Origin of the sequence: Chitinophaga sp. RAB17, from assembly GCF_052114225.1 — a bacterium.
Taxonomy (GTDB): domain Bacteria; phylum Bacteroidota; class Bacteroidia; order Chitinophagales; family Chitinophagaceae; genus Chitinophaga.
In genome coordinates, this window is sequence record NZ_JBFREI010000002.1 from 403,701 (window position 1) to 461,371 (window position 57,671).

At 43.5% G+C, this 57,671-nt stretch carries 46 protein-coding genes (1 of these 46 only partly in view); 15 read left to right on the forward strand and 31 right to left on the reverse strand.

The window, feature by feature from the left end; translation table 11 throughout:
- Both AB4Z08_RS07650 and AB4Z08_RS07655 read left to right on the forward strand, forming a co-directional pair.
- Positions 1-193, forward strand: the final stretch of a protein-coding gene (locus tag AB4Z08_RS07650) for a sensor histidine kinase (RefSeq protein ID WP_441573140.1). 605 nt of this gene lie to the left of the window's left edge; 193 of the gene's 798 nt are visible here — the last part of the coding sequence; the start codon falls outside the window, past its left edge; the stop codon is at positions 191-193.
- A 91-nt stretch (positions 194-284) separates the two neighbouring features.
- The gene (locus tag AB4Z08_RS07655; protein ID WP_079469799.1) at positions 285-1,013 is read left to right on the forward strand and encodes a LytR/AlgR family response regulator transcription factor; all 729 of its coding nucleotides are present in this window, start codon (positions 285-287) and stop codon (positions 1,011-1,013) included.
- Positions 1,014-1,112: 99 nt separating this feature from the next.
- Here AB4Z08_RS07655 and AB4Z08_RS07660 read toward each other — a convergent pair whose 3' ends face one another.
- On the reverse strand, positions 1,113-1,868 hold the full coding sequence (locus tag AB4Z08_RS07660) for a geranylgeranylglyceryl/heptaprenylglyceryl phosphate synthase (protein ID WP_133806845.1): 756 nt from the start codon (positions 1,866-1,868) through the stop codon (positions 1,113-1,115).
- 326 nt (positions 1,869-2,194) lie between these two features.
- On the opposite strand from AB4Z08_RS07660, the gene AB4Z08_RS07665 reads away from it, so the two are divergent.
- The 3 genes from AB4Z08_RS07665 (at position 2,195) to AB4Z08_RS07675 (ending at position 7,047) form a co-directional block, all read left to right on the forward strand.
- A complete protein-coding gene (locus tag AB4Z08_RS07665) occupies positions 2,195-5,488 on the forward strand; it encodes a vitamin B12-dependent ribonucleotide reductase (RefSeq protein ID WP_441573141.1) in 3,294 nt (1,097 codons plus the stop codon).
- A gap of 549 nt (positions 5,489-6,037) precedes the next feature.
- Positions 6,038-6,538: a hypothetical protein gene (locus tag AB4Z08_RS07670; RefSeq protein WP_441573142.1), complete on the forward strand. Its 501-nt coding sequence runs from the start codon at positions 6,038-6,040 to the stop codon at positions 6,536-6,538.
- Between the two features lie 20 nt (positions 6,539-6,558).
- Positions 6,559-7,047 (forward strand): YcxB family protein, encoded by a 489-nt coding sequence (locus tag AB4Z08_RS07675; protein ID WP_441573143.1) that lies wholly within the window; start codon positions 6,559-6,561, stop codon positions 7,045-7,047.
- 10 nt (positions 7,048-7,057) lie between these two features.
- Here the strand turns inward: AB4Z08_RS07675 and AB4Z08_RS07680 are convergent, their stop codons facing one another.
- The 5 genes from AB4Z08_RS07680 to prs form a co-directional block, all read right to left on the reverse strand.
- Complete coding sequence (locus tag AB4Z08_RS07680) at positions 7,058-7,774, reverse strand: DUF2490 domain-containing protein (RefSeq protein ID WP_441573144.1); 717 nt, start codon at positions 7,772-7,774, stop codon at positions 7,058-7,060.
- A 113-nt stretch (positions 7,775-7,887) separates the two neighbouring features.
- Positions 7,888-9,375, reverse strand: a complete 1,488-nt coding sequence (locus AB4Z08_RS07685; protein WP_441573145.1) for a SusD/RagB family nutrient-binding outer membrane lipoprotein — start codon at positions 9,373-9,375, stop codon at positions 7,888-7,890.
- Positions 9,376-9,386: 11 nt separating this feature from the next.
- The gene (locus AB4Z08_RS07690; RefSeq protein ID WP_441573146.1) at positions 9,387-12,920 is read right to left on the reverse strand and encodes a SusC/RagA family TonB-linked outer membrane protein; all 3,534 of its coding nucleotides are present in this window, start codon (positions 12,918-12,920) and stop codon (positions 9,387-9,389) included.
- A gap of 133 nt (positions 12,921-13,053) precedes the next feature.
- On the reverse strand, positions 13,054-13,500 hold the full coding sequence (locus AB4Z08_RS07695; RefSeq protein WP_441573147.1) for a GNAT family N-acetyltransferase: 447 nt from the start codon (positions 13,498-13,500) through the stop codon (positions 13,054-13,056).
- Between the two features lie 109 nt (positions 13,501-13,609).
- Positions 13,610-14,542 carry a ribose-phosphate diphosphokinase gene (prs, locus tag AB4Z08_RS07700; protein ID WP_441573148.1) on the reverse strand — a complete coding sequence of 311 codons (933 nt, stop codon included), beginning with the start codon at positions 14,540-14,542 and terminating at the stop codon, positions 13,610-13,612.
- Positions 14,543-14,794: 252 nt separating this feature from the next.
- Between prs and AB4Z08_RS07705 the strand changes: the two genes are divergently transcribed.
- From AB4Z08_RS07705 to AB4Z08_RS07715, 3 genes are all read left to right on the forward strand, one after another.
- Positions 14,795-15,436 (forward strand): carboxypeptidase-like regulatory domain-containing protein, encoded by a 642-nt coding sequence (locus AB4Z08_RS07705; protein ID WP_441573952.1) that lies wholly within the window; start codon positions 14,795-14,797, stop codon positions 15,434-15,436.
- A gap of 169 nt (positions 15,437-15,605) precedes the next feature.
- Entirely contained in the window at positions 15,606-17,678 is a 2,073-nt protein-coding gene (locus tag AB4Z08_RS07710) for a tail fiber domain-containing protein (protein ID WP_441573149.1), read from the forward strand.
- A gap of 22 nt (positions 17,679-17,700) precedes the next feature.
- On the forward strand, positions 17,701-20,601 hold the full coding sequence (locus tag AB4Z08_RS07715; protein WP_441573150.1) for a hypothetical protein: 2,901 nt from the start codon (positions 17,701-17,703) through the stop codon (positions 20,599-20,601).
- A gap of 2 nt (positions 20,602-20,603) precedes the next feature.
- Here the strand turns inward: AB4Z08_RS07715 and AB4Z08_RS07720 are convergent, their stop codons facing one another.
- The 9 genes from AB4Z08_RS07720 to AB4Z08_RS07760 form a co-directional block, all read right to left on the reverse strand.
- Positions 20,604-21,731, reverse strand: coding sequence for a hypothetical protein (locus AB4Z08_RS07720; protein WP_441573151.1), 1,128 nt, complete (start codon positions 21,729-21,731; stop codon positions 20,604-20,606).
- Between the two features lie 7 nt (positions 21,732-21,738).
- Positions 21,739-25,641, reverse strand: coding sequence for a PAAR-like protein (locus tag AB4Z08_RS07725; RefSeq protein WP_441573152.1), 3,903 nt, complete (start codon positions 25,639-25,641; stop codon positions 21,739-21,741).
- A gap of 26 nt (positions 25,642-25,667) precedes the next feature.
- Positions 25,668-25,856 carry a hypothetical protein gene (locus AB4Z08_RS07730; protein WP_441573153.1) on the reverse strand — a complete coding sequence of 63 codons (189 nt, stop codon included), beginning with the start codon at positions 25,854-25,856 and terminating at the stop codon, positions 25,668-25,670.
- 11 nt (positions 25,857-25,867) lie between these two features.
- Positions 25,868-27,688 (reverse strand): type VI secretion system Vgr family protein, encoded by a 1,821-nt coding sequence (locus AB4Z08_RS07735; RefSeq protein WP_441573154.1) that lies wholly within the window; start codon positions 27,686-27,688, stop codon positions 25,868-25,870.
- 310 nt (positions 27,689-27,998) lie between these two features.
- Positions 27,999-28,592 (reverse strand): family 16 glycoside hydrolase, encoded by a 594-nt coding sequence (locus AB4Z08_RS07740; protein WP_441573155.1) that lies wholly within the window; start codon positions 28,590-28,592, stop codon positions 27,999-28,001.
- A 506-nt stretch (positions 28,593-29,098) separates the two neighbouring features.
- Positions 29,099-29,842 carry a hypothetical protein gene (locus tag AB4Z08_RS07745; protein ID WP_441573156.1) on the reverse strand — a complete coding sequence of 248 codons (744 nt, stop codon included), beginning with the start codon at positions 29,840-29,842 and terminating at the stop codon, positions 29,099-29,101.
- A 290-nt stretch (positions 29,843-30,132) separates the two neighbouring features.
- Positions 30,133-31,467, reverse strand: a complete 1,335-nt coding sequence (locus AB4Z08_RS07750; protein WP_441573157.1) for a TolC family protein — start codon at positions 31,465-31,467, stop codon at positions 30,133-30,135.
- 35 nt (positions 31,468-31,502) lie between these two features.
- Positions 31,503-34,631 carry an efflux RND transporter permease subunit gene (locus tag AB4Z08_RS07755; RefSeq protein ID WP_441573158.1) on the reverse strand — a complete coding sequence of 1,043 codons (3,129 nt, stop codon included), beginning with the start codon at positions 34,629-34,631 and terminating at the stop codon, positions 31,503-31,505.
- Positions 34,632-34,763: 132 nt separating this feature from the next.
- Positions 34,764-35,849: an efflux RND transporter periplasmic adaptor subunit gene (locus tag AB4Z08_RS07760; protein ID WP_441573159.1), complete on the reverse strand. Its 1,086-nt coding sequence runs from the start codon at positions 35,847-35,849 to the stop codon at positions 34,764-34,766.
- Between the two features lie 492 nt (positions 35,850-36,341).
- On the opposite strand from AB4Z08_RS07760, the gene AB4Z08_RS07765 reads away from it, so the two are divergent.
- The 3 genes from AB4Z08_RS07765 to rnc are packed head-to-tail and all read left to right on the forward strand — an operon-like array spanning position 36,342 to position 38,585.
- Positions 36,342-36,578: an acyl carrier protein gene (locus tag AB4Z08_RS07765; RefSeq protein WP_012788038.1), complete on the forward strand. Its 237-nt coding sequence runs from the start codon at positions 36,342-36,344 to the stop codon at positions 36,576-36,578.
- Positions 36,579-36,601: 23 nt separating this feature from the next.
- Complete coding sequence (gene fabF / locus AB4Z08_RS07770; RefSeq protein ID WP_441573160.1) at positions 36,602-37,855, forward strand: beta-ketoacyl-ACP synthase II; 1,254 nt, start codon at positions 36,602-36,604, stop codon at positions 37,853-37,855.
- 10 nt (positions 37,856-37,865) lie between these two features.
- Positions 37,866-38,585 (forward strand): ribonuclease III, encoded by a 720-nt coding sequence (gene rnc / locus AB4Z08_RS07775; protein WP_331964734.1) that lies wholly within the window; start codon positions 37,866-37,868, stop codon positions 38,583-38,585.
- Between the two features lie 101 nt (positions 38,586-38,686).
- Here the strand turns inward: rnc and AB4Z08_RS07780 are convergent, their stop codons facing one another.
- The 6 genes from AB4Z08_RS07780 to AB4Z08_RS07805 form a co-directional block, all read right to left on the reverse strand.
- Positions 38,687-39,367 carry a GyrI-like domain-containing protein gene (locus AB4Z08_RS07780; protein ID WP_441573161.1) on the reverse strand — a complete coding sequence of 227 codons (681 nt, stop codon included), beginning with the start codon at positions 39,365-39,367 and terminating at the stop codon, positions 38,687-38,689.
- Between the two features lie 74 nt (positions 39,368-39,441).
- Positions 39,442-40,473 carry a DJ-1/PfpI family protein gene (locus tag AB4Z08_RS07785; RefSeq protein WP_441573162.1) on the reverse strand — a complete coding sequence of 344 codons (1,032 nt, stop codon included), beginning with the start codon at positions 40,471-40,473 and terminating at the stop codon, positions 39,442-39,444.
- Positions 40,474-40,548: 75 nt separating this feature from the next.
- On the reverse strand, positions 40,549-41,511 hold the full coding sequence (locus AB4Z08_RS07790) for a helix-turn-helix transcriptional regulator (protein ID WP_441573163.1): 963 nt from the start codon (positions 41,509-41,511) through the stop codon (positions 40,549-40,551).
- Positions 41,512-42,024: 513 nt separating this feature from the next.
- A complete protein-coding gene (gene cydB, locus AB4Z08_RS07795) occupies positions 42,025-43,059 on the reverse strand; it encodes a cytochrome d ubiquinol oxidase subunit II (protein ID WP_441573164.1) in 1,035 nt (344 codons plus the stop codon).
- 4 nt (positions 43,060-43,063) lie between these two features.
- Positions 43,064-44,452: a cytochrome ubiquinol oxidase subunit I gene (locus AB4Z08_RS07800; protein WP_441573165.1), complete on the reverse strand. Its 1,389-nt coding sequence runs from the start codon at positions 44,450-44,452 to the stop codon at positions 43,064-43,066.
- Positions 44,453-44,666: 214 nt separating this feature from the next.
- Positions 44,667-45,677 (reverse strand): zinc-dependent alcohol dehydrogenase family protein, encoded by a 1,011-nt coding sequence (locus AB4Z08_RS07805; RefSeq protein ID WP_441573166.1) that lies wholly within the window; start codon positions 45,675-45,677, stop codon positions 44,667-44,669.
- A 115-nt stretch (positions 45,678-45,792) separates the two neighbouring features.
- Here AB4Z08_RS07805 and AB4Z08_RS07810 point away from each other — a divergent pair, with 115 nt between their 5' ends.
- Positions 45,793-46,167: a winged helix-turn-helix transcriptional regulator gene (locus AB4Z08_RS07810; RefSeq protein ID WP_441573167.1), complete on the forward strand. Its 375-nt coding sequence runs from the start codon at positions 45,793-45,795 to the stop codon at positions 46,165-46,167.
- Positions 46,168-46,351: 184 nt separating this feature from the next.
- Entirely contained in the window at positions 46,352-46,687 is a 336-nt protein-coding gene (locus AB4Z08_RS07815) for a hypothetical protein (RefSeq protein ID WP_441573168.1), read from the forward strand.
- A gap of 75 nt (positions 46,688-46,762) precedes the next feature.
- Here AB4Z08_RS07815 and AB4Z08_RS07820 read toward each other — a convergent pair whose 3' ends face one another.
- The 4 genes from AB4Z08_RS07820 to AB4Z08_RS07835 all read right to left on the reverse strand — a co-directional run bounded on the left by AB4Z08_RS07820 (position 46,763) and on the right by AB4Z08_RS07835 (position 53,267).
- Positions 46,763-50,152 carry an ATP-binding protein gene (locus AB4Z08_RS07820; protein WP_441573169.1) on the reverse strand — a complete coding sequence of 1,130 codons (3,390 nt, stop codon included), beginning with the start codon at positions 50,150-50,152 and terminating at the stop codon, positions 46,763-46,765.
- A complete protein-coding gene (locus AB4Z08_RS07825; protein WP_441573170.1) occupies positions 50,133-50,723 on the reverse strand; it encodes a DUF4194 domain-containing protein in 591 nt (196 codons plus the stop codon). Before AB4Z08_RS07825 ends, AB4Z08_RS07820 begins: the two co-directional genes overlap by 20 nt.
- A 4-nt stretch (positions 50,724-50,727) precedes the next feature.
- The gene (locus AB4Z08_RS07830; RefSeq protein ID WP_441573171.1) at positions 50,728-52,191 is read right to left on the reverse strand and encodes a DUF3375 domain-containing protein; all 1,464 of its coding nucleotides are present in this window, start codon (positions 52,189-52,191) and stop codon (positions 50,728-50,730) included.
- Positions 52,192-52,358: 167 nt separating this feature from the next.
- The gene (locus AB4Z08_RS07835; RefSeq protein WP_441573172.1) at positions 52,359-53,267 is read right to left on the reverse strand and encodes a bestrophin family protein; all 909 of its coding nucleotides are present in this window, start codon (positions 53,265-53,267) and stop codon (positions 52,359-52,361) included.
- A 228-nt stretch (positions 53,268-53,495) separates the two neighbouring features.
- Between AB4Z08_RS07835 and AB4Z08_RS07840 the strand changes: the two genes are divergently transcribed.
- Entirely contained in the window at positions 53,496-54,122 is a 627-nt protein-coding gene (locus AB4Z08_RS07840) for a redoxin domain-containing protein (RefSeq protein ID WP_441573173.1), read from the forward strand.
- 3 nt (positions 54,123-54,125) lie between these two features.
- On the opposite strand, the gene AB4Z08_RS07845 is transcribed toward AB4Z08_RS07840, so the two are convergent.
- The 5 genes from AB4Z08_RS07845 to AB4Z08_RS07865 form a co-directional block, all read right to left on the reverse strand.
- Positions 54,126-54,365: a hypothetical protein gene (locus AB4Z08_RS07845; protein WP_441573174.1), complete on the reverse strand. Its 240-nt coding sequence runs from the start codon at positions 54,363-54,365 to the stop codon at positions 54,126-54,128.
- A 26-nt stretch (positions 54,366-54,391) separates the two neighbouring features.
- The gene (locus tag AB4Z08_RS07850) at positions 54,392-54,991 is read right to left on the reverse strand and encodes a methyltransferase domain-containing protein (RefSeq protein WP_331956954.1); all 600 of its coding nucleotides are present in this window, start codon (positions 54,989-54,991) and stop codon (positions 54,392-54,394) included.
- Positions 54,992-55,069: 78 nt separating this feature from the next.
- Positions 55,070-55,273 (reverse strand): helix-turn-helix transcriptional regulator, encoded by a 204-nt coding sequence (locus AB4Z08_RS07855; protein ID WP_441573175.1) that lies wholly within the window; start codon positions 55,271-55,273, stop codon positions 55,070-55,072.
- Positions 55,270-55,695: a hypothetical protein gene (locus tag AB4Z08_RS07860; RefSeq protein WP_441573176.1), complete on the reverse strand. Its 426-nt coding sequence runs from the start codon at positions 55,693-55,695 to the stop codon at positions 55,270-55,272. The genes AB4Z08_RS07855 and AB4Z08_RS07860 overlap by 4 nt, the downstream gene beginning before the upstream one ends.
- A gap of 96 nt (positions 55,696-55,791) precedes the next feature.
- Positions 55,792-56,676 carry a helix-turn-helix domain-containing protein gene (locus AB4Z08_RS07865; RefSeq protein WP_441573177.1) on the reverse strand — a complete coding sequence of 295 codons (885 nt, stop codon included), beginning with the start codon at positions 56,674-56,676 and terminating at the stop codon, positions 55,792-55,794.
- A 326-nt stretch (positions 56,677-57,002) separates the two neighbouring features.
- Here AB4Z08_RS07865 and AB4Z08_RS07870 point away from each other — a divergent pair, with 326 nt between their 5' ends.
- Positions 57,003-57,188 carry a hypothetical protein gene (locus AB4Z08_RS07870; protein WP_441573178.1) on the forward strand — a complete coding sequence of 62 codons (186 nt, stop codon included), beginning with the start codon at positions 57,003-57,005 and terminating at the stop codon, positions 57,186-57,188.
- 41 nt (positions 57,189-57,229) lie between these two features.
- On the opposite strand, the gene AB4Z08_RS07875 is transcribed toward AB4Z08_RS07870, so the two are convergent.
- Positions 57,230-57,655, reverse strand: a complete 426-nt coding sequence (locus AB4Z08_RS07875) for an ester cyclase (protein WP_441573179.1) — start codon at positions 57,653-57,655, stop codon at positions 57,230-57,232.
- Positions 57,656-57,671 lie beyond the last annotated feature (16 nt).

Sequence of the window (57,671 nt, forward strand, 5' to 3'; positions counted from 1 at the left end):
GAAGGGTATGCAGCATGTAATTACCATTGAGAATACCGGACAAATAGTAGAAAACAGTATAAATGGCCATGGCTTTGGTTTACAAAGCACCAGGCAAAGGTTAAGTCTTTTGTTTGGCAGCAGGGCTTCTTTTGAAATCAGGAATAAAGACGAGCAAACGGTAGAAGCTACTGTAGTAATGCCCTTGCTCTAATCACTTGTTATAAACTGCTGTAGCCGCTGAATAGTGGGTATGGCTATTATTATTTAATTAATTAAATCATCAACCAAACTTCATATTGCCAATGAAAAAAGCATTGATAATAGATGATGAACGCCTGGCCAGGAGTGAACTGAAAAAATTGCTGGCAGATCACCCGGAGATAGTGGTGGTGGGAGAAGCTGTGAACGCGAAGGATGGTATAGAAAAGATAGAAACACTGCATCCTGATTTACTGTTTCTGGATATCCAGATGCCCGACAAGACGGGGTTTGACTTGTTGGCAGAGCTGGAAAAAACACCCCAGGTGATTTTCACAACTGCATACGACGAGTATGCATTGAAAGCATTTGAGTATAATGCACTGGATTACCTGTTAAAGCCAGTAGAGCCTAAGCGTTTGGCGGATGCGATTCATAAATTGCATCAGCAGGATGAGAAGGATCGTTTGGCTGCATCAGGTGGTATCCGCAACTTATTGTCTGAGAATGACCAGGTTTTTGTGAAAGACGGGGATCGTTGCTGGTTTGTGAAATTGCAGGAAATACGTCTGTTTGAAAGCGTAGGTAACTATGCGAGGGTGTATTTTGAAACGAACAAACCTTTGATTCTTAAATCATTGAATGCGCTGGAAGAAAGGCTTGACGAGCGTACTTTTTTCCGTGCCAACCGTAAACATATTGTAAATCTGCGGATGATTGAAAAAATTGATACTTACTTCAATGGCGGTCTGTTGCTGGAAATGCGCGGCGGCGAAAAAATTGAAGTGAGCCGCAGGCAGGCAGTGAAGTTTAAGGAAATGATGAGTCTGTAAAAAAGCTTTTAGCCGTTAGCTATTAGCAGTTAGCCGAATGCAGCGGAGTAATATACTTGCTGTATTCGGCTAACTGCTAATAGCTAATGTCTAAAAGCTTTATGCTTTTACTGGTACAGAATGCACGGCATCTGCCAGTTCTTTAATCAGCGAAAGGTCTTTTTCGATGGCGTTGCCTACTACAAGGATATCAGCGCCGGCTTTGCAGTTCAGGTAAGCCTTTTCAGCGTCCCTGATACCTCCACCTACAATAATGGGGGCCTGTACCTGGCTCGCAACACGACTAATCATACTTTCCGTGATAGGTACACGGGCGCCGCTACCGGCATCCATATAAATCACTTTCATGCCCAGCATTTCACCAGCCATAGCGGTACACATGGCAATATCTGCCTTGTCTGCCGGGATAGGTGTGGTATTGCTGATATAGGATACAGTAGTGGGAGCTCCACCATCAATCACCATGTAACCGGTAGAAATCACTTCCAATCCACTTTTTTTGACAGCAGCAGCGGATACCACATGCTGGCCAATCAGTAGTTCAGGATTTCTGCCAGAGATGACAGACAGGTAAAGTAAGGCATCTGCATATTTAGATACCTGTGAAGGGCTTCCGGGAAATAATACAACGGGTATATCACAGCTGGCTTTCAGCTGCTGTACGCATTCATCAAGATGATCAGAAATCACCAGGCTGCCTCCAAGGAAGATATAGTCAACTTTGGCAGCAGTGCATTTGGCTGCAATTTCTATGATATCGGCAGGTGTTACCTTATCCGGATCAATTAAAACCGCGAATGCCTTTTCCTTTTTAGCCTTTCTTTCGATGAACGAAGTGTATATGTTATTGTACATCAATAGCGCATTGTTCCGGTTGTCGCAAATGTATAATATTTTTATTAATAACACACAGTGCTATATAAATATGCATTCAATTCATTTTCTATTCATGAACTTCATGATACCTACTTCATTATATGTTATACAACTGCAAATTTCTTGTTAACGACAAATTTTAAGCCGGATTTCTTTAGGGGTTATAACAAATGTGTTGGCAAACTGTTTGAGCAATTATCCACAATCTGTGCAAAATAAAAGGATCAGTCCCCGTATTTAAAAATTAATTTTAGAGTACTCCGCATTACTAACTCATTTGTATCACCTAAGAAAAAGTTATGGGCATGAAAAATCCAGTCAATAGTACGAGTGGTCTCGCGTTCTCCCGTCATTTTACTAAAGAAGGTGTGAGTCCTTACGATCAATTTACGTATGAGCTGCGTTCTTCCGTTATACGCAATCCCGGTGGGGATATTGTTTTCGAAATGAATAACGTGGAAGTACCAGCAGGATGGTCGCAGATCGCCACGGATATACTGGCACAGAAATATTTTCGAAAGGCGGGTGTGCCGCAACCGGATGGTACATCGGGGCGGGAAACTTCCATAAAGGAGGTAGTACATCGTATGGCTAATTGCTGGCGCGCCTGGGGGGAGAAATACGGTTATTTTGCGTCTGAACAGGATGCCAGGATATTTTATGAAGAGCTGAGTTACGTGATGCTTAATCAATCTTGTGTGCCTAATTCTCCACAATGGTTCAATACGGGGCTATTTGAGAGTTATGGTATCAAGGGAAAGCCTCAGGGGCACTATTATGTGGAGCAACATACCGGGCAACTGGAAAAATCGACTTCTGCCTATGAGCGTCCTCAGCCGCATGCGTGTTTCATTTTGAGTGTGAGTGATGACCTGGTGAATGAAGGCGGCATTATGGATTTGTGGATGCGGGAAGCGCGCATTTTTAAATATGGTTCCGGTGTAGGCACCAATTTTTCTCATATCCGGGGAGATGGAGAGAAATTGAGTGGAGGCGGGACTTCCAGTGGATTAATGAGTTTTTTGAAGATTGGAGACCGGGCAGCGGGTGCGATTAAATCAGGTGGTACCACCCGGCGGGCAGCAAAAATGGTGTGTCTGGATCTGGATCATCCGGAGATCATGGATTTTGTTAATTGGAAAGTGGAAGAAGAAAAGAAAGTGGCCGCGCTCATTGCTGCAGGCTATTCTTCTGATTATGAAGGGGATGCATATAAAACTGTTTCAGGTCAGAATTCAAATAATTCCGTTCGTGTTCCTAATACTTTCTTTCGTGCCCTGGAAGCGGACGGTGACTGGGAATTAAAAGGCCGTAATGGTGGTAAAACCCTGAAAACGGTGAAGGCAAAGGACTTGTGGGATCAGATTACCTACGCCGCCTGGCGTTGTGCTGACCCCGGTACTCAGTATGATACCACCATTAATGAATGGCATACCTGTCCACAGGGTGGGCGTATCAATGCGTCCAATCCATGTTCAGAGTATATGTTCCTGGATAATACCGCCTGTAACCTGGCATCGGTGAATCTGCGGCGGTTTTTTGATGATGAAAAGAATCTCTTTGATGTAAAGGGTTTTGAATACACTGTGCGGTTATGGACCGTGGTGCTGGAGATTTCTGTGCTGATGGCGCAATTTCCATCTAAAGAAGTGGCTCAGCTCAGTTATGAATATCGTACGCTGGGTTTGGGGTATGCCAACCTTGGGTCTATGCTGATGGTGAGTGGAATTGCTTATGACAGTGAAGAGGCTCGTGGTATTGCGGGAGCTCTTTCCGCTATTATGACGGGAGTTGCTTATAAAACATCAGCAGAGATGGCTGCTCATCTGGGCGCTTTTCCACGATATGGGGAAAACCGGGAAGATATGCTCCGGGTAATGCGTAATCACCGGGCAGCGGCCTATGATGCGGTAGATGCCTATGATGGCCTCGAAATAAAACCCAAGGGCATTGATGCACGGTACTGTGCAGATTACCTGCTGAAAGCTGCTACTAAAGCCTGGGATGAGGCGGTAAAGCTGGGAGAGCAATACGGTTACCGTAATGCGCAGGCGACTGTTATTGCGCCAACGGGTACTATTGGTTTAGTGATGGATTGTGATACCACCGGAGTAGAACCGGATTTTGCGCTGGTGAAATTTAAGAAGCTCTCAGGCGGTGGCTATTTCAAGATTATTAACCAGTCGATTCCCACAGCGTTACAAAACCTGGGCTACTCCCCTCACGAAATCAAGGCTATTGTGGATTATGCCAAAGGAACTGGCAGTTTTGCGGGAGCGCCTTATATTAACCATCCCTCCCTGAGTGAAAAGGGATTTATGGGAGAAGAATTGAAGAAGCTGGATACGGCTGTGGCGTCTTCCTTCGACATTTCCTTTGTTTTTAATGTGTATACTTTGGGAGAGGAATGTTTGCAGCGGTTGGGATTCAAGGCAGAAGAATATTATAACCTCGAGTTTAGTTTACTGCATGCGCTTGGGTTTACAGATGATCAGATAGATGCCGCCAACGATTTTGTATGTGGCACTATGACGGTAGAAGGAGCTCCTTACCTGAAAGATGCGCATTTGTCTGTTTTTGATTGTGCAAATAAGTGTGGCAAGCATGGTGAGCGCTATATTCATCCCCATGGTCATATCAGGATGATGGCGGCTGTGCAGCCATTTATTTCAGGGGCTATTTCAAAAACCATCAATTTACCTAATGAGGCAGTAGTAGAAGAAATTGCGGATGCCTATAAGATGAGTTGGCAATTGGGGCTGAAAGCCTGTGCTTTATACCGCGATGGCAGCAAATTAAGTCAGCCATTGAGCAATAAAAGCGATAAAAAGAAGAAAACGGAGGCTGGTACAACACCAGCAGTGGTGCAGGATTTGAACCAGTTGACCATAGATGAGTTACTGGAAGAAGTAAATAAACGGATGTTGGCCAGCAGGGACACTACGTTGAAGCGGCAGTTGTCGAGGATTGTGGAGCGGCAGGCTTTACCATCCAAGCGTGGTGGGTTTACACAGAAGGCGAATGTAGGTGGGCAGGTTATTTTTGTGCGTACCGGGGAATACATTGATGGTACGTTAGGTGAAATATTTATCGATCTGGCAAAGGAAGGCTCCACATTGCGCAGTTTGATGAACTGCTTTGCAATAGCGGTTTCTGTAGGATTGCAGTATGGGGTACCGCTGGAGGAGTTTGTTGATAAGTTTGTATTTACGCGGTTTGAACCGGCTGGTATGGTGGATCATCCCAATATTAAGTCTGCTACATCATTGATTGACTACATTTTCCGTGTGCTTGGATATGAATATCTGGGGCGAACAGACCTCGTGCATGTGTTAGATGCGCCAGGTAATACAGGAGAAGATGAGGAAGAAGACGAAGCGACCCGTTCGCAGGTGCCGGTAAATAATGGAGGAAAGGCAGCGCCGCGTACTCCCAAAACGCAGACTGTTGGCGTATTTCAACAGGAAAGTACCACACAGGATTATTTGAAGAGCATGCAAAGTGATGCGCCAGCGTGTAATACCTGCGGGCATATCACTGTGCGATCCGGAACCTGTTACAAATGTTTGAATTGCGGCAGCAGTATGGGTTGTAGCTGATTTGATGTTGCAACTTCTTGTTAATGATATGTTATTGTGCCTCTAAAATTTCAAAGAAAAATAACATGCCCTTACCTTTGTATTCAAATAGGGTTTTCATAGGATAGTAACAAATTGAGGGCGCTTTTCTAGGCGCCCTTACTTTTTTTAAGAAATACCTGATTTTACCTTTCTCTTTTGGGGTTAAGACTTCTCTCTTATTTTTTACCGCCCAATTTTCCATTTGATTTTTTTCTATTTAAATCGATTTTGTTGCATCTTTTAAAATTATGCCTTGAAATATTTGAATATTTCTAATATTTGTACTTTTGTCTGAGTCACGGTATAATTTTATTATATTTGTTATTGTATTAATTTTTATTATGGTTACTGTCCTATGAAAAACCAAATATTCCTACACCGCATGACTCATCATGCACTGTAAATGACTCTCGAAAGCAATGGTTCGTCCATTGCTTTTGTTTTTTCAGGGGTTTCTACGCATATTTTTTAATCTATTAGAAATCTCAAAATATAATTGTATTTTTAGACTCGAAAATTTGACACCTTATGAAAAAGCTGTTGTTAATGCTGTTGGTAGTTTTGGCCGCAGCCGCTTCAGCAAATGCCAACACTGGTTTCAAGAATGGAGATAACAACGGAGAGAAAAACGGTGATAACAACGATAACCGTAATAACTCTAAAAACGCAAATAATACCAAACCTGTACGGGTAGAAGAGTTTGTGTTAATGTTTCCACGAGTTGAAACAGCTGAGAAAGTTGATGAAGGCGAGTTGGAAAAAGCTATTGTGGATTTATACAAGTGGTATTTACAAAACGAGACCAAATTAAATACAAACGACTTCCTCAAGGGAAGTGGTAAGGAGTTGGCTTTCCCTTTTAAAGTGGATCCCAAAACCTTGCAGCAATATTTCCTGTTCATCAAGAAAAACTTCCCTGGTTTCGGCGAAGACGATCTGTCTAATGTAAAACGCGGCCGGAAGAAAGAAGCACCTGTTACAGTGCGTGATGAAATGGATAATCCTATGTCGATTTCAGTTAACAGATAAAATCGTTTTGCCAGGCGATAATGCATTTAGAGTTCAATTACAATAAGGGGGATGTGTTGCATGCATTGCGCTATCATTTTATGCAGAGGGGAGAGATAAAAGTCTTCCGCAATACCCTTATTATCCTACTATTAGCTACACTAACAGGTTATTTTTTCAGCGTGGTAACCTCGGCCGCACTTACTGGTATTGTTCTCATGATATTGGTGCTTGGCTGGGTATTCTGGTATCTCCTGCCTGTTTCTATCTACAACAAAGCAGCTACCTTCAAAGACAGTATACATCTTAAATACTCCGAAGATGGTTTATTAATTTCTACACGCGCGAGCGACCGGCAGCGGGCTATCAGCTGGAGTAACTTTTCTCAGGTAGTGGAAACAAAGAAATTCTTCTTCCTATACAGGGACAAAAAAACCTTCTTTCTTATTCCCATCAGTGCATTCGAAACTGAGGAGTCATACCGGAACTTCAGTAGTATGTTAAAGGCTAAGTTCAGCAATTACAAATAATACCATGGATTTATAAATCCATGGTATGAAATACGCTGAAATGCAGGATATGATTCATTGTTTTGGCACCAGACGTTACCTGTATCAATTGATTCATATACCCGATATCTGCTTTCAGTTTAGTATTGAACTGGTAGCCAAATGCTGCCAGGAAGCGATTCTGATCAAATAGCAGGTTGCTGATATCATTTCCCCACAGATTAAGAAAAATTTCATCTTGCAAGGCTACGTAAAAAGGGGTTGTTTCTTTTTTATGTTTAATGGCCAGTTGTGTGCGGTTGAAGTAGCGTGCCCGGTTGCCGTATTTCCAATCGCCGATGGCATGTGCGTTACCTGGTTTTGAGGGTTGCGCCACCCAACGTTGTTCCAGTCGTACCCGATGCGTCATATCAATTTTCTTCGCCTTATGAATATACTGTTCGAAGATGCGTTGTTCCGGTAACCAGGTATTGCTGATGCCATTATAGGTAGGCACGTACGCATAGCCCAGTAAAATATGGTCCTGTTTGGTCAGCGAATATTGTAGTCCGCCGCGCATCAGTAATTGTCCTTTATTGCTGATGCCATCTCTGATACGTAGTTGAACATCAAATGGAACTGCCCATTTGTTATTGAGTTTCATGGTACCAAAATAGGTATACCAATTTTGGTAGGCTTGCGTCATATCCTGTGCTGATACAAAACGGACAATGGCCAGCAGGGCCATTGTGAGCAGTACTTTCCTCATAATTGCTGAATATAGGTTCGGCTTAAAGATAATTAAACCGGTGCTAAAAAAAGAAAAGCGCCTGCAGATGCAGGCGCCGTCACATTGTTGTTTAGCTATAGTTGATTGTTGTATCAAAACTTGTTATACCACAGTTTGGTGCCTTTGAAGTCGCCGCCAACAGCTGTTGCGGCCGCGTCATAATTGGCTTTATTCTGTGTTTGTTCCGGTATTGGATAAGTTAAACGATAAGGCACTCCTTCTGTAACACTTGCGTCCAGTACCCCGGATTTAGGCGCCATAAACAGCGGTTGTCCACCTGGTTTTTTAAATTTCAGCCTGGTTCTTTCAAACCATGCCTGGAAACCTTGTGGGTACAGTGCCAGCCATTTCTGGGTGCCGATTACATTTCTCCAGTCTGCCGCTGTATAAGGCACTTTGGCGATATAAGCATCGATGGTGGTATCTGCGATGGCTGTTTTAGTCAGATCGCGCCAGTAATGCATAGATGCTTTGATACCGTTGGTATAATGTGTAGCCGCATCACCTACGTTCATGCCGCGTGCGGCTGCTTCTGCCAGGATGAATTCTACTTCTGAATAACTCATCAGGATGCCTGGCATAGTAGTGCTATATATTTGTGTGCCGGGAGTAGCGTAGAAAACATCTGATTTGTGCTGCGGATCCGAGGTAGTCCAGCCATAAGGTAATCCTCTGAACACCGTATCGGCTTTGGAGGGCCGTGCGTATATTGGCAGGCGTGGATCATTCAGACTATTCATGTAATCCAGCAGTGTAGTGCTTATGGAGAAGTCGATGATAGCCCGATCCTTATCATTTTGCGGATATCTGTTGGGGACCGCATCTACATACTGGAATTGTGCTCCCTGTAGATTGTTACTAATGGCTTGTTGATAATTGGCTTCAATGATCTGTTTTGCTTTTTCCGGATTGGCGTCTACCATACGGATGGCCATGCGCAGGAGGAGTGAATGTGCCAGTCTTCTCCAGCTTTCGACATCCCCTTTGTAAATAATATCTCCTGTACTAAAACTGGTCTGCGAAGCGTCCAGTATCGTTATTTGCGCCTGCAAGGTATCTATCAGCGAATTATAAATTGCTTTCGGATCATCATATTTAGGCGCAATGTTGGTCGTATTCTGGAACGCCTGTGAATAAGGTATATTACCGTAGGTGTCTGCCAGTACCTGGAACAGCCAGGCGCGCATGATCTGGGCAATAGCGTTTTGATTGGCTACACCTGGCTGACCAGCTTTGGCTTTATTCATCGTAATGAGGGCGTCCAGGTTATGCAGCGAATAAGTGTACAGTGTATTCCAAAAGGCGGTGTTATTACCTTCATCGAGTTGATACTGGCTATCTGCTACTCTTGCATTACCTGACCAGAATTGTGCATAATGCATGGCGATAAAGCCATTCTGTAAACCGCTGTAGAGTATGTCCATTGCCGATTTCTGGGCTCCGGTGAGCAGATATTGTGGTTCTGTGGTGGTGGGTCTGGTTGGATCCTTGTTCATATCATCCAATTTTGTACAACCGATGATAGCCAGGGAAGCAATAAAAAGTAATGCACCACTATATTTCAAAATCGTCTTTGTCATCTTCATAAAATTTAGAATGATACATTCAGGTTAATACCATAAGAGCGGAGGGAAGGCAATGCTCCACCTTCAATTCCCTGGATATTAGAGGCGGAATTGAGGATGTTGGACGGGTCCACGTTAGGGGCATTGGACTTGATCAGCCAAAGGTTACGACCATAGAGGGATACGCGGACATTTTGCGCACCAATCTTTTTATACCATGATTCCGGCAGGTTGTAGCCAAGTTTGGCTTCTCTCAGGTAAATGTAACTGGCATCGTACAGGTTGGCTGTACTGATAGCGTTACCACCGTTATACTTGAAGTGGTCTTGTGCTGAGATGTTAACCGTATTGGGTTTTCCGTCAGCTGTAACGCCAGGAGCAACCACGCCGGTTTCACGTATTCCATTAGTTACAGTGCTTTCCAGCAAACCAGATTTTTCTCCATAAAGATTGGTGTAAGAGAAGAAGCTACCGCCGTGCTGGAAGTCGACCAGTGCGGAGAGGTAAAAACCTTTATAAGAGAAGGTGTTAGTAATACCACCTACATAATCCGGGTAAGCATTACCAATGTTTTTGATCGCACTGGGCACATATCGTCCTAAAGAGTCGACTAATTTTTGTCCGTTTACATAAGTATAATCGGTACCGCGAAGTGTTCCGAGGGCCTCTCCTACTTCAGCCACCACAGATACCTTCTGTGTACGGCGGTCGGTGCCGATAGTTAAGATAGGCAATGAGGTGTTGTATTGAGGGATATCAAGATTCTGCAGTTTATTGCGGTTGAATGAAATATTGGCATTGATATCCCAACGGAAGCCACCTTTCAGGCGAATCGGGTTGAGGTTTAAGCCTATTTCCACCCCTTTGTTTTCCACGCTACCGCCATTTAGATAGGCGCTATAATAGCCGCTTGGCGTTGAAGTTGGGAGGGCGATGATTTGATTTTTTGTAACACGTTTGTAATATGTCAGATCGAGACCGATACGGTTATCCAGGAATTTCATTTCCACTCCTGTTTCTATTTCCGTGGTACGTTCCGGCTTCAAATCGGCGCTATTAAAGGTGCCATTGAATTGACCGATGGCATTACCATCAAATGGCGGCACATAATTGAACATATTAGTTGTGCGGTAAGGGTCTGCGTCATTACCCACGGCGGCCACACTACCTCTCAGTTTACCGAATGACAGCCATTTCCAATTTTTCAGCAAATCAGAGAATACAAAGGAAACAGAAGCAGAAGGATAGAAGTATTGGTTATTGCCTTTAGACAATGTAGAGGTCCAGTCGCTACGGCCGGTCAGGTCGAGGAACAGGAGGTTTTTATAACCCAGATTGGCAGTAGCAAATGCTGAATTGATCTGCTTTTCGAAGTATTCATCTATGGGGGTTGCTGTTTGCAGTGAGTTATTGAGGTTGTAGATATCCTTGATAATAAACCCACCATTGGTGTAACCGCCGGTAGTTGTCCATAACCGATGCATGATATTACCACCAACTGTCGCATTCAACTGAAAGTCTTCTCCGAAATTCTTTTTTATATCGGCTGTTACCTGATAGTTCATTTCACGGGACGTACGGAGTCGTTTGGTGTAAGTACCCGGGATATAATCCTGCGCGGTTCGTTCCTGTTCCAGTGTATTATAATCATCCATGAATACACGGCCAGTGAAAGACAGCCATTTGGTAGCATCGATATCTACGCCTGCATATCCATACAACCTGTTGCGGCTATCTGTTTCATAATCCATGTAGCGATTCCAGTATGGGCCATTGCTGGAGGAAATACTGGGGTCATTCCATGCTCTGCGGTTCCAGGTGATCTGGGAACCATCATCGTATTTATATCTTTTTTCTTTTTCTATATCCAGCTGACGTTGTCCGTACATGGTGAACTGTAAGGTCGGGTTAGGTCCGGTGAATCCGGTACCGGGGCGGCCTTTTACTCTCAGTGAAGTATAGTTGATGGAAGCCACCGCTCTTACTCCCTTTGTAATTTCGTAGTTACCATTTACAGAAAGGTTATTTCTTTTATTGGTAGCATTGGGCAGCACAAAGCTTTGATCCATATTGCCATAGGACAAGCGGAAGGAGCCTTTGTCGTTGCTGCCGGCCATGGATATATTGTTGGTGAGGGTGAATCCCGTTTTGTAAAAGTCTTTTACATTGTTTGGATGAGCAGACCAGGTGTCTGTTTGTCCGAAGTAAGGATTGTTTTTATTTTTATCCCATGACCAGTAAGGGCGGATTTTGCGGCCGTCCAGTTTGGGTCCCCATGATTCGTCTACTGCATATTTAGGCAGGAGGTCGTATCTGCCTTTCCCGTTATTGTCATCGTAGGTGGCGCTTTGCTGATTGAGGAATCCTTCCGGGTTCTTATTGTAATAGAGTGTATCGAAGCTGCCGGCAGTACCGCCGCCGTATTCGTTCTGGTATTTTGGGAGTACTGCTACCTGATCAACCTGTGCATTGAGGCTATAAGTGACGCCAATGCCTTTTTCAGCGTCCGGGCGTTTTTTGGTGGTAATAAGCATTACACCATTTGCGCCGCGGCTGCCATACAATGCGGTGGCGGCAGCGCCTTTCAGTACTGATATATTTTCGATGTCTTCCGGATTGATATCTTGCAGGGGGCTACCATAATCGTATCCACCGCCGCCGTTTTGCTGGCCTGCTGCGTTGGTGATGCTATTCATCATAGGGACACCATCGAGTACAAAGAAGGCATTGTTGTCGCCCAGAATTGATTTGACGCCGCGGATGGTAATTTTGCTGGAACCACCCATGGATCCGGTGTTGGTACTTACCTGTACACCGGCAACTTTACCAGTGAGTGCGTTTACAAAGTTCACTTCTTTGGCTTCCTGTACCGCGCCACCGCTTACTTCCTGCAGGGCATAGCCAACTGAGCGGGGATTCTTTTTAATACCGAGGGCGGTTACTACCACTTCTCCCAACACTTTTTTAGTAGCATTGGAGGGCACCATGGTAATATTCAGTTCGCCTCTTTTTTCGATGGGAATGGTTTGTTCACCGAAAGTAGTTGCTGTTACCAGTATGGTATCCCTGATGCCTGCCTTGATGGTATAATTTCCGGTAGGATCTGTCTGGGCATTTAATTTAGTGGTTTTATTACGGATGATAGCGCCGGGGATCGGAGTTCCTTTATCATCTTTCACTGTACCTGTGAGTGAGAATTTCCCGACTTCACTTTTTGCGGTAGCCGGATCCGGAGGGAGGATGAGTGCGGTATCTTCCTTAGGAGCGGCAGTAGTGGTTTTAGTGGAATCAGGAACTGATTTGGCGGTAGTATCTTGCTTAGGTCTGGTAGTATCCTGAGCAGGCTGCGCTTTTTGTGCGGTATCCTGTTTCGGCTTCGTGGTATCTTGTTTTTGTTTGATACTTGAATCAGCTGCAGCGGGTTTAATCACTACCGGAACGGTGGTATCAGCTTGCAGTTTTGCTGTGAGATACCCTTCGGGTTTTGCGTATGCGCTGCTGGAGGTATAGCAGAAAAAGGCATAGCACAGCCCCGACCAGGCTAGTACATGGCTTCTCATTGTATAATTAAAGATTTGATTACAAAATTTTTTGCCAGAAATCTTTTGTTGTCTATTGTTGTATTGATTGTCCATCAATATAACAATACAATCAAAAGTGCTTCTACAATGGGTTGCAGAAGCAAAAAAATTATTATTTAAGTTTTTTCCTCATTTCGTAGTGCGGAATGCCCACTTCTGTAAACTCTTCTCCACAAGATTCATAGCCTAGTTTCTGATAGAATCCCACGGCTTCTTTTCTAGCATGCATGGTTAATTCATCGAAGCCATTGTTACGTACATATTCTTCTGCAAATACAATAATTTCTCTGCCTGCACCTTTTCCCTGTAAAGCGGGTGATACTGCCATTTGCCTTAGCTGCACCGTGTTTTCATTGATGGGCGTAAGCACACAACAACCGACCATAGTTTCTTTAGTGTTTATTTCAGTGAATCCGGCAATAAAAATGTCATTTATTTCCTGTTGCAGCTGGGCCGCTGAAAAGCTTATTCCAAGTGGTTTTCGTAGCACTTCATTACGAAGGTCTACCATGGTGTGATAGTCACAACTACCGTATTCGAGTATACGAAAATCAAGCATGTTTGTTTCTTAGGTTTACGTGCCGCATTTAAGCAATTGGCTGGTGGGCTGTTTATCTGCTACAGTAGCCCACAAGTGTTTGAAAGACAAATAGCTTGCCAACAGGGGCTTAGGGATGTTGCGAATTAAAATAATTGACGATAAGTTGATCAACGGATTTCACCTGCAACATGTCGTCATTTATGGTGAGCGCGTTAGGGTGTGTATCTGTGCAAATTACTTTTTTAATCAGGCCACTTTGTTTGATTTTTTCGAAGCCATTGCCTGCGAAGATGCCATGGGTGGTTATTACACAGATCTCTGCGGCGCCGGCATCATGATAAGATGCTGCCGCGTGGATGAGTGAGCCTCCTGTACGGATCATATCATCGTAAATGATAACAGTTTTATCTTTTACATCGGCGCTGATAGCGGTAATGGCTGTTTCATCGCCAGAGATCCGGCGTTTAAATACGAAGGCAGCGGGTACATGCAGGTCATTGGCCAGGGATTCCACCCATTTAGCTCTGCCGGCATCGGTGCTGGCGAGCACAAAAGGCTTTCCGGCAGCGAGTTCCATAGCAGCATCCTTTACAAAGTCTTTTGCATATAAATGAACCGGGCGCACATCGTTTTCGAAATACCAGGTGATGCCATCCACATGCAGGTCGATCATCACAATCCTGTTGCCACGTGAGGTATTAGGGAGAGAAGAAAATAGTACTGCGCGTGTTTTGGCTTTCACAATTTCTCCATATTTCACTGCGCGTTCCATGGTGGAATATCCGAAAAAAGGAATGATGATAGTGAGAGAATAAGCCCCCAGCTGTATACAACCGCTGGCAAGATCATATAATTCGAGTGTTGCTTTATCGTCTATAGTCCCTCCTATCAGGATCACTTCTTTGTTGCTTACATTGCTCAATATGCGATGATAATGTTCCCCATCTGGAAAATCGCGTATCTCTAATTCCCCATTTTCCCAGGTAGTACCTGTGATTGACAGTATCTTATTTTTTAAATACTGGTAATGCTGTGTAGCAAAAATGATCTTCTGTGGCATGACTTTTACAGGATATATCTGAGATAATCGTAAAAATAAGTGATTAGGGGGATATTTATAATGTTGATAATTAATATTTTTGCGCACGAGCACTGTCATTTCCCCTGTTTTTTAACTTTTCATTTGCGGGTGGAACATTAAATTTGAAGGATTACTATATTCATGATTCGTTTTACAGCATATATCGGAGCACTGTTTTTTTTCTTTTTCATTAGCCTGCAGGTTACAGTCGCACAGGTGCGGTTGTCTGGAATGGTAGCGGATCAGGAGACCAAAACGGGATTGCCTTTTGTTTCAATTGTCAACAAGAGGACTATGACGGGAACACTCAGTAATGAAAGTGGCCGTTTTTATATTGAGGCTATTCCCGGGGATACGCTTGAATTTTCCATGTTGAGCTATGCGCCAAAGCTGGTCATCGCTCCCATGTTATCTTCTTCACAAGAAGTATATCTGCAGAAACGGATGTTTGAATTGCAGGGGGTAAACATACATGGAAAGAATTATCGTAATGACTCGATGGCCTTACGTGATGAATACGGACGGTATTTTAATTATCATAAGCCTGGGGCAATGGATGTGCTGAAAACCTTGCCAGCTAACCCTATCACGGCATTAACTTATCTTGTTCCGAGTAAAGTACGCAAGCGGAAAGAGCAGTTTCACGAGCAATTGCTTTATTGGGAGAAAGAGAAATTTATTGACTACCGGTATTCTCCGGAGCTGGTAGGAAAAATGACCAAGCTGCAAAGTCCCGAGTTGGATTCTTTTATGTATAAATACCGACCGGGGTATCAGTTTTTAAATAGTGCATCGGAATATGACCTGATGTTATATATCAAGCAATCATTTGAAACTTACCAGAAACAGAAGCTAGAAAAGAAAGAACCATAAAAATAGATACGCCAGGTGACAATCACCTGGCGTACTTGTTTATCAGCGGTATATATCGCCAATCAACATGTAATTATTTATATATTTGCCTCGCATTACTCTTGCTGAGCAGTTGACCCAACATAGTAAGCATCATTAAAAGATCCTATACCAACAAGCTGTTTATTCTATGAAATTTTTATTCCGCCTGGTGCTGCTTTGTTTATTAAGCAGCGTTTCCTATGCCCAGACCGTATACCAGATCCGCGCAGATAGTGTTCGTATTTACAGCGCGTGCGATACCGCAGAACTGATTATTGAAAATCATACACAGGATACTACCGGTTTTTTATTTAACAAGGGTAAAGGCAGAACGGAGTTCCGGAAGTTGCGGCTGAAGATGCTGGCGGATAACTCGCTGGCGATTGTGGGGCAAGATACGGTTGCACTGGGGACTGGGTTTGTAAGACTTCAAACAGCAATAAACCAGCCGGGAGGATTTTCTGTATCGGGAAGTGGATTCAGTACTGCACAATTTCAGGTAAAGAGAGATGGCAGTGATGCCGTTTCGGGTGGCCTGGCGTTGTTTAATGCCATTCAAACGAGGGGAGCTATTTTCCAATTAAATGGTGATGTAAATCCGGGGGTATCTACCTGGATACACAGTGGATCTACCTGGGTGAAAAGAATGGAAATAAATTCAGGGAGTGGCGTTGTTGATATGCCATATGGGTTTATTGGAGGTAATACTTCGAAGATAAGGGGAATCGATACGCTTGATTTTACACAGTCGTATCTGCAGTTCATGCGGAGTGATGGAGCTACGAGAATGGGATTGGTAGGCATGGCGAGTAAATCAAATAAAGATGTTTACCTGATAAGTGACCAGGGGAAAGTAAATATCTATCCCAACAATAATTCCCTGACAGGTTATTTGAGTGTAGAGCCAAACAATTTGTTATATAGTGGAGGCACTGTTACACTTGCAAATGCAACGTCCAACATGTTATCTTTTGTAGGCGGTGGTACAGGTGTTCCATCTTTTCTTCCCAGAAGTGTGGGAACAAAATTAGTATTGGGTAATACTGTTGGTAGTGCATCAGTAGATCACGCAATGGGAGTAGAATCATCCAACACCTGGTTTTCAGTGCCTCAACAAAATAGCACCTTTGGCATCAAATTCTATGGAGGGGCTACAGAGATTGGAAGGATAAGTGGAGTTGGATTATCTGAATGGGCTGGTCAGGGTAGATTTAAAGGCTGGGCAGACACCACTGTAAGGGGAGTAGCGGCAGAAGTTGGGATGATATACGGTGCAGCAACATTTATAGGTGCTGACAGAACTGTTTCTCCGGCCAAATATCTGCCTGTGGTGATAAGAGGAGGTTCTTCTGCTACTAATTCAAAAGGATTTGGAATTGATAGTATAGGTTATCGGTTTATTGAGTTTCGCAATGTGGGTGTTTTAGGAACTGATGCAAATGGATATTTAGTAAGTAAAATGCCTTTGTTATCGGATATTCTGGGTGCTGGTAATCAAACGGGTAATAATTTAATCACTTTTAACAGACCGTTATCAACACAGAATCAGTTGATGGATTGGCAGCAGGGATATGGTTTGTATAGTGATAATGTTACAGCTGTTGATGGGGTGAAGGGATATCGGTTATGGTTTGATGCTCCTGATAGTGGAGATATTGTACTTGGTCCACGTACAGGAATTAATTATGTTGGTGTATTGAGGATAAAGGCAAGAAATATTAAGTTGGAAGCAGGGACTTCGAAGTTCTTTAACCTGAGTGCAATAGGAACAGATGCCGCCGGTTACCTGGTTGATGGCTCTGCCAATTTTATCAAAAACAATACTTCTACTCAAACTGCAAATTTTAATATATCCGGCACAGGTGCATTGGGCGGAAATCTTACCGTAGGAGGAAATGAAATAGTAACCGGAAGTGTAACTTCTACCGGCTTCTATCAGTCTTCTTTACGGGCATTGAAAATGAATATAAAAACCTGTGAATTAAATGCCTCCCGCATAATAGACAGCTTGAAAATCCGTGAGTTCGAGTACAAAAAAGACCCAGGGAAAAAAGTAGTAGGTATCATTGCAGATGATGAACCATCCATCGTTTCGGGTGAGAAACATGATCATCTGGATATGATGAATGCAGTGGGGCTATTGTTGAAAAGTGTACAGGAGCTGAATGCCCGAGTAGAAAAACTGGAACAACAAATTAATAAAGAACACACATCCAAATAAATAATTGAATATCATATATCCTATGAAATTTTTATTCCGTACGCTCCTGCTTTGCTTGCTAAGCAGCGTTTCCTATGCCCAGACTGTATACCAGATCCGCGCAGACAGTGTCCGTATTTACAGTGCCTGTGATACCGCAGAGTTGATTATTGAGAATCATACGCAGGATACGCTAGGTGTTCTTTTTAATAAAGGAAAAGGACGAACAGAATTTAGAAAAATGAGGATGAAATTGCTGGGGAATTCACTGGCGATTGTAGGGCAGGATACAATCCAGTTGGGAACACTGGTGAAAACAGCAGTGGATACCTTATACAGATCAAATGATTCTTTGTATTACCGGAAGATGGATGGGACAACATTAGCTGTGAAACTGGACTTAAGCAGTTGGGGGGATAGCCGGTATGATTTAAGTAGTACCAATTTCAGGACGATAGCTTATGATGACAGTGTGCTGTATAATAATTGGACGGCTGGAAAAATCATCGGATATGACGCTTACAGAGGAGCCGATATGCCGGCGTTATCTGATCAGGCCTTTCAGGGAAAGGGGAATAAAATCTATTATAATGGATTTGCTTTACGAAGTGCTATCAGACCTACGGGCTTCGATTTTGCTATAAACTGGGATGGTGAATTACTCGGTCCGAATGGTGCTTTTATCCGAACTAAAGATGATACCAGGCAAGAGTGGAGCGCCTGGAGAGAGTTGTTATTTAAAGATTATGGAGATAAAGCCTATATCCGGAATCAGAATGCCATTGCACAATCCGCTGGTAGTTGGGTAACAGGTGTGATGAGAACAGAAGGCCGTTTTTCGTTACTTAAGCCTGGGTCAGATGGTTTAGCGGCTAGTATAGTTTTGGAAGATCCCGCAGGGAGTAAGGCTGCTAACATTCAATTAACAGCCAATAATGCTGATGGATACCCGGGATTGGCATTTTGGGGGTATGATGCTATTGGATGGAAAGAAACTATGCGAATTACACCGGGGGGCCTTGTTGGGTTAGGTGTTACTAATCCAAGGAGTAAAATGGACATTACGGGTGGTGGAATCAGAACCTCAGAATACATACATCTACCCTTTGCGAATTCTTCAAACGGAGGGGTTAATCAATTATGGAATTCTTTTGAAGGGAGGCAATTATTCGCCGATCCTGAATTCCGGACAGGGCTGAATTCTACCTCAGTCTATAACAATTTGGGAGGAAACGCGGTTACCATGACCAGAACGAACACTGTTTTATCTAATGCAGTGCCCAATTCTTCGGGCTATTATCTTAAGATAGATTATAAGACGGGTTTGCCATCATCACCAGGACTTGGTGGGTTTGTGGCAGGGATTAATACTACTGCAAATAAAACGCATATTACCAGGATCCGTGCATTAATACCTGTTGGGTACTCCATACAACAAGCGTCTAATGCTCATGGATCTTCATGGATAGACCGGTGGCTAAGTAAAACTGAAGGAACTGGAAAATGGGAAGACTATATTTTCAGATGGGGATCGGGAGATGGAGGAACCTTTTCTTCTGTGAATTATTTTTGGTTGACAGGCCCCACTGATACCGATATCACCTGGTATGTGGCGTATTTTGATTCCAAAGATGTAACCTCTTCTTCCTGGGTGGATAATGTTACTACAAATGCCGCGACAGCCAGGCCATTGAAACTGTCATTCAATACCGATTCTACTGAGTTAAGTCAGGGCACACAGAATACCTTACGAATCAAATTGCCCAATGGGTATACTGAAATAGGTGCGTTGAATACCGACTATAGCTATTTTCAAACTGACAGAGCTAAATTTTATTTTTCAAAGCCGGTGTTGAGCTTGAATGGTTCTGGTATTGTAGGATCGGATAAAGGAAAAGCTAACATGGCTGTATTATCATTTTACGAAAATGATGCGAAAACGAGAGTTGGATATATAGGGAAAAGCGCTTCAGGTAATACTGATATGTATCTAACAAGTGATAGTGGCAATATTACTTTGGTACCAAATACAGTAGCCAATTTCACCAATTTCCTGACCGTAAAACCGGCGGAATTTTTTTATAATGGGGGACTGGTTAATTTAAGCAACACTACTTCCAATAACATATTGTTTGGTAACGGTTTAAATGCTCCTACTTTTAATACCCGCAGTGTTGGTACGAAAATAACGCTAAATCCGGTGATGAGTGGTAGCCAGGGGGATTATAGTCTGGGTGTTGAATCATCTAACATGTGGCTGGCAGTACCTCAGAACAATGCGACGAATGGCTTCAAATTCTACGGTGGCATAACAGAAGTAGGCCGGATAGATGGTGCGGGCAATTCCTTCTGGTCTGGAAGAGGTACTTTTAACAACCTGGTGACTACCACCATCAGCTCCAATAATTCCATTAGTGATGTGAGTATTTTTGGCGGAGCAGATGGTACCATATCTTCCAGAGGAGCAGAAATTAAATTAAGGGGCGGTACCAATGCGATTAGTCCGGGAGAAATGACTTTTCACACTGGTATAGCACAAGGTGGAACTACCCAGCCGGAAAGGCTCCGTATCACAGCAACCGGTAATGTAGGAATAGCTACAAATGCTCCGACCTCCACTTTACAGGTGAATGGATCGGTAGCAAAAACTATAAAAATTATCACCAGTAACACCACTTTAACAGACGCTGATTATACCGTATTAGCAGATGCTTCTTCCAGTACAAATATTTCCGTTACACTTCCTGATGCGACTACCTGTGTCGGACGTATTTATAATATCAAACTTTTAGGAACCGGCACATCTGGTGGTATGACCATAAAACCTGCAACCGGGCAGAAACTGGATAATGCGACCACCTTTGTATCCAATGTCGCCTATCTGGGAGTTACTATTCAGGCAGCTGGTGGAAACTGGTATATCATTTCCAAAAGTCAGCCGTAAAATTATTCGAAAGATGCCATTGCCTGCTGTAGCGCTGGCAATGAGAAATAATGTTGTTGTTTAAGGTAGTCTGCCAGTCCTTGATCGGTTACGAGTAAACCCTCCAGAACAGCTTCTGCTGGCCAAATGCGAGGGTTCTTTGGTGCTAGTTTGTAGTAGAGCGGATCATAAGTATTGGCGATATAAGCCGCAATTTTTCTTTTTTCGTTAAGAGAGAAGCACTGGAATGGATTATTGCTGAAGATGCTATTATCACTGTTGTCATATAATGCAGTAGCGTACCAGTCCAGTGCTTTCAACATTCTATTATCGTTTACCAGTGTATGGTCTGAAATCCATTTAAGGAGTTCTTCTTTTATTTCCAAATTGCCCTTGACGTTTTTTACGAAGATTATTTCTCCTACGGTGGCAATGTGGTTATCATCTAAGTCCAGGTAATCATTCATAGCAAGATCATTTATTTTAGGTTCTTTGGTATAGCCAAAGGATTTGACAAGTGTTTTGAGGAAAAGCGTGTCTTCATGAAGGAGGTAGGCGAGATCGGGTTGGCTGTTGTTGAAGAGGTATTTATTACGTGCGATGAGTGGTGGATTGATTTCTATTGTATAATGATCGCTATCCGTGAAATTGACGAAGTCCCCAAGGAGTGGTACATACGTAATGAATTTATATTCTTTTGAAATGAAGATATTATCAATGGTATAGTCAAATTCATCTTCTTTTTTATTTGTGGGATCAATAAGTACAGTATTGAATTTATTGCGAAGCTTTACATTACTATTTTCTTCATTAAATATATCGCCAAAAATCATCTTTATTTTTTCATTAAAATCTGTTGAGTCCAGTGTTACAAAGTTCTTTTCTTTTAATCCCTGAGCTATGATAGGTAGTGAAATTTCCACATCACTTGTCGTATAGTTGTAAATCTCGTAGATAGTATCCTCAGACGCTTCCATACGTTCTTGTAATGCTAAATGCTTTTTAATTTCTACGATATTCATATTGTAAACTTTTTTAGCGGGTTCATTACTCTCTGGACTAGTAGGTGATTGAATTTGCTTATTCTGCATTTGGCAGGCTGTAACTATAATCATAGTGCTACTTACAAGTGATAGATATATCTTTTTCATTGAATGGTTATTGGTTTCTAAGGCCTATGTGAAAATGATTTTTATGTATAGTTGTTGCAGTGCCCGTAGTATTTTTAATGCCTGTTTTATATCCATAATTTTTTCTAAACCCCCATCTGCCGGCTATTTTTAAAATATTTTCCAACACTGTCGTAAACTCCCTCTCTGACCCATACGCATTTTTCGCTTCACTCCATAGTACCGCCTGCTTCCTGTTTGTACTGCCAGGATACCTGATGTCAATATCGTTACCATTAATATGTCCTTTATGTCCCAGATCTCTTTTGTTGCTGGCCGAGATGTCATTGAAGTATAGTTTCTCTTTATATCCATTTTTAGGTAATGAATAGAAAAACCCCAATAGCGGAGCTGCTATGCCTGGCGCGATATAGTTATCATCTCCCCCATCTCTGTCGCCATATCGTCCCCAATTGGGCCCGGTTTCCGGAAATGGAACAAGGCCGTGGTCATTTTTCTCCAGTATAAATGATTTTGTTGGCGTGCCGGAAACATACAAATCGTATTGATATTTATTGCTTGCAGGATTGCTTTGAACAAATTTATAATCAAACGTATCTACATTGATGGAGTACCTGTTTATACTTCCTTCAGGGGCTATCCCATATTGACAGGATCCGACCTTGAATATGATCGCAGTATTGTTTTCGAAAAGATGTTTCTTTTCTATGTAATTGCTTTTTCCTCCGGAAATAACTTCTTTACCAACAGCCTTGCTGATTTTTGCTGTGATTCCCCTGTTATTGGCAATGTATTGTAAGCCTTTCCATTTCCAGAATGCCATAGCTGATAGGGTTGCTATCTTCATATCGTTGGCAACAAGATCGGGGTGGCTGATAATATCTGCATTTTCCCTGATGGCATAGCTGTTTGCGTAGGCATATGCATCCCTTCCGGTAATCTGTATGAGCCCTCTTCCCCTGAATTTCCAGCCATCTCCTTTTGATATATTGCCAAGGGTTTTACCTTTAGTTGTGTCGGGGCCATACACATAGTTGGCAATGTTTTGCTGATTTTCATCGCTAACACCGGGATTAGCAGGAACTCTTACACTCCTGCCCCATTCCCGGGCCTTCTTTTTGCCATCGGGGGTTTTGAATGGAGAGAAATGTTTACCTAAATCCTCCCAGTACCAATTGAAGCTTTCGCCATGTTTTATATGAAGACGCATGCCGCTTTCTATTCCTACCTGTGCAAAGAAGTGCGCTTTATTCCAACAGGTATTCATACCTGTTGATTTCATATAGCGGTTGTAAGTATCAGCTACAGATTGCAGATCTGCCTTATTGGCCTTGGGGAATATTTTTATCAGTTGAGATGTGGTAATGTTTTCAGCGCATCTGGGACAACCTTTAGTAAAAATATCTTCCCCTAAGGTTTCTCCAAGTACTACGGGTGCATTTGTTTTGCTAAGTTTATTAATTAGTTTATCCAGTTTGTCCGAGAGTTTAATATGCTGATAGAAGCTGATGCTATTGGGATTAAAGGTATTTTGGTCTGCTATTTCAGCAGGATAAAGATATTTGTGAGACGCGGATTTTATGACTACATAGAAGCAGCGAAAGAAGCTGTCTTCCAGTATGTTTCCGGTTTTCAACGAGTGTGTATCTATTATCATATGGCATATTTCACTATCCTCTACCTTTATACTGCTGCTGAGGAGGCATTTGTCTTCGTCTTTGAATTTATTTTCCCAAACCTGTATCAGTAGTTTTTCGCCAGCAAGGTTACTTGTTTGGATATGTACTTTTATTTTCTCTCCATATTTATAAACTTTATAGGCTGGTTGATGATGGTTATCATAAAAATGTACGGATACAATTTCCTTTCTTGCCCTGATCCGAAGGTATCTGCCTGTTTCTGCTGTTCGTCTGTTGCTTTGCTGTTGAGGGAACCAGTATTTTTTGCCATTGCATGTAATTGTTTTCATATCGGAGAACTGGATACTGTTTGCTATTTGCGCAATAGCAAACAGTATATTGAAAGTGTCCCATTCAAAACTCAACATTGTTAGGAATGGTTTCAGGCTGTAGGTACTGATATCCAGTTTCAATTCTCCAGTTCCATCAAAGCTCACTATTCCCAGGTCTTTGATATGATAAATTCTGTTGGCGGGGTTGCTTTGCAGCAGATGAAGATTTACTTTTTCATTTGCTGCGGCAGGGCAGTTAATAATGATCCTGATATTTTCTTTCCATCCAGCGGTGGGCTTATAAATGTTTTGTTGATCAGCAAAACACCAACGGGTAACGGTGGCGTATCCGGCATTAATTTCCAATGTTTTTTGTGATTTGCCTAATCTGGCAACTATGGTAAATTGCCCATTATGTCCGGCAGATGCGTTCCCCAATGTATTGCTACCAGCTCCGAATGGGGTCCATATAATTGGTCCATCCAGTGCTTCATCATAGGGCATTAGTGTTTGCGCTGATAGCGTATAATGTTTGCCTACTATCCAGTTGGTGATACCATTTACTACTTTGATTTGCAGTAGTTCATTGTTTTTGACTTCCAGTTCCCATTGGCCATGCTCTGTAACTGCTTTTTGTGCGCTATTACTGGTTAGCAGGTAACTTAGACGGGCTTCAATAAGGTATTTCCCGGGGATGGTAAAATGGGTATCGCCATCGAGTTTAATGAATGGACCGATACCCACCTCTTTACCATTCAGTAGCCACGTTGTGGTAGCCGCATTAGCTGAAATTGGAATGCTGTCAGTTATAATGGCTGATGCATGCAAATTCAGTGACGTGCGGGGTCTGATCAGATGGTTGGTTATTGATATTACTGCTTTGTTTGCTGATAGGAGTGCATGTGTAATTACCTGTGGATAATTGTTATTACACATGGTGGCACTAACAAAATAGGTTGCTGCAGCATTGGGCGGAGTAAAGCTGATGCTATCTGTGTTTGCTATCGCAATAATATTATTGCAATGATCTGTAATCTGCATGGACACATTTTGTTGTTCGAATGTAGTGGCAGGTGTTATTTCATATACTGCCGCTATGGTAACCGGTTCTCCCTTTTGAAGCCGGTACTCCCCGACAGAAGTATTGGTTATTTTCCCGGTACTATCTATCACATTGAATTTATCTTTAAGTGAGTTGTTTCCGGCTGTTATATCGAGGTAGGTTGTCATGTTTATCTGTTCATCGCCATAAGCCATCACACGATACTTTCCAGCTCTATCAAGATTGATACACAGATAAGGCCCGTTTTTCTCAAATGAAAGCAGCGTGGTGTTATTACTATGGTTATCGAATACTTTCCAGTTTACCTTTGATTCATCTGCTTTGTCAGGGTTCTCATACTTTTCTATGTAGAAAAATAATGGTTCGTTTATTCTGACAGTGATATCCGGGATGGTATTGTCTTTTATTCTAGTACTGCTGAAAGTTGCCGCAGGGGAGCGATGTTCCAGTTTGAGGCCGATCTGCTCTATACGCGGCACTTCCCGGGGATTGGTTTGCGGGAAGGATAGTGGGTTGGGTGCCTGCGCACCTGCTGTTGCCGTTTCCCCGCCCGGAGGAGGCGTAATACCGGTAGTTTGGCCGTGATCGCTGACGCTGATACAGGGGCTTCCCGATACGGCGCAAATAGCGGTACTATCTTCTGTTAATACTTTTCCACCATTGGAGAGGGTGATGTTGGATGAGAATCCCAGCCATTGTGTAATGGCCGGTGTGCAGGCATTGTGCGAAAATGTGCATCCCCCGAATGTTCCAGGTGTAAAGGGATTTCCTGTTTCCATGTTGCTGGCTACCGCTTTGGAGCTGCCACTATGGTCATTGATATATTCATTGGTAGCGGATACCTTTAGTTTACTGGTGGTATTACCGAAACTACATTGACACACCGCTCCCTGTACGACAAAATGTTTATCAGCCATCTTACCATTGTATTTACTTGTGTGTATTATTCTGTTTCCGTAGCGGAAACAGAGATGTTTCGCCGGAATTTTAGTCCATGTTGTTTGCCATTAATGATAATGGATTTGCCGGAATGGATGGCAATATCGCCGGAGCTATTCCATTGAATATTCTTGCCATTTTCTGTGTATTTTTTGCAGATGATAAGCAGATTTCCTGCGTGGTTGTTACGCATGGTGACAGGGTTTAGAATATTTTTGATTTCTCTCCGCTTTTAATATGCACCGTTTTTTCCGCACTTATCTGCATATTTTCTTTTGAGCTCTCAATATTTATTTCCTCGGCATTTTTCTCAATCTCTTTTGCCTGGAGATGTATGTTTTCCATGGCTGTTTTGGTGATGTTGGTAGCGGTTAGCTGGTAATCATTCACCGTGTATTGACTTAAGCAATCCCCTGCGCTATGGATAATGTTCATGCCAGCGGTGTGGTTCATGTGAAGTCCTGCGTGCATATCAATATTTTCGGTAGTATGTATGCTGATATTTTTTGCTGTTATTTTAATGCTTTCCGGAGCAGAGAGCGAAATATTCTGACCATGAGTATCCATGATAATGGTATTTCCTCCTTTGTCAGAAATGATGATGTTTTCCTGTTCGTGGGTGTCATCCATGCGGATGGTATGGCCGCTACGTGTTTTAATTACTTTTATATTATTCATTTCGTCTCCGTAGTTTGTTCTGGCGTTGCCATTACTGGCGCAGCCGGTGGCAAATGGAGCTTCGGGATTACCTCCTTCAAAATCTACCCATACTTCTTCATTGATTTCTGGAATAAAGTAAAATCCTTTATTGGCGCCACCATGTGGTTGATGTAGCCTGATCCAGGGAGTAGCGCCGTTTTGCCAGTTGAATTTTACCCGGATTCGTCCCAGCCCTTTCGGATCGTGGTTATCTGTTACCACTGCACTTTGCGCTTCACATTGTGGGGCATTGGTTAAATGCATCTGAGGAGTTGCCACATCTGAAGGGATACCTTCGAACGTATTATAATAGTCGCCATTCCCATCGCAATGATGTTCCAGTTTTGTCAGTATAAATTCGCCATGATCTTCCCTGGAATGCCATCTTTCCTGTATACTGATGATATTGCCCGGCCGCAGCCCCGTGTTTCTACTGGATCCTCTTATGAATACCATCTGGGAGATGCGTGCCTTTTGGTATTGCTGTGCCAGGGTGGATAATTCTGCCCTCGCATTACTGCTGAATGCATAAGGGATTTTGTAACTGGCGGCGTGATGGTAACATTTATTACTTAACGAATGTACCTGTTGAGAATAATTATTGAGAGTGGAGAAAACATGGCTGCCGGTCTCCTCTTCAATGACCTGTTGAAGCCTGTATTCATAGGCATGCAGTAATTGATTACCTGGTAAGATTTTGCATTCCAGTTGGAAATCAATAAGGTCAGCCTGGTGTGTAAGACTGGTTTTCTGTGGTATATATTGTCCGAATATAATTTGCTGCCCATTATAGAAAAAGTGTTCTCCATATCGTTGCGAGAGCCGCTGCAGGAATTCAAATCCTGTTTCTTTATACTGTACAATATATTTCAGCGGATAGGTAAGAGCAGGATTTACCTGCAGGTTAACAGTGAGTGGGTAACAATTCTTAAAAACGGTATTAACAATGGATGATAAGGCCAGCTGCTCGTATGACTGCATGTGTGGGTTGCCTGAAAGAAGAATGGTAGGGCTGTTTCCCCGAAGGGTACAACTGCCGGTGGTTCCATTCTTTTCTTTCCCGGAACTCACACTGGTAATAATGCCATTAAATAATAAAGGTTTGAAATTTAACGTAGGCTCAATTGCCTGGATACAAATGTTGATTTCCTTTCCCAGGAATGATTTGCCGGCGATCAGCGGATTGGGACCATGATTGGATAGCCAGTCGTATCCAATACCCAATTCAAATTCATGATGCTCTTTCATGGATTGTTTCAGGTGAAGAAACTGGAATTGTCCGAATTGATGCTCTCCTACAGATACAGTTGTTGTATACAAGGTCATAATTAAAATGAATTAAAAATGATTGAGGATATGTTTGGGAGAGGCAATTTTATTTGGGCACAAAACAATAAATCGAAATTATGGAATTAATTTTAATTGATAAAAAAATAATTAAGAATCCTACCTAAAAATTATTTTCATTTTTATTTCTTCGAAAAAAATATAATCATTGGAATGTTGTGAAAGTGTTTGCCAGTTTGTGTTGTGAGGTGTTAGCTGTGTGCTGGGTGGAGGTTTTAAGTTCTACAAAAAAAGGCTTTAAGAACATGTGTTCCTAAAGCCCAACTTCTAACTATATCAATCAACAAACTTATTTTATCGTCAAATTTTTCCAATCTCCGGCAGAACCATTTCCTACCCAATATCCAATCATCCCTTTTTTTTGTGTGCTGAGCTGGGATACTGTTAAACATCTCTGCCCGTTCACATATACGGATACCTCTGGAGAAGATACGATAATTTTTACATGAAACCATTTATTGGGATCAGTGGTAGCATCTATTTCACTTTCGTATTTACCCGGATAATCCTGCCTGAGTGCTGCCCAGTCGTGTAACGGCAGTGAAATGTACTGCACAGAATGCCCCCTCCTGCCAGCTTCGGGTACCTGGAAATTAAAAGGTCTGAAGTATATGGCGTCATAGGTGGAATCGTTTACGCCGTGAAAAGCGATGCCGACAAAGCTTTGCTGTAATTTATTCTTTCCTTTTGCATCAAATTCTATCGTGCCATCGGCGAAATCCTTATTATTAATCCAGGCAATGCCCGCACCGGGGGCTTCATTCAAATGGATCGCAGAGGAGTCCCTGATTATCCCACGGTTTACCACGCGCAGCTCCTGTGCAGTAGCCATGAAGGCCAGGAATGAAAGAAAAGTAAGGGTAATGGAAAAGCGACGTAACATAATAGATAATATTTATGAAGATAGCATTTACAAAACCATGCCGGAGAGATTGTATTTGATAAACACCAATTAGTACATGATATATTATTTTATGTGTTCGGTAGTAGTACATGCTTCTGTCCATGGCCGCACATTATTACGGATCAGGTTGAAAATTGGGGGGATAGGGTAAATTTTAAGACTGAATTTTATAGTGGATTAAGAACACCCCTCATTATCGTCAACATTACTCACAGCATGTATTGTCATTGTGTAGGTTCCGTTTATGCTATGCTTAATACCCACTAAGTACATACAGAAGCGGTGCAGTAGAGGTGGACTTGATGCGGGGATGACTTCCGGATGTATCACCGGGATGAAATGGAATCAAAAGATCGATGGAGGTCAGCACTGGCCATAGCAGCGCTGCTTCAGTGTCAACTGTAGCTGCGGGAAGAAATATACTATTGAAAGGAAGCAGGTATAAGGGGTTTATTCATCAAAATATCTCCGGGGACAAGATGGCTTTATTCCAATTGAATGATAGCTGGATATGCGTGTGTAAAGATAAGTTTGGGAAGCAATTTCGTCCGCTTTGGGTAGGTACGTTTAGGAGCATATTTGGGTACCTGCGACGCTGCCACCGCAATAATATCGGCTGCCATGTATTGCCTGTTGCCCGATGGGCCATCTTTGTACATCGCTCTTACCTGGAAAACTACTACCAGTGAACCCTGTCCGGGTACCTCCAGCGAAATATTTGTTTCCTGGAAAGTGGTATCCGGATCTATCATGAGTGTAACCGTTTCGCTACCCACGACCTGACGTGATGTAAAATCAATACGGGTTGCGATCACTTTTACTTCCAGCGCAGTAATGCCTTTATACCCGGCAATGGTTTGTGCGGGAATATTTAATATCCCGTTCCTGCACAGCCGGGGAGCCACCGTAAAAAAGCGATCTACGCCGGTATGCTGATTGAATCGGAAGCCGGTTATGGCTTCGTGATGATCGCCGGCAGCAATGAGTAGCCTGTTCAGCCGATTGATGTGGCCGCCGTCACAATGGATATCCAGGTGCGGGTAGAAAGCATGACGGATAAAAGCACCTTTCCTGCTGGCGATGCCAAAGCGGCGGGATGCGCGACGGGTAGCAGCCGTTTGCTGCACGCTTTCAGGCATGGAGCGCAGGAAGTACTCGCCATTGCGCCTATACCCAATGAGAGGACCGAGTTTTCCCGTAAAGGGAAGAATAGACATTTGCTTTGCCATAGGAGGTTATTTTGATAAGATAAATATAAGATAATTCGGGGAACGTATTTTCGGGATGGACGGAAGATTAGCTAAAGGGAATGACATGAGAATTGTATAATATTCAAAGATAGTTTGATGGGAATTTGAGCATGACAAATGCCGGTGTATTTGCATTTAGTGCATATTGAAAAAAGATATTCCCCCCGTTTTAAACCTGATCCATTATTACCGCGTCTGTTGGTTAAACAAAGAAGGGAATCATGCAGTAGCACGATTCCCTTCTTTGTTTAAAAGTCAATTGGGATTACTTATTGGAGCAATGCGCCATTCAGTCTCCCTAATTCAGTTTCGGCCAATTTGGTATTATATCGTGCCTGAATAAGCCTGTAATAGGAATCTTCCAGACTCTGTTGAGCTATTTTTACTTCGAGTATAGTGGATACCCCCTGTTTAAATCGTTCCAGTGCCACCATCGCATTTTCTCTTGCCAGGTCATTGGTCTCTTCTTCCAGTGATGCCTGTTTCTTATAGTATTCGTAATCCTTGAAGGCATTATTCAGAGATAGATCTACCTGTGATTTTACATTATCTAAAGTGATGTTTTGAAAATCAAAGTCTATCCGGGCATTCTGTACCTGTCTTTTTACGTTGAAGCCGTTAAAGATAGGTATAGCAGCGGTTAAGCCGTAGTTAATAACACCGTTGCGGCTAAAGCGCGGACTGAATGCATTAGAGGCTGCATTGGATGTATTACGGGTATAGTTGTAAGCAGAATTAAAAGATATTACTGGGAAATAATCAGCGCGGCGTTCTTTAATAGTGAGTGCCGATACATTTACGTTCTGCTGCTGCACTTTAATGGCGGTATTATTATTTGCAATATTCTGTTGTAGCACAGCAAAGGAAATACCGGCATTCAGGGGAATAGAGTCCACTACGTCATAGCCAATGGCGCCGGCAGGTACAGCCATCAGTTGATTCAGCAATCCTTTGCTTTGCTCTATCAGCGTTTGCTGGCGGATGTATAAAGCCTTTTGCGCATTAAGATCTACTTTGGATTGCAGCAGATCTGTTTTTGGGGCCAGCCCTGTACTGAATTTGGCATCTGATAATTTCACCCGTTCTTCAGAAATAGACATCTGTTCAGCTAATGCTTTCAGCTGTTGCTTTTGTTGTACAATATTATAATAACCCCCAATGATGGTGGCAATGGAATTTTGCAGCTGGTCTTTCATGGCCAGCTCTCCGAGATTACGGATAGATTCCAGTTTATTACGTGTTGCAAACATTTTGAGACCGTCAAACAATGTCCAGCTAAGGTTTACATTGCCGTTGATGTTATTGCCCTTAATGCCGCTTGTATCGCGTGTGGTACCATTTACGAACTCCTGTTTGGTGGCTGTATGATTCCAGGTGGTACCTGCTGTAGCATTCAAACGGGGAATAAAAGCAAAATTCGCATAGGCGTAGTCGTTAGCAGAAAGTTCTGCTGTATTTCTTGCCAAACGAATGTCGTAGTTATTTTTCAGCGCTACATCTATTGCCTGTTCCAGTGTAAGTACCTTCTGCTGCGCATGTAATGCGCCGGTACCTGCCAGTAACATCAGTAATAATAAACAACGCATCTTTATATATTTCATCATAAATACTTAAGCTTAATCATTCAATTCAGTTGTACTCAGGCATGAGCTGATGTTACCTGTGCGGCTGCATCGTCTTCCAGTTCTTCCTCATCATGATGAGACAGATTGCCTCTGCGGGAGAGGAAGGTATACATCGCCGGAATTACATATAGCGTTAATACCAGCGAGAACACAATACCGCCCACAATAACAATACCCAGCGGAATACGGCTGGTAGCAGCAGCTCCCAGCGACATGGCAATCGGTAAGGCGCCCAGTGCCATGGCCAGACTCGTCATCAGGATAGGACGGAGACGCATAGAAGAGGCGTTGATTACCGCGTCTGCTTTTTGCATACCGCTATCACGCTGATGGTTGGCAAATTCTACAATCAGGATACCATTTTTGGTTACCAACCCTATCAACATAATTACACCTATCTGAGAGAATATATTCCAGGTTTGATTAAACAGCCATAATGATAACAGTGCTCCGGCAAAAGCCAGCGGTACGGTAAGCATGATGATCAGCGGATCTATCCAGCTTTCAAACTGTGCCGCCAGTACCAGGTAAATGAGTACCAGGGCAAGTCCTAATGCAAACATCGTATTGGAGCCACTTTCTGCGTAGTCACGTGAAGATCCTGATAACGCGGTGTTAAAGGAATCATTGAGCACCTGTTCTTTTTGTAGTTTATCATAAATCCGGTACATCTCTTTAATACCATCACCAATGGTTTTGCCTGGTGCGAGACCGGCGGAAACGGTAGCCGATTTGTAACGGTTAAAGTGATAAATAATCGGGGGACTGGTTTCTTCTTCAATACTTACCACGTTATCCAGTTGTATTGCTTCACCGCGGGAGTTGCGTACATACAGGTTCTGCAGATCCATTGGATCATCGCGGTCAGCCCGGAATACCTGTCCCATTACCTGGTATTGTTTACCATTCCTGATAAAGTAGCCATAGCGCAGGTTACTCAATGCCAGCTGTAATGTTTGTGAAATATCCTGTACTGAAACGCCCAGCTGGGTGGCTTTATCGCGGTTAATGTGAATGCGCAGTTCCGGTTTGTTGAATTTCAGATCCACATCGGTGCCCTGGAAAACATTGCTGTTGCCTACTTCTTCCATGAACTTGGGCAGTACAGCTGTTAACGTATCAAAGTTGATATGTTCCAGTACAAATGAAACCGGCAAACCACTACGCCGTCCTACCTGGATGGTTTGTGACTCAATGGCAAATACTTTTCCTTCCGGGAACCGGTTCATGTTACGGTTTACCATGTTCACAATGTCCTTCTGCGAACGCTTACGATCATGTGGTTCGGTGAGCATTACGTTAGCAAAGGCGGTATTTACAGCCCCGGAACCGCTGAAGCCGGGAGATGTAACGCTGAGTACAATTTTCTTTTCCGGGATGGAGTCAATCATGAATTTGGTCAGCTTATCCACATATTTATCCATGTAGTCGTAGGCGGTTCCTTCCGGTGTAGTAATAGATAAACGGAAGGTGCTTCTGTCTTCCAGCGGCGCCAGTTCAGATTGTAATGTTTTAAACAGGAAATAGATCATCACCAGGCACCCGGCAATGATTAATCCGGCTATCCAACGGAAACGCATAAACGATTCCAGTGAACTTTTATAGCCATCTTCCATCCAGCGGAAGAAGGGCTCTGTTTTAGTATAGAACCAGGAGTGGGTATGTGTTTTACGTCCCAGTTTAACGTTTAATACCGGTGTTAATGTGAGTGATACAAAGGCAGAGATGATTACCGCACCGGCTACTACTATACCAAACTCCCTGAACAGTTGTCCTACGAAGCCTTGTAGGAAGATGATCGGTAAGAACACAAAGGCCAGGGTAATAGACGTAGCAATTACCGCGAAGAATATTTCTTCTGATCCTTCCCGGGCAGCCCGCATTCGTGGGATGCCGGCTTCTATTTTCTTATAAATATTTTCCGTTACCACAATACCATCATCCACTACGAGTCCGGTAGCCAGTACAATGGCGAGCAGGGTGAGGATGTTAATGGTAAAGCCACAGGCATACATGATAAAGAAAGCACCTATCAGGGATACCGGGATATCTATTAAGGGGCGTAATGCCATCAGCCAGTCACGGAAGAAAAGGTATACGATGATGATTACCAGTACCAATGCCACAATGAGGGTTTCCTCTACTTCATCAATAGATTGTTTGATGAATTTGGTATTATCCATGGCAATGTTCACGGAGTAATCTTCCGGAATATCTTTTTTCAGCTGATTGAATCGTTTATAAAATTCATCGGCAATAGCTACGTAGTTGGAACCGGGTTGAGGAATCATGGCCAGTGCAATCATCGGATTACCTGACTCTTTCAGCATGGTTTCTTCATTTTCTGGTCCAAGTACAGCCTGACCGATGTCACGGATTCGTATTTCGCTGCCGTTTACATTTTTGATAATGAGGCCATTGAAATCATCTTCAGAGACTAATCTTCCAAAGGTCCGCACGGTGAAGTCGGTAGCATTACCGGCTATTTTTCCTGATGGGAGTTCCACGTTTTCCCGTACCAGGGCAGCCTGTACATCGCCTGGGGTAAGACTATAGGAAGATAATTTGGCGGGATCCATCCAGATACGCATGGCGTATCGTTTTTCTCCCCATATCTGTATGGCGCTTACGCCGGGAATGGTTTGCAGTTTCTCGAGGAGTACGTTGGTGCCGTATTCGGTTACTTCCAGCTGGTTGCGGGTATTGCTTTGTACCGTCATGGAGATGATAGCATCAGAGTTGGCGTCCTGTTTGGAAACAACCGGAGGTGCATCAATATCGGGTGGTAAGCTGCGCAATGCCTGGGATACTTTATCACGCACATCGTTGGTAGCGCCTTCGAGGTCTTGCCCCAGTTCAAATTCTACGGTGATGTTGCTGCTACCCTGGCTGCTGCTGGAGGATATATTTTTAATCCCCGCAATACCATTGATCTGTTTTTCCAGTGGTTCGGTGATCTGTGTTTCGATGATATCGGAGTTGGCACCGGCATAGGAGGTGCGTACATTTACGATAGGCGGGTCAATAGCCGGGAAATCTCTTACCCCCAGAAAAGTAAAGCCCACCAGGCCGAATATCACGATAATGATATTCATCACGATAGCAAATACGGGGCGTTTGAGTGATAACGAAGGTAAACTCATGGTAAATATTTTTGGAATTACGAATTAGGAATTACGAATTACGGATTTGTGGGGAGATGGTAAACGGGAAGAGTATTCGTTATCCTCTCCCCACAAATCCGTAATTCGTAATTCCTAATTCGTAATTTTTCATTATTGTATCTTATTATACTTCAGCGGCATGCCAGGTTTCAGCTGGAGGATACCTGTCGTAATAACGGTATCGCCGGGTTGTAGTCCGGTGGTGATTTGTACGCTGCTTTCTGTACGCAGGCCTGTTTCTACTACTACAAACTTGGCTTTTCCGCCATCTGCAATGATCACTTTCTTATCGCGGGTGCCTGGGATAACCGCCTGTGAGGGGATCATCATGGCTTCCGGCATATCTTTCAATACAATTTTTACTTTAGCGAAGGATCCGGGGAACAGTATACCATTGTTATTAGGAACGATGGCACGGAGTTTTACTGTACGGGTGGTCAGGTCTATTTTCGGATCAATGGCATAAATGCTGCCTTTATATTCTTTATTGTCTCCGGCTACATAAAAGTTTACCTGGTCTCCGTTTTTGATGGCGTTGCGGTATTTTTCTGCAACGGAGAAGTCCATTTTGAGTGGATCTATCTGTTGGAGGGTAGTAATAATGGTGGCGGAAGAAACGATGGCGCCTTCACTGACGTTACGTAAACCGAGTTTTCCACTGAAGGGAGCCCGCAGTTCGGTTTTCTGTAACTGTGTTTGGGTATAATCCATATCTGCTCCGTAGGCGCTTACCTGGTTACGGGTTACATCTACATCCTGTTGACTGATTCCATTTATTTTGAGCAGGTTTTCCTGGCGTTCCAGGGTTGTTTTGGACAATTGCTGCTGTAATTTAAGTTTTTGAAGCTGGGCTTTGAGGTCTTCATCGTAGAGTTTTACGAGGAGATCTCCTCTTTTAACGGAGGTACCTTCTTTAAAGTAAAGGTGTATGATACGGCCATTGATTTCTGGTTTCACTTCTACTTCTTCGTTGCTTTGCAAGGTGCCGCTTGCTTCAATAGATTGATCGAGTCGGGATGTTTTGACTATCCAGGCGTCTGTCAGGAGGGTTTTGGCACCGCCTCCTTTGGCAGCAGCGGTTGCGCCGGGTTCTCCGGCAGACTTGTTGCCGGCTATTTTCTTATAAACGAGGAAGATGACGATACCGGCAGCGGCCAATATTACTATTGAGCGAACGGTCTTTTTGGTGATGGCCATATCTTTTTATATGTGTTTTTATAGCTGTTAGTCTCTGGCTGTTAGTGTTTAGCAAAAAAAAGGTAGCGAATACAGTACCTGGAAGCAGGATACAGGGTAAAAGTATAGCTACTTATCTCACAAGCCGGACAAATTTAAGCATTGAGGGGGCTGAAAGCTCCGGGCGACTGTTAAATAGCGTTAATGCTTTAGATAAGTGGCGATATAGCCGGTTGAATGGATATATTTTCAGATTTATATATTTTGGATTTGAGAGATTGGCGTATTTGTCCCGAAAAAGGCGACTTTTGTGGTAAAATATGCAAATCTGTAAACCTGCCAGGATCAAAAATATATAAATTCTTTTATTAACAAAGCAATGAATATGTTTACTGTACTGGGTTTGGTGGGATTGGTCCTATTGGAGCGCCTTTAAAATTCGGGCTATCTGTTGGCAATTCAATAAAAATTATATTTTTGCAGTCAAGTTTTAAACCAAAAACACTTAAAATTATGTCAGACATTGCATCAAGAGTTAAAAAGATCATCATTGACAAATTGGGCGTTGACGAAGCCGAGGTAACTCCTGAAGCCAGCTTCACCAATGACTTAGGCGCTGACTCTTTGGATACGGTAGAACTGATTATGGAATTCGAAAAAGAATTCAACATCTCCATTCCTGACGAACAAGCTGAAACTATTACTACTGTTGGCCAGGCAGTTGCTTACCTGGAAGAACATGTAAAATAATCCTACTAATCAGAATTGTTTTAATGCAACCAAGACGAGTTGTCGTTACAGGTTTAGGCGCTCTTACACCGCTCGGCAATTCCGTAGCTGATTTTTGGCACGGATTGACGAACGGTGTATCCGGCGCGGATTTTATCAAGCAATTTGATGCTTCCAAGTTTAAAACTCGTTTTGCTTGTGAACTGAAAAATTTTGATCCTGCTAACTACCTGGACAAAAAGGAGGCCCGTAAGATGGACCCCTTTACACAAACGGCTGTAATTGCCGCAGATCAGGCGATACTAGACGCCAATATCAATAAAGACAAGATCAATGCTGATCGTGTTGGAGTGATATGGGGCACTGGTGTTGGAGGTATGATCAATTTCAGTCACGAACTGAGAGAGTTCCATACTGGGGATGGTACGCCCCGCTTCAGCCCTTTTCTAATTCCGAGGCTTATTCTTGATATCGCGGCCGGGTATATTTCTATCCGCCATGGTTTCAGGGGGCCTAATTTTTCTGTGGTATCCGCTTGTGCATCTGCAACCAATGCAATTATAGAGGCGATGTACAGTATCCGCTATGGTAAAACCGATATGGTAATTACCGGTGGATCAGAAAATGTAATCAATGAGCCTTGTGTTGGCGGGTTTAACGCCATGAAGGCCTTGTCGGAAAGGAATGATGATCCTAAAACTGCTTCCCGACCCTTTGATCTTGACCGGGATGGTTTTGTGATGGGAGAAGGAGCTGGTGCCCTTGTACTGGAGTCATTAGAACATGCCCAGGAAAGAGGTGCCAGGATATATGCAGAGCTAGCCGGTGGCGGCGCTACCGCAGATGCGTATCACATCACAGCTCCACATCCGGAAGGATTAGGTGCTTTAAATGTAATGCGGAATGCTTTGGCAGATGCCGGAATGCAGGCCAGCGAAATCGATTATATCAACGTTCACGGTACTTCCACTCCGTTGGGAGATATTGCCGAAGTAAAAGCCATTCAGGGAGTTTTTGGAGAGCATGCTTACAAAATGAACATCAGCTCTACCAAATCCATGACAGGTCACTTACTCGGGGCAGCCGGTGCCGTTGAATCTATAGCCGTAATTATGTCTATCCTCGATGGCATAGTTCCTCCTACGATCAACCATTTTACTGACGACCCGCAGTTAGACCCGAAACTGAATTTTACTTTTAATATTGCACAAAAGAGAGAAGTAAGCGCTGCATTATCCAATACCTTTGGTTTTGGGGGACATAATGCCTCCGTTATTTTCAAAAAATTCGTTCCTTGATCTTGATTGTGTGAATTTACTGCCAGGTTTTTTATATCGACTTGTTTCCAAAAAACGGCACTTATATAAAGAGCTGCACAACCTGCTGGGATTTCCACCAGGTAACTTTGCCCTTTATGAAGTGGCCCTGAGCCATCGTTCCAGTAAAGAAAAATTCCTGGAAAGCAACGAAAGGCTGGAATACCTCGGTGACGCCATTCTTGGCGCCATTGTGGGAGATTATCTCTTTAAAAAGTATCCCTATAAAACAGAAGGATATTTAACAGAGATGCGCTCCAAGATCGTTAACCGGCAACAGTTAAATGATATCGCTATCAAGATGGGATTGCGCAAGCTTACTATCTACGATAAATACAACAGCTTTCTCAAAATCAGCCAGATATTCGGTAACACCCTGGAAGCCCTCGTTGGCGCCGTTTACCTGGACCGCGGTTACAATAAAACCCAACAGTTCGTTCATAAGCGCATTATTATGCCTTATATCGATATGGAACTGCTGGAAACCGTGGAAATGAACCACAAAAACAAACTATACGGCTGGGCCAATAAAAATGGCAAAACATTGGAATTCGAATTACTCGAAGAACAAATGGATAATGGCCGGCGCATTTTTACCGTGGGTGCTGTAGTAGATGGAGAACTGATCTGCAGTGGTAAAGCCTTCAATAAAAAAGACGCCAGCCAGATTGCTGCCCAACAGGCAATTATACAACTGGGACTCGGAGACTAAAAAAAGCCGTCAGCTATTCGCTTCCGGCTATAAGCTATCTTGAGTAACTCCATCAATGCCTTTGATATAAGGCTTCCAGAGAAATGACCTTTATTATACCCCTACTTCTTGACCGGGTGCCTCAATATTGTCTTTAGTTTTTCAGGTGCTGTTTTTCTGTAATCAGACAAGTAAACTTCATGATGCCGCCCATTCATCTGCAATCCCTGCTGATGCATAAAGTCTTCCATTTTCTTCAGTGATACCGGCTCTTCACTAAAAGGTCCTGTATGCAGCATCTGTACGCACAACCCTTCCTCTATATGTTTAAAATCTACCTGGCGGATATAAGCCGATTTCTTTTTCTTCTCCGCTGCCAATACTGATTCGGAAAATTGTTGGCGGGTGATTTCGTCCGGCAGCCGGATAGCCAGTTCATAATTCCATTGATCCCGTGGTACCTGCAATGGATCTGCAGTGTGGTCATCTACCCACCAGAAGCCTTCCAGTTTGCTGACGGTAAAATCCAATCCTTTTTGTTTGCTGTTGAATTTGATGCCGTAAGCTACTGCATACAAAGCTGCGGTAACTTCTCCAAATACGGCACTGTTGGGATCTCCCTTGCCCATTATAGTAAGAAAAAGTCCTTTTTCTATGGTAACCAGTTCGGGTGCGTTCGCGGCGGTATAATAGCGTTTGAATGCTTTCGTTAAATCCAGTTTATTCATGTTTGTTAGTGTTAGCTGTATATCAAAAACAAATGTGATCAGGAGCAACCATCCCAGGTTGATATAAGTTTTCATTGGTGAAAGGTTGAATTCACTTTGTTAGTAGCAAATAATGGGTGCGGGCGCCCGTTCCCGCACCCATTACCAGACTATATTATTCCAATCTGCACGTTGGTAATATTTTGCTCCGGATGCTCAAAGTTGTATTGCAGGTACTGTTCCCGGGTATAACCATTCATCTGTAGGCCCAGCATTTCCATGCCGGTAAATAGTTTACCGTAGGTGTTGGCCAACAGTTCCCAGGAGCCGTGGTGCTGCATACTTACACATTTGAAAGGTGGCAGTGTTTCACATTGCCATGGAGCTGCAACAGTTTTTACTTCGGTCACCGGCAGACCGATATCCAGGGTGAATACGGTATCTGGTTGTCCATCGAAGCCATGATAATGCCATTGCGGACTGCCACATATTTCCAGACCGGCTTCCACCGCCTGCTGATATACCACTTTGATGGCGGTACGCACCAGCTCCAGCATACCGGCATAGTTAGTCTCGTAGCGGCGATAGAAGAAATGAAACGGCTGTGTAGCGCCCATCTCTGTATCCGTACTACTGGCGTCAAAGAAGCCAAACCAGAACTTCAGTTTTTCGTTTTGCAGTAAATCAAAATGTTGAAAGATGGCTTTGGTAAATGGTACCATGGCGGTGCCGGCGGCGGTAATGATATGTGGCGCTGTTACAGCCGGACTGTTTTCATAGAAGTCCGCGCCTTTATAGGCGGGTGCCAGTTGCTTGAGTACTTCAGCGTGGTTGCTGGTATGGGGGATATTATCCAGGAAGCCGTGCTGGGCCAGTAATACGGTGGCTCCACAGATGGCGGCTATCGTTTTTTGTTTTTCAAGTAATTGCTGAATAAGTGGAAGTACCTCTGTATTAGCGCCTTGCTCCATGGGAGCTCCGCCAGGGAGTATCAGGAGGTCTATATCTGCCGCCAATGCCTGCTCCAGGCTGGCTTGTGGCTGCACCAGCAATTTACCACCAGAAGTCACCGGTTTACCGTTGAGGGAAAAAGTGACGATGTTAACATCTGTAAAGCTGCTTATGCCATACATGGGCAGCGCCGGCTCCCAGTCTGAATAGCCATCGAAAAGGTATACATAGCAATTGCTTAGTGTTTTCATATCGTATTGTTTTTGATAACAACACAAAGCAAAGGCCATGAAGTGACAACCTTATGTCAGCAGCATTTCAAAAAATTAAAAATAATGTGCGTGGAGCTCTGTAACCAGCTCCCCGACAGCCACCTTGAGTTCCTGTGGCTGAATGATGTTTACGTTGTTGCCCAGCATAATCATCCATCTGGCAAAGTGTCCCAGGTGAGATTGTAGAAAAGTTAGCTCCGTTTTATCCCCGATCACTTTTTCATCCATCAGGCCATAATAATATTTCTGCTCGCGCAGGTATCGCATCACATCGTTGTCAATGGCTATTTTGATGAGATAGGTATCACCTTTATTCCGTTGCCTTTGTTGCTCCAGGTAGTCTTGTAAGGACAGGTGTTTGTTCTTATGGTAGTGGGAAGGTAGTACACTTAATTTACGTATCCGGTCTATCCTGAAATCACGATACCCCTGTCTGAGCCTGCAAAAGGCAATCAGGTGCCAGTTGGCGCTCATATGGAAAATGCCCACTGGCTCTATTTCTCTTTTGGTGGCTACTTCCTCCTGTATGGAGAAATATTCCATGCTGATGACCTGGTTCATGCCCAAGGCCTGCTGTATGTCGGACAGAAACCGGTTAGGGAACTGCTCAGCTTCCAGATTTGGTGGCCGATACCGTAATACGGCTATATTTTCATCCAGGGATTCCAGGTAGTCCTTTTCGGTGCCCCGGAGTACGGAACGGATCTTTTCCATAGCCAGACTAAACTGCTTCCTGTTGCTGTGATCGCTGAACTGCTCCATTAGTTTTTCCCCTGTAAGAAGGGCAGCGGCTTCCTCTTTGGAGAACATGACCGGAGGCAGATGATAGCCTTCTACGATATAATAGCCGGTACCAGCTTCTGCCCCAATAGGCACACCGGCTTCCTGCAGGGCTTTTACATCCCGGTATACCGTCCTTAAGCTAATGTTAAAGCGGTCGGCAATTTCAGCGGCCTTTACTATTTTTTTGCCCTGTAATTGTATGAGAATGGCTGTTAGACGGTCGATGCGGTTCATGAAAACGGTAATTCTGGGTACGAATTTCGGTCTCCCGAAATTATTTTCAGAAATTTTTTTAAAACCATTAAACTTTAATCAACGTACGTGGTCTTAAATACATAATCATCTCCTGATAAAAGATAAGATACCGGAAAAATGATCATGAAGACTTTCGGGAGATCATCAACACAATGCTACAGTACAGAATATAGGTTAAATGGTAAGTCCCTGCAATTTCTTGCGGGGACCTGTTTTTTAGAGAGCTTTTAGCCATTAGCTTTTAGCTGTTAGACCTTTCTGAGTAATATTTCTTTCCAATAACACTACCCCAACAAACGGCAAGCTAATAGCTAGAGGCTAACAGCTCTATCAGCTCATATTTCTTTCTAATAACACTACCCCAACAAACGGCAAGCTAACAGCTAAAGGCTAACAGCTAAAGGCTAACAGCTCTAGCAGCTCATATTTCTCTCTAATAACACTACCCCAACAAACGGCAAGCTAATAGCTAAAGGCTAATAGCTAACAGCTCTAATAGCTCATCTCATTCAACTTCACCTTACCCCGGAATGTCCAGAACAGGAAAACAGTATATCCAATTACCATAGGGGTACCAATGGCAGCAATCAGCAACATAATTTTTAATGATTTTGTGGAAGATGCCGCAGCGTAGATGCTGATACTATATGCCGGATCAGTGGTAGATATCACAATATTGGGATATAATCCAACTGCAAACAGGATCAGCAAACATGCCGTAATAATGCAGGAGTAGGAAAACGCAGTATAATATTTACGGGCATCTACATTTCTTTTGATATTCAATAGAATCAGCACGGCCAGCATAGGCAGTCCAAATAAGGCGGGTTGTGATTTAAACTGATGCGTCATATGTGGCACATAAATGAGAGTAGCCATTGACGTTAGTATAAAACAAAGAATGAAGAACTTGCTGCAGTTGTTTACAATCACCGTCAGCCGCGTATACAGCCTGTTCTCCGTTTTCATCACCAGGTAAATGGAACCATGCAGCATGAATAACGATAAGGTGGTAAACGCAATCAATATCGCATAGGGATTAAAGAAAGTAAGCAGGGTGCCGGTGAACTCATGTTCCTTATTGATGGGAAGTCCATGTATCAGGTTGCCCAGTACCAATCCCAGCAACAGCGTAATACCTGTACTGGATACGGTGTAGCTGATATCCCACATTTTCCGCCACCATAACCATGTTTCCTTACTTCTGAACTCTATAGAAATAGCACGGAAAATAAGTGCTACGAGGAATAACATAAAAGGGATATAGAAGGTAGATAATACCACGCCATATACCAGTGGGAAGCCGGCAAAAAGCGCACCGCCCGCAATCACCAGCCATACTTCATTACCATCCCATACCGGTCCAATTGCATTCAGCACCAGGCGCCGGCTTTCTTCTTTCTTAAAAAACAGGTGTAAGGCGCCTGCTCCCAGGTCAAAACCATCGAGCACACCATATCCTGTGATCAATCCGCCAATCACTAAAAACCACCAGGTAGGCAGATCCAGTCCGAGTATTGTTTCCATACAGCTATGATTTAGGATGGTAAGTAAGGTTGTCATGGTAATAGCCATCAAATTCAGTTTCCGCATTCTCTGAAATGTCAGGCCCATGCTGTATTTTCCGGGTCAGCAAATAGATGAACAGGGTAAACAGCAACATATATACCAGTGTAAATAATATCAGGGAAAACATCACCTGGTCTGCTGTCACTTTACGGGACAAGGCATCGGAGGTGCGGAGTAATTTGTATACCACCCAGGGTTGACGCCCTACTTCTGCCGCATACCATCCTACCTGGTTGGCGATTTGCGGGAGTACAACTGCCCAGGCGAAGATGATCATCAGCCAGCGCTGGCTGAACAGTTTCTTTCTCCATAAAAGAAAAACAGCTAATAACGTAAGCCCTATGAGTATCATACCGATGGTAATCATGAGGTGATACATCTGGAAGACAAAATTCACAGCGCCGGGGCGGTCTTCCTTAGGCGTGGCTCTCAAACCTTCTACCGGTGCTGAAAAGCTGCCATGGGTAAGGAAAGATAGGCCACCGGGAATTTTGATACCGGTTGTCTTTTCATTTTTATTATCTACCCATCCTACCAGGTACATGGGTGCTACGGATGAACTATCGTAGTGTCCTTCCATGGCTGCCAGCTTAGCGGGCTGGTATTTACTCACATAGTGTGCTGACCGGTGACCGGTGAACAGTTGCATCAAAGCTGCTATGACCGCCACTCCCAGGCCTACTTTAAACATGGCCTGCGCGTGTTTTACAAAACGTTGTTTTAATATATACCAGGCGGCCACGCTCATCACGAGGAAAGAGCCGGCCAGGAAAGAACCAATAATGACGTGTGAGAAGCGATCTACAGAAGAAGGATTAAATACCATTTCCCAGAAATCCGTTACTACCGCACGGGCCTGCATATCGTGGCCTTCAATACGGAATCCGGTAGGTGTTTGTTGCCAGGAGTTGGCAATAACAATCCAAAGGGCGGAGAAAATTGAACCTAATGCTACCATACAGGTAGAAAAGAAATGGACACCTTTGTTGACCCGGTTCCATCCAAACAGCAATACCCCCAGGAAAGCGGATTCCATGGCAAAGGCAAAGATGCCCTCCGCTGCCAGGGCGCTGCCAAAAATATCACCCACATAATGTGAATAGGTGGCCCAGTTAGTGCCAAACTCAAACTCCATCACAATACCGGTGGCTACACCGATACCAAAAATGAGCGCAAAGATCTTAATCCAGTATCGGGTGATATCCTTATAGAGCGCAAGACCGGTTTTAAGATACAAACCCTCCATGATCACAAGACATAGCCCCAGCCCTATACTCAGGGGAGGATAGATGTAATGAAAGGCAATGGTAAAGGCAAACTGTATTCTGGATAGTATTTCTACGGAAGGCATAATATCAAATTATTGATGCAAAGGTAGTTGGTGAAGATATCCATGAAACTGATGTTTGTCATGTATTGATAAAAATATAATGTTATCATCACCTTAACAAGTAAATAACCGGTTTATCGCCTTGTTTTTACTATCTTGAAACAATAATTTTAGTGTAATGGTTTACTTGATATAACGTCCTGCCGTAGCGCAGGACGTTTATATGTATAGTCCACTAGTTAATTTCTATCACTACTTTCCCGAAATAATTACTGCTGCCCATGTGCCGGAATGCTTCCTCCGCCTTGCTTATAGGGAATACGCTATCAATTATCGGATGAATATTACTGACTTCCACGGCGGCTGCCAGTTCTTCAAAACTTTGCAGGCTACCTACAGAATATCCCTGTAATCTGATATAGCTGCCTACGATGGTAAAAAGATCGAGCGGTAACTGTGCGCCTGCAATGAATCCTACCAGTCCTACAAAGCTGTTAAAGCCGGCAGATTTCACAGAGTTGACGATGGTGGCAGCACCGGCAATATCCAGGGTAGCATCTACGCCTGCACCATTTGTGAGTCGTCTTACTTCTTCGTGCCAGTTCGGATATTTTTTATAGTCAATGACTTCATGTGCGCCTAATGCCTGTAGTTTTTTTAATTTCTCCGGGTTACTGCTGGTAGCTATTACTCTGGCGCCTGCCGCCAGTGCAATTTGCAGGGCAAAGAGAGAAACACCGCCGGTACCTTGTGTGAGCACGGTTTGTCCTGGTTTGATATGGGCATAGCTCATTAATCCGGTCCAGGCAGTAACGCCGGCAACAGGTAACGTGGCCGCCTCTACGCTGGTGAGATTAGCAGGAGTACGTACCAATGCGTATTCGGGGATTACTGCATATTCTGCCAGCAAGCCGGGTGTACTGACGCCGGTTCTGATATGATTGGTGGTGGGAGTAGCCAGGCCATTCTGCCAAAGCTGGTTGTAATGTATCATCACCCGGTCCCCTACTTTCCATTTACTTACATTGCCACCGATGGCAGCTACTACTCCGGCGCCGTCCGATGTGGGAATACGGGGTAACGGCAACTCTTTGCTATAGGTACCGGTAGCCAGGGCCACGTCCAGGTAATTAAGGGAAGCAGCTTCTATTTTTACCAGTACCTCATGCGGTGCAGGCGTTGGTGTAGGTATTTCTGAGAGTTGTAAACTTTCCAGTCCAAATGCTATTTGCTGTATTGCTTTCATAAGAATAATTTTTTCTGAGACAAAATTGCATACTAACTTCACATCGGACAAGTATGCACCATTTGGGAATGTAGGTACCATATGGATACTATTGCTGATAATCAATGCCAAAAAAATGAAGAAATCTGAAAAAAATATTCATCCCGATACGGTTTGTGCAGTAGATTATGCTTTTCAGCGTATTGGCGGCAAGCATAAAGGCCGTGTTATTTACCAGCTGAGAAACGGCATAAAGAGATATGGGGAATTACGCCGCCTGGTGACCGGGATTACCGCCAAGATGCTGACGCAGGTACTGCGTGAACTGGAAGAAGATAACCTGTTAACCCGGCATGTATACCTGGAAGTACCTCCGCGGGTTGAATACCAGTTAACTGATACAGGCAAAGAGCTGTTGCCTTTTATTTTGCAGCTGAGTGCATGGGGCAGAAAACAAATGGGAAGGGAGCCGGTGTGCGAGCCGGTATTGAAAGAACTCGTTGCAGAATAAATTGCTGAAAAGTTACCCTATCTACCTGTTTTTGAAGAAGCTATTTCTTCCTACTTCTCATGTAAAAAAAAGCTGCTGCCAGGGAAATTTCTGCAAAAAACAATGCGTATTTTTATACTAACCTGTTACCCGGAAATTTGATATTGTTAACCATTTAGTATTCTGTTCACCTCAAAATTAATCTATGAAAAAATTCTTTGTACCTGCCTTACTGGCATGTGGTGTGATGGGGGTGTTGCACTCTCAGAAACATCTGCTTGTTGGTAATGTTGCCGCTGCCGCCAACGTATCAACAGCCCATGCAAACACAAAAACGGTAGATGATTGTTTAAACTGTACTGCTGTAAACAAGAAGTGTATCAATGGCGTATGTGAATGGGGGCAAATTCACTATACCTCATCACAAACGATACCAGGTACCCCTATCAGATTCCGCTGTTTTTATCATTATGAATGGTCAGATGGGTCTATCAGCCCAACCTATTATGTAATTCAGGGTTTCGCCTGTTTGCAGGATTGAGTAAACATTAAAAAAAATGGACTGACCTGCCTTTACGGGTGGGTCAGTCCATTGTATTTTTAAGCGCTGATGATGTTACGACATCACTGCCATGGCCTCAAATTCTTTCTTCCTGTCTCTGTATTCTTCCATGGTAAAATTATATACCACTGAATCGCGTTTGTTTTTATTCGCTACAAAGTGACAGGCATGAATATACGGTTCTGCGATATTGAGTTTATCCAATGGGGTTACTACCAGCAGCTGCAGATTTAGCTGTCCGCAATACTCCATCAGGTAATGGCTTTTTTCCGGATCCAGTTTGCTGAATGCCTCATCCACGGTGATGAAGCGTAAGCTGCGGTGTTGCCTGTTGGCTTCGTTGATACCAAATTGGTAGGCAATAGCTGCTCCCAGGATGGTGTAGGTGAATTGCGCTTTTTCACCACCGGAAAGACTGGCAGTATCTTCATAATATTTGAAGGCCTTATTATCTGCGATATAAAACTCTTTGGCGCCGAAGTCGAGCCAGTTGCGCACATCCGTTACTTTACGGCGCCATGCTTCATTTTGCTGTAATTCATGGATGAGCAGTTTTATATTTTCGAAGAGCTGATCACCATAGGCTTCGTCCTTTTCCATGTGATATTTGTAGGAGTCAGGTACAGCGTTGCTGAGTTTTTCTTTGAAGTTGCGTATTTCTACATCCTTTACATGACGGCATTCCAGCTGCAGATAAGTATCCGGATTTTTGTTGAAGGTAATGTTACGCAATGGTTCATTCAGGTCTTCCATTACTTCGCGGATCAGGTCTTCCTGTCCGTATATCCATGCCCGGTAGTTAGTGATGGCATTGAGCATGCTGGTGTCCATGTATTTACGGAACCGTTCTTTATGTTCAATGAGGCGTTGGAATTTGATGCGTTCATACAGGGAGGCAAATTCTTCGATGTATTTCACATGAGGCTGGAGGTCGGTGACATCGCCAAGCCAGTCAGGATAGGCATCGTGAATTGCTTTAGGCGGCATTACGAAAGCGGAGAGCTGCCGGGTGATCTCGGCTTCCTTTTCTGCAGATTGGCGCATGGCATCCTGCAGCGTTGCTTTCATGTTGTCGTCTGCCCGTTTGCGGTAAGAAGCCAGCTCGAGGGTCGTTTCCGCAGGTTCGGTCAATGAGAGGTCGGTGAGGTATTCCAGCACGTATTGCAGGGAAATATCATCGAGTTTATTGACTTTCAGCTGGTTGAAATGACGCAGTTTTTCTGCTGCTTTATCATCCAGTCTACCCTTTTCCTGCAGGGTTTTTTCTTTCTCTTTTTCTTTGCCTTGTAGTTGTGCGATAACATCGTCCAGTTGATCGCAGATCACCTGGTATTTATCGCTGGTTTGCAGCAGTTGTGATTTTTCGCGTGCAAAGGATTCGATAACGCCGGCATGTGACTGCCAGCTGATTTCACTGTAGTTGCGCAGCGACAGGAATGCGTTCAGCAGTGTATTGATGGTGGTAACGGCCTTGCGGCTTTCTTCCAGCTGAGAAATGTTATGCTGTATGGTGGCAATGTTATTATTGCATTCGTCCTGTTCTTCTTTTAGCAGGCGTAATTTGTTTTTATTATTCCATCCCAGTACATAATTGTTTTGCTGGGAACGGTTAGGGCGGTCATCTTTTTCATGGCGTGTAGCCTGCCGTGTTAGTCCGTTGGAAGTAACTGCCTTGCGCGACCGGTTAAATACGGCCATATCATCTGTGCAGGTATAGTCAAATTGGTCGAGCAGCTGGTTTTGCAGCCATTCTTTGAAGTGGGTGCCGGGTTTGATATCTATTTTCTGCAGCAGACTTTCTTTTTCGGTAGGCATCCGCAACATGGTATAACTCTCCTCTTCTACTTTGTGGTATACGAGGCGGGTTTGCAGGTTGTTGGAATTGATATACCGGTTGATGTCCATGATATATTCTTCGGGTACGAGGAGGCGCAGACCGAAGTTGTGCAATACTTTTTCGATGGCGTTTTCCCAGTGGATTTCCGCATCTTTTACTTTGATCAGTTCGCCGGCGAAAGGAAGATCTTCTTCCTGTACCTCCAGCATATCTGCCAGTTGCTGACGGATGCGGATCAGTTCATAGGGGATATTATTTTTCCGGTGAAGGAAGGAGTCGATTTCTTCTTCCAGCCGGGATGCCTGTGTTCTTTCGGCAGCCAGACTGCTTTTATGATGGAACATTTCCTCCTGTAATGTTTCCAGCTGTTTATCGTGTCCTGCTTTCAGTTGTTCTGCGCCGGTAATATTTTCATGGAACTGTTGTTCGTCCGGATTGGGAGCGAGTTCCAGTCTGTCTGCCAGCATATTATATTCTTCCATCTTGTTACGTTTGGCTTCGAGTGCCTTTTGTTCGTAGTGGATGGATTTTTCGATGGAACGTAGCTGTTCGTCAACGCTGTTATTGGCTTTCTGGGCTATCAGCTCGTCTTTACGCAGGTTGATAGATTGCAGGTGTTCGTTGATGCTGTTGAGTGTACTGCCGGTCACCTGTTGTTCTTTCTGCAGTATTTCCAGTTCTTTCTCCAGGATATCTTTTTCCTGTTTGTTGAACCAGGTCGGTAGGATATCCTGTAGCATCTGCAGTTCGCGGTTGCGGTCCTGCRGTTGTTGCCAGGCTGCTTTATTATCGATGATAGGGCCCAGCATTTTCAACTGGGTTTCATCTTTCTGTATGGCGCGATGGCTGGTAAGCAGGCTATCGTAGTTTTCGCGCAGTTTCAGGAATTCATTTTCACTATCTGTTTCTTCCAGCATCTGTCCACGGATAAAGGTGTTCAGATCACCGAGTACTTTGATACCTACGGTTTGGTTAAAGAGAGACAGGGCTTTTTCACTTCTCAAGCCGAATATGTTGCTGAACAGGGCGGCGTATTCTTTGAAGCTGTCAGTGATTTCCGTTTTGGGAAATTCGAGGCGGAGCCTTTTTTTCCAGTCTCCTTTCACATCAAATTTACCATTACCGAAATGGTCGTTGATATTGAGTTTATGCGGAGATACAATGTATTGCCTTTTGAGTTCACCGGAATGCCATCTCACCTGTGCGAGGGTGATCTGGTGCATGGTGGCAGCATTATAAAAATATGCGAGCAGTACGGAGTACGGATTGTTTTCTTTGTGGCGGAGTTGTTCGGTTTTTGACTGGAGGGAATCTTCGGAAAATGTTTTACCGTAGTAGCCCCAGAAGTAAGATTCTTCGCCGCGGTCTTTCCGTTGTTCGGTACCGGATGACTGGTTATAGAAGCGTTTGCCGGCGGGCACGAGTAGTGTCAGCAGGGCATCGATGAGTGTTGTTTTGCCGCTACCATTGGCGCCTGTGAGCAGGGAGGTGTTACCATTGGTATTGAGCCGGTATATTTTATTATGGAAAGTGCCCCAGTTGTATATTTCGAGGTAATGCAACCGGAATCCACTTTCTTTTGAATCACTATTGAACAGGGTGGACATGCAGTTTTAATTTTGATTTTATTTCTTCCAGTTTCTCGTTATTAACCAGTGCTTTAATAATTCTTTTTACCTCGTATTGATGTAGCTCCTTATTGGCAGCGTCTTCCCGGGTAATTTTCAGCACACCTATGTTTAGCAGGCTATTGATAGGTTTGTTGAGATCTTTCAGCAGTTTTGATTTGTTGTGTCGTTCTTTGAAGAAGAGGGCCAGTCTTTCTTTGATTTCTTTTTGGGTCATAAAAAGACGGGTACCATTTCCCTGGATATCGAATTCATCGAGGGCTTCCCGGAGTACAATACAGAGTAGCGTAGCTTCGTAGGTAAGCCTGGTTTTGCGCATGAGGCGGGGCAGTGCTTTTTCAGTGGTTTCATCTGCCTCAGGTTGTACGATGCGTGCAAATCCGTCTGCTTCGCTGACAATGAGTTGTAAACCTGTTTGCTGGAGGTATTTGCTGAGTTCTGTCTGCCATCCGAGCAGGTCTTTCCAGTAAGATTTATCTTCTTCGTATACGGGTCCCTGCATGAGTTTTAGAAACACGTGTGCAAAGGGAGATATATTTTTCTCGGCCATGTTTTTAGTTTTGTGAATTTGTGAACAGCACCATGGGCATGTTGATGGTGCGGCTGCCCAGCATCACCGGGTCTGGTGTTTCCAGAATGATATGGTGAGCCGACTGGCTGGCGATGGAGAAATAGGTGATCAGTTCTGTGAGCCCTTTTTCGGCGCCATAGATGTCTACCAGTTCTTTGAGGCTGACCTGCTTTTTGTTTTGCAGCTGTGTGGAGATGCGATCTTCCAGCAGGGCGCGGTCTATATTGAAATGGTTAAATAATGCGTTGAGGTCATTGGCGTCAAATTCAGTGCCGCCCATGCCATCGGGGAATTCCACTTCCACATTCGGTTTTTTCTCATCGGCCATTTCCCATCGGTCCAGGAGGTCTATTTCCGGATCGCTTTCTATCTCTATAAAAAATTCTTCACCAGGTTGATTATCGAGCGACTGAAACGCCAGTTGCCGGATATCGTTGATGAGTTCCATGGCTTTTCTATGGTCGGTGAGGTTATTTTCGCTGAGTACCCGGCTGAGTTTATCGCTCAGCTTTTTGTTGGCATCAATTACTTTTTTCCCGGAGGCGTGGAGGAATTGTTTGAGTTTTTTGAGGAAGCGGTCATTTTTGTATTCGATGTTCCGGTCTTCCAGCAGCTCGTACAATTTTTCTATAAGCTCCCGCATTTCTTCCTGCTTGTTTTCATCCATCAGGAATTGCCAGAAGGAATAGAAGCTTTTGCCCTGGTCTTTTTGACGGAGGGCTTCGAAGGAGTCCAGCGTATAAGCCAGCAGAGCGCCTTTGGCGATGTCTCTTTCGCTTTGTTTGCGGTATATTTCCTGGGTGATCTGTTCAAAGTTTTGTTCTACTTCTTTAAAATCGCTCAGGAGTTCGCGCGACATACGGTTTACATCGTAAAATCTTTCTTTTATCTGGGTATCATCAAACACCTGTACTTTGCCGGTGATGGTGATGGCTTTTATTTCCTGTTCTATTTCATATTTCTTTTTCTCCAGCTCCTGAATCCTTTGTTCAGGGTCTTTGTTACTCTGATCGATGAGTTCTTTGAGTTTAGAGAAAATATCTTTGAAGCGGCTTTCTGTTCCAACAAATTCGCGTTTCTGGAGGGTGGATACCCAGTGCATTACTTTTTCCATGTCGCTGCTGAGTTCATGGATATCCAGTCCGTCGTCGTCAGGGTATTTGCGGAGGAAGCCTTTGTTGCTCCACTGATCAATATATTTCCTGGCTTTCACATCATCGTTTTCCAGCAGGCTGGTAGCGTCTATTTCATCATCAGTGGTCTGATAACCGGTTACGCCCAGATAATCTGATAAACGGGTTACCAGTTCCACATTGGAAATGGTCGTTTGGTTTTTTTCCTTGAATGTGTAATGAAAAAATGACAGCATCATTGGCGCGCTACGTGCCCGGAGTATCTTGAGTGTTACTGACTGGGCATATAGATTACATAATTGGTCATACGTCATAGCTGTAAAAATAAGGAATTACTGCGGATGGGGTGCGTCTTCGGCGCTTTTTCTTTGCTCGGAATCAGACTGATTCCGGTGATTTTATTTCATTTATAGAAATTAAAATTGTCAAAATCAATTTAATCCTGCTTAGACGCAAAGGTCGAAGGCCTTCTTTTCCGCTTTTACATAATATAAAGCCCGTTGAGTCTTGGTTGTACTGGTGCAGGCACAGGTTCATCTCCGAGGAGCTCTATGATGTTGATCTCTATCGTTCTGGAGATGTTGTCCAGCGGAATGGCCAGGGGCTGGAATTCAAAGGGATTCATGAGGGTGATACCATTCAGGTGGGTGACATGGAATACAAATCCAAACATCCATCCGAAGGGGATGGCCCACATCCCGATGGATTCGGTCATCATGAGGGTATTCATGATGACATAAAACCAGATGAACATTTGGGTGAAGTATACGTAGCTGGGAGGGAACACGGTATTTTTTATTCTTTCGGACTGTCCCATAGCATCGCAATGTCTTACCAGGATCTGATTGAGCTCAATAAAGCGGAATCCGTCTATGGCGCCGGATTCCCGGAGTTGCTGCAGGTCACGGGTTTGCATGTTCAGGAGCGCATTGGGGATATTGCTTTGTTTCTGGACATCTGCAATTTCTTCCTGTGTGAGGTAGCGGGTATAATAATCGTCCGGGCGCTTGCGCAGGGAGGCTTTGAGGGCACAAATGAATGCCAGGTGGCGGTAGATCAGGTGGCGAACTATTGCCTGGGTAGCCGGATCGCCTGGGGTGGCGGCATAATATAACATGCTGCGGCCCCAGGAACGGGAGTCATTTACGAGGGCTCCCCATATTTTGCGGGCCTCCCACCATCGGTCGTAGGCCTGGTTGTTATTAAATCCTATAAAAAAAGCGATGGCAGTACCCAATACTGCAGAAACGGTGACAGGGATGGATACATGTGATGCCAGCCAGTAGGTGTCCAGTAAATACACGAGGGTACAGCATCCCAGCAACATGAGATCTACTTTCCAGGTAAAGGAAAAGATCTGGCTGAGTGATAGTCTGTGTTTCAGCAGCATATTCTTGCAGTATTTTTTTTGGGTAAACGGTCTTATTTCAAATTAAATAAAAAAAGTGGGAATATTATCTCTTTAGAAATCAATTATTTATATTTTAATCCACTAATAGTCTATAGGAATAGTAGGGTAATTAAAATATTCTCCCTATATTTGTTTCATAATAGCAAAAGATATTCACCAAACCTATAACAGCGGCCATTTTATCAGCCATTAAAAAAAGCCTTTATTATGTCATCACTGTCAACGCTCTACAGATACGCCGATTACTTACCGACCCCTACTCCGGAAAATTTTCCCAGTCCTATAAGAACCCGGGAGAAGATTAACCCTTTGTCTACAGGTAATTATTTCCCCGAATTTTTGCTGGAAGAATCCCGCATTATTAATAGTGCTGCTTTATTGAGTCATGTAGATCAGGGAGCATCGCTGCATCATATCACAGCACAGCCGTTGGTGATTGCTTTTTATTCCTGGCATTGGAATGGTTATGGCGACCGTTTGATCGCACAGCTGCGGGAAAGCCATGCTGCTATTGAAGCTGCAGGCGCACGTTTGCTGGTGGTATCCAGTGAAGACAAAAAGCATTTTACCACTGTAAATCCCGGACCACTGCCTTTCGATGTAGTGCATGACGCACAACACCGCATTGCCAGGAAAGCGGGTATTTACAGGGAGTCAGACCCTATCTGGGGTTTTGTATCCGGTGTAAACGCAGATGTGCCTGTGCCGGCCATCTACCTGGTTACGCCATCACTGGAAATCAGTTACACATTTGTTGATCTGTACTTACAGGAATCATTTTCACCGGAAACGCTGGTAGCTGCGATCGACAAGAAGCTGGCTATCAGTGCCTGAAAATCAGGCGGGTTCCATCATGGAGTGTATACACATCAGTGTATAGCGATAAATGCTCCACTGTGAACTGTTGCAGTCCAGCGGTGATAAATTTTCTATTTTTTCCTGAAGGGAAGTGAGGATGTCTTTAAATAACAGTTGATGATTTTTTTCAGCTGCTGACAGGATCTGATCTGCCTGCGTGTAGTCCTTTGCCGTACCGAGTTGTGCAACTATCAGTAATGCATGTTCATCTGTCGTCATGGTAATAAATTTTTTATTGCTTATTCCTATCTTCTGATCCACATTTTGAGCATTAAATCCATAGAAGTATCCACCAGCTGATAACAGGGTGGTACCTCATCTTCAAGACTATGAAAGGTCACCAGTCTTGTGCCGCTTGCACTACTTTCTAACTTCTTAAATAAGTAGCGGCTATAATAATTATATAAACTTGTTGATTGTTCCACTTTGTCGTCTATCTGATCCTGATCGACCAGGTTTTCAAAGAAGGAATTATAGAAGTAAAAACCGTCGTATGCCGATAAGTCTGTCTGCGTAAAATTGCCGTGAATAAAATGCGCATTGCGTGCCTGCATCACCTCTTTAGCCTCCATGGCTTGCTGATGCAACTCTTCACGTTGTTCTATACCAAAAAAAGTAGATTCCGGGTAAAAACGGGCACCCACCAGGCAAAATTTCCCAACTCCGCTTCCAATATCCAGGATTTTTTTTCCTGGTTCATTAGCAAGAAAACGGGCGGCTGTTTTAGCAATGCTAATCGGCGTCCAGTGACGTCTTGATAGTTGTTGTATCTTTTCGGGATACAACCAGTCAAAAGCGGCATCGTTTACGTAGCAACTCGGCTTTAATAAAGTAGAAGTCTGCATGAATGCCGCAAAGGTACGACTTTACCGTAAGCTTTAAAGATTAGTAAGTGGAAAAAGAAGATATAAGCATTTTATACTTTATTCATCTGACGCTTCCAGGGAGAAGATTTCTTCTACGGATATATTAAATATTGCTGCCATCTTCAGGGCCAGTACGGTAGAGGGCACATATTTACCGGATTCAATGGTATTAATGGTTTGGCGGGATACACCGGTTTTTTTCGCCAGCTCCTCCTGCGTCATATTATGAATAGCCCGCTGCACTTTTATGGTGTTTTTCATGAAGGTAAAGTTCGGCGGTTTTTAATAATTACATAGTGAAAACGAAGAATGAAAAATACCAGCGGCGTAAACATATTATAGATCATGACTGAAAAGAAATTCAAGCCATAGAATGCCCAGGTCGCAATTACCAGCAAGCCATAGTTAATATAAATACCCCACTGCAGGGATTCCAGGCGAACTGTAGCGATAAATTCGTCTTCATTTTTTTCTTTGGAAAAGGCAATCATTAACAAGCTGATAACAAGGCCAGTCACGATCACTTCATCGGCAAAACCATCCACAGAGAGTTCACTCTTCTCTGTGCTCAACCATTTAATGCTAATGCCTGTAAGGGTTATCAGGTACAACGCCAGAAACAGGAGGAATAAAATGCCTCCGATTTTCTTGTAGAAATGTGGTAGTAAATAACGTGATTTCATGATATAGGTCTTTTTATAAAGATAAGTATTTCTTACAAAAAGACAAGTTTATTTTACATTTAGTAAAATAAACACGACTAACGCTCGCGAATGCGTTTATACAAAGGTCCGGATGCCGGAAGAAGTATATGCCTGTCTGAATGCTTTAGGCGTACAGTCTTTCTTCTTTTTAAAGATGCGGTTGAAATTGGAGATATTGTTGAATCCGCACCTGGAAGCGATTTCATTGACCGTATGGGTGGTTTCAATCAACAGACGGGAGGCGTGGCCCAGCCGGATTTCTGTCAGGGTGTCTACAAACGTTTTACCAATCCTGGCTTTAAAAAACCGGCTGAAAGCTACTTCCGTCATCGCGGCTAACTTAGCGGCCTCTCCAAGGGAAATGGTTTTATCGAAATTGGCATTGAGGTAAGTCATGATTTTTTCTATCCGGCGACTGTTGTAGGAAAATGTTTCTGTAGTACCGAATGTGGAATCGGACAGCATGCGCATGTTGCGGCTGGTAGATAAATCGTGTAATATTGACATCAGCTCCAGTACGGAATCAAAACCTTGTTGCTGCGGCAAGCGAATGAGGCGAGGTATGATTTGCAGGGTTGTTTCTGCGGAGAAAAGGATACCCCGCAGGGAACGCTCAAACATACTTTTGATGAAGTTCATTTGGTTACGCTGTAAAAATTTATCGTCAAACAGATCGCGGTGAAACTGAATGGTGATTTCTTTAATAGTACCTCCTTCATGTTTGTTGTTAAACCAGCCGTGTTGCAAATTAGGCCCTACCAGCACCAGTTCCAGTTCTCCAATTTCTTCTATATGATCCCCGATAATCCGCTTGGCTCCCCTGGCATGTTGAATAAAGGTTAGCTCAAATTCATCATGGTAATGCAACGGGAAGTCAAAATTTTTCTTCTCCCTGGAAAATAATGTGAAGCAATCACTTTGGGTCAGTGGCGTGATTTCTCTTAATAATTTGCTTTGCATAATTAACCTGGTTTGTGCCTGAACAGCGGGCGTTACGTGGAATATGTAATAATGACTACTTGTTGTAATGGTGGATGATGATAAAAAAACATCATAAAAATAATAGTATCCTGTGTAAAAAACAATTTTTACTTTATTTATGATAATGCCATTAATGCAGGTATGTAAGGGTATGCAAAGGTATATGTGTGTGTTGTACACTTATTTTGTATGGTTATCAAAGTGTAATTAGATGATAAAATAGTACTATAAATAATGCGTAAATTAAATTCATAGGCGCCTTGGGATTAATTGGCAGCATACCGTTTAGAAAAACGCATTCGTTTATGCGGGACAGTTATGAACACAATGGTGCAATCTGTATTACATGGTACCTAAACAGTCCGGGAGTACCTGGTGGTAACGCCTGGGATACCACCCATGGTACGGTTAGTTTTATATTACCCGGCGGAGCTAATGATAGAATGTATAAAAAATGGCTGGATAAAGTAGCTTTTTTAGGTTATCGCTGAAAGGAACAAAGGCTGGGTTAATGCCGGCTAATGGCTAACAGCTATCTGGCGCATACATGCGTTGTCCCCAACAGCGCCTGTTCCAATGCGGCGCCATCTATCAGTGCCCAATGTTCGATGATCCGGTTATCCTGCAATCGGAAGCAGCGGTAACCTTTAGTCGTTACCGTTAGTCCGGTGGGTGGTATTCCCCGCCATATTCCGATGTGTTTCATTTGCATTGTTATTTTAATCATGCTTTTCTGATCTTCAGCCACCTGTTCTTCTATAATTGTTTCCGGAACAAAGGAGCCATGTGTGAGTGTTACCCATTGTTTTAGCCCGTCTGCATTGCCCGGGAGGGTGGCGGGAATGGAATGATCGGTATAGGAGGGGTGAAGGAATTCGTTCAGGCGGGAGGTGTCGCCCTGGTTCCAGATGATGTTGATAAATTCTCCGATGAAATCTTTCTGTTGTTGTATAGTCATGACCGTTAGTTTTACC

What these genes read in the sequence shown, in the direction of transcription:
- cydB (WP_441573164.1), bottom strand. Translation starts at nt 43,059, where the DNA reads ATGGAAACAATACTCGGACTGGATCTGCCTACCTGGTGGTTTTTAGTG.
- AB4Z08_RS07665 (WP_441573141.1), top strand. Translation starts at nt 2,195, where the DNA reads ATGAAAAATCCAGTCAATAGTACGAGTGGTCTCGCGTTCTCCCGTCAT.
- AB4Z08_RS07845 (WP_441573174.1), bottom strand. Translation starts at nt 54,365, where the DNA reads ATGACGACAGATGAACATGCATTACTGATAGTTGCACAACTCGGTACG.
- AB4Z08_RS07685 (WP_441573145.1), bottom strand. Translation starts at nt 9,375, where the DNA reads ATGACAAAGACGATTTTGAAATATAGTGGTGCATTACTTTTTATTGCT.
- AB4Z08_RS07720 (WP_441573151.1), bottom strand. Translation starts at nt 21,731, where the DNA reads ATGAAAAAGATATATCTATCACTTGTAAGTAGCACTATGATTATAGTT.
- AB4Z08_RS07815 (WP_441573168.1), top strand. Translation starts at nt 46,352, where the DNA reads ATGAAAAAATTCTTTGTACCTGCCTTACTGGCATGTGGTGTGATGGGG.
- AB4Z08_RS07735 (WP_441573154.1), bottom strand. Translation starts at nt 27,688, where the DNA reads ATGACCTTGTATACAACAACTGTATCTGTAGGAGAGCATCAATTCGGA.
- prs (WP_441573148.1), bottom strand. Translation starts at nt 14,542, where the DNA reads ATGCCACAGAAGATCATTTTTGCTACACAGCATTACCAGTATTTAAAA.
- AB4Z08_RS07760 (WP_441573159.1), bottom strand. Translation starts at nt 35,849, where the DNA reads ATGGCCATCACCAAAAAGACCGTTCGCTCAATAGTAATATTGGCCGCT.
- AB4Z08_RS07730 (WP_441573153.1), bottom strand. Translation starts at nt 25,856, where the DNA reads ATGCGTAACAACCACGCAGGAAATCTGCTTATCATCTGCAAAAAATAC.
- AB4Z08_RS07715 (WP_441573150.1), top strand. Translation starts at nt 17,701, where the DNA reads ATGAAATTTTTATTCCGTACGCTCCTGCTTTGCTTGCTAAGCAGCGTT.
- AB4Z08_RS07865 (WP_441573177.1), bottom strand. Translation starts at nt 56,676, where the DNA reads ATGCAAAGCAAATTATTAAGAGAAATCACGCCACTGACCCAAAGTGAT.
- AB4Z08_RS07870 (WP_441573178.1), top strand. Translation starts at nt 57,003, where the DNA reads ATGCGGGACAGTTATGAACACAATGGTGCAATCTGTATTACATGGTAC.
- fabF (WP_441573160.1), top strand. Translation starts at nt 36,602, where the DNA reads ATGCAACCAAGACGAGTTGTCGTTACAGGTTTAGGCGCTCTTACACCG.
- AB4Z08_RS07830 (WP_441573171.1), bottom strand. Translation starts at nt 52,191, where the DNA reads ATGACGTATGACCAATTATGTAATCTATATGCCCAGTCAGTAACACTC.
- AB4Z08_RS07840 (WP_441573173.1), top strand. Translation starts at nt 53,496, where the DNA reads ATGTCATCACTGTCAACGCTCTACAGATACGCCGATTACTTACCGACC.
- AB4Z08_RS07745 (WP_441573156.1), bottom strand. Translation starts at nt 29,842, where the DNA reads ATGGCAAAGCAAATGTCTATTCTTCCCTTTACGGGAAAACTCGGTCCT.
- AB4Z08_RS07740 (WP_441573155.1), bottom strand. Translation starts at nt 28,592, where the DNA reads ATGTTACGTCGCTTTTCCATTACCCTTACTTTTCTTTCATTCCTGGCC.
- AB4Z08_RS07675 (WP_441573143.1), top strand. Translation starts at nt 6,559, where the DNA reads ATGCATTTAGAGTTCAATTACAATAAGGGGGATGTGTTGCATGCATTG.
- AB4Z08_RS07860 (WP_441573176.1), bottom strand. Translation starts at nt 55,695, where the DNA reads ATGAAATCACGTTATTTACTACCACATTTCTACAAGAAAATCGGAGGC.
- AB4Z08_RS07875 (WP_441573179.1), bottom strand. Translation starts at nt 57,655, where the DNA reads ATGACTATACAACAACAGAAAGATTTCATCGGAGAATTTATCAACATC.
- AB4Z08_RS07850 (WP_331956954.1), bottom strand. Translation starts at nt 54,991, where the DNA reads ATGCAGACTTCTACTTTATTAAAGCCGAGTTGCTACGTAAACGATGCC.
- AB4Z08_RS07695 (WP_441573147.1), bottom strand. Translation starts at nt 13,500, where the DNA reads ATGCTTGATTTTCGTATACTCGAATACGGTAGTTGTGACTATCACACC.
- AB4Z08_RS07765 (WP_012788038.1), top strand. Translation starts at nt 36,342, where the DNA reads ATGTCAGACATTGCATCAAGAGTTAAAAAGATCATCATTGACAAATTG.
- AB4Z08_RS07710 (WP_441573149.1), top strand. Translation starts at nt 15,606, where the DNA reads ATGAAATTTTTATTCCGCCTGGTGCTGCTTTGTTTATTAAGCAGCGTT.
- AB4Z08_RS07810 (WP_441573167.1), top strand. Translation starts at nt 45,793, where the DNA reads ATGAAGAAATCTGAAAAAAATATTCATCCCGATACGGTTTGTGCAGTA.
- AB4Z08_RS07680 (WP_441573144.1), bottom strand. Translation starts at nt 7,774, where the DNA reads ATGAGGAAAGTACTGCTCACAATGGCCCTGCTGGCCATTGTCCGTTTT.
- AB4Z08_RS07690 (WP_441573146.1), bottom strand. Translation starts at nt 12,920, where the DNA reads ATGAGAAGCCATGTACTAGCCTGGTCGGGGCTGTGCTATGCCTTTTTC.
- AB4Z08_RS07835 (WP_441573172.1), bottom strand. Translation starts at nt 53,267, where the DNA reads ATGCTGCTGAAACACAGACTATCACTCAGCCAGATCTTTTCCTTTACC.
- AB4Z08_RS07800 (WP_441573165.1), bottom strand. Translation starts at nt 44,452, where the DNA reads ATGCCTTCCGTAGAAATACTATCCAGAATACAGTTTGCCTTTACCATT.
- AB4Z08_RS07805 (WP_441573166.1), bottom strand. Translation starts at nt 45,677, where the DNA reads ATGAAAGCAATACAGCAAATAGCATTTGGACTGGAAAGTTTACAACTC.
- AB4Z08_RS07855 (WP_441573175.1), bottom strand. Translation starts at nt 55,273, where the DNA reads ATGAAAAACACCATAAAAGTGCAGCGGGCTATTCATAATATGACGCAG.
- AB4Z08_RS07790 (WP_441573163.1), bottom strand. Translation starts at nt 41,511, where the DNA reads ATGAACCGCATCGACCGTCTAACAGCCATTCTCATACAATTACAGGGC.
- AB4Z08_RS07750 (WP_441573157.1), bottom strand. Translation starts at nt 31,467, where the DNA reads ATGATGAAATATATAAAGATGCGTTGTTTATTATTACTGATGTTACTG.
- AB4Z08_RS07655 (WP_079469799.1), top strand. Translation starts at nt 285, where the DNA reads ATGAAAAAAGCATTGATAATAGATGATGAACGCCTGGCCAGGAGTGAA.
- AB4Z08_RS07670 (WP_441573142.1), top strand. Translation starts at nt 6,038, where the DNA reads ATGAAAAAGCTGTTGTTAATGCTGTTGGTAGTTTTGGCCGCAGCCGCT.
- AB4Z08_RS07785 (WP_441573162.1), bottom strand. Translation starts at nt 40,473, where the DNA reads ATGAAAACACTAAGCAATTGCTATGTATACCTTTTCGATGGCTATTCA.
- AB4Z08_RS07755 (WP_441573158.1), bottom strand. Translation starts at nt 34,631, where the DNA reads ATGAGTTTACCTTCGTTATCACTCAAACGCCCCGTATTTGCTATCGTG.
- AB4Z08_RS07780 (WP_441573161.1), bottom strand. Translation starts at nt 39,367, where the DNA reads ATGAAAACTTATATCAACCTGGGATGGTTGCTCCTGATCACATTTGTT.
- AB4Z08_RS07825 (WP_441573170.1), bottom strand. Translation starts at nt 50,723, where the DNA reads ATGGCCGAGAAAAATATATCTCCCTTTGCACACGTGTTTCTAAAACTC.
- AB4Z08_RS07725 (WP_441573152.1), bottom strand. Translation starts at nt 25,641, where the DNA reads ATGGCTGATAAACATTTTGTCGTACAGGGAGCGGTGTGTCAATGTAGT.
- AB4Z08_RS07705 (WP_441573952.1), top strand. Translation starts at nt 14,795, where the DNA reads ATGGTAGCGGATCAGGAGACCAAAACGGGATTGCCTTTTGTTTCAATT.
- AB4Z08_RS07660 (WP_133806845.1), bottom strand. Translation starts at nt 1,868, where the DNA reads ATGTACAATAACATATACACTTCGTTCATCGAAAGAAAGGCTAAAAAG.